Below are 52286 nucleotides of genomic sequence, written 5' to 3'. Positions count from 1 at the left end.
TGACGAGATCGGCGCCTGTGCCGTCGCTCGCCTCGATAGCTTTGTCGCCGGCATTGTCGACGATGTAAGTGTCCGAGCCGGCCCCGCCGATCATCATGTCGGCCCCGGCCCCGCCATTGAGGACGTTGGCTGCGCCGTTGCCCACGATCGTGTTGGCCAGCGCGTTGCCGGTGCCGTTGAGGGCAGCCGTGCCGACCAGCGTTAGGTTTTCGACGTTGACCGCCAACGTGAAGCTGACGGACGAGCGGACGATGTCGGTGCCGGCATTAGCCGCCTCGACGACGACATCCCTGGCGTTGTCGACGACGTAGGTGTCGTCGCCGACGCCGCCCTTCATCTGGTCCGCGCCCCTACCGCCATTGATGGTATCGTTGCCGGCCAAACCGAAGATGACGTTGTTCCCTTCGTCACCCGTGAGCTGATCGCCGAACTCGCTGCCTTCGAGGTTTTCGATGTTCAGGAGGCGGTCTTTCTCCGCCGGGACTTTTGTTATGACGGGAGGGGGGGTGATGATGACTCCACCCTCGGAGGGGAAAGGGTCTGGTTGAAACACGATCGTCTTCTCCGGAACGACCGCCTGCCAGTCCTGCTCATCGAGGGACACGATCACGCCGGCCTTCGCCGATTTGTAGCTCGCGATGTCGATGCCGTCGCCGCCGTCCATACGGTCGTCACCGACGCCGCCGTCGAGCCAGTCTTTGCCCGTGCCGCCGATCAGGATGTCGTCGCCGCCGTTGCCGTGAAGGGTATCGTTGCCGTCGCCCTCTGCGCTGTACACGATCCCGCCGCCACCGCCCCGGAGCGTGTCGCCGCCTTGGCCACCGAAGAGAGTGTCGTTGCCTTTCAGGCCCTCCAGGGTATGAGGGACGAGCAACTTCTCACCCCATTTGGTGGTGATTACATCGAGACTTGAATCAATCTGAATATTGTTGTCATCGCTGTTTGTACCCTTGATATGCTGACCTTGCGTCAAGCTCATCAGGGCAGCGGCAGCCTTTTCGAGTTTTTCAATGCCTCTTGCTTCTCTAAAATAATTGTTGAAGGTATCTTCTTCTAATTTATTGAAATCAGTTAAAAAATTCGGTTTTGTAGTTTGCTCGACAGGTGCGCGCCTTACGTATAGGTCCTTGATGGCACTATAATCAGTCACTTCTCTTAAAGATTGAAATCCGTTGCCCGAAATGAGGGTTGAAGCATCGAGCATCTGCTGTACCGATGCAGTCCCCTTATCCCCTGCGAATATTTCGGCCTGAAAAATCGGTCCGGACGCCGGCTCGTAGGAAACTCTGATCCATACCTGCGTGAAATCACCGGCTTGCCTCTCCCAAACATCGAGCTTGGCCGGCATATTGTTCTGGGCGGTCTCTTCGAACTTTTCGATGCCCGTGGACAGCGATTCAATAGCCGTTCGCAATGTCCCTTTGTATTGTTCGCTAGACGTTGCCCCATCGCCGATCTCGCGGATGACGGCGATTCGAGTGGTAATTGCCGATAGCAGCGCCGGAACGGCAATGGCGGCATCAGAGTTACTATCCAAGAGATAGTTTTTCGCCCGCGTGACCGCAGATGTCGAGAGTCTTTCTGCCTCAAACAGGTATTTACCGGCTAGTTCAGGGTCGCTTGTTGTTAAGTACTGATGAACGTAAGATTTAGCATCGTCTACGTCGGACTTGATATTTGACAGAATATTTTGATCTATATCATTTCGAACTTCATCGACTGCCGCAAGAACCTTTTTATTCAGCTCGACGATCTGATCGAGCTGCTCGCTCATATCATCCAGGCGTTCCACGGTCGGATCCGTGTCTGCACCACCAAAGAGTTGGGTCAATTCTTTAGGGAGTTCAACACCAGGAATCAGCGAGACCAAGTTAACTGCTAAATTCGCAACGTTCAAAGCCGCATCGAAATATTCGAACTTTAGCCCTTTGCTTCTAAAATCGGCCATTGTGCTTTCCCCCTCCAGGTTCACTATTTTGAATGGCCTTAGCTCAATTATCGACCAACGCATACGGAGTAAAGTTACTGACCCGCTCGAAACTCTTGTCGCTGCGTCTCATCGCGTCACTTTATGCCATTGAGCAGCGTTTCGGCCTGCCTCGGATCGACAGCCAGTTTTGCTGATGGCGGCTTTGAAGACTTGCAAAGGGTGACTGCAATGGCTTTCCCGGGAGGGAGGCGCAGTGTCGGCTTCGGGACGAAATCTCCAGGACCGCTTCCCACCCCAAGCCGAAGTTGTCGGATGGCCGACGAACGTCCGCTTCGGAGAAGCGATGACGGCGGTCCAGGCATCTGGGTTGGGTCGAAGGCGGAACGTCCGCTTAAGGCTGGAAGGTAAGGATCCGCTCCCCACCCAACTCCAACCTTCCCATAATCAAGCTGATTGAGTTCAGACCCTAGGTTTTATAACGACGAACACAAATTGAAGCGGCCAGGCACGAAACGAATGAGATGGGCTGCCGATGGACGTCCGAAGAGAAGGCGGGATCCCGGTCGGAAACGCGAACCGCGCAACTAGGCGGCAGTTCGCGTTGAGGTAGTATCGCCCGGCCTGAACGAGGTGAAGCGGTCCTGGGCGTCGAGGGGCACATCAACCGTGCAACGCAGGCCCTCGGGCTCGAACGCCAGCCGAACCATGCCCCCGAGCTCGTGGGTGATGCCACCGGTGATCAGGCGCGTGCCGTAACCCCGCCGACGCGGCTCAACGACGGGAGGACCGCCACTCTCTCGCCACTCCATCGCCAGCCTGGCCGCCCCGCTTTCGCCGTTGACGACGCGCCAGGCGATGTCCACGCGCCCTTCCTCCGCAGAGAGCGCGCCGTACTTGGCCGCATTGGTGGTGAGTTCGTGCACCGTCATGCCGAGCGCGAGGACGTAGCGCGGTGACAGGTCGATGTCGGTGCCGTCCAGCTTGAAGCGGTCCTCCTGGCCCTCTCGGAAGGGCGCCAACTCGTTCTCCAGCACCGTGCCAAGCGAGGCCCCGGTCCAATCGTCCCGTGAGAGCAGGTCGTGCGTCTTCGACAGTGAGAGGATGCGTCCCTCTAGCCGCTCGTCCGCGGCATCGCCCCGACGCGATTGACGGGCAAGGGACTGCACCGTCGCCAGCGTGTTGCGAACCCGATGATTGAGCTCATGCAGCATCATCGTCTGCCGCTCCTGCAACAGGTGGCTGTGGGAGATCTCGGAACGCAGTTCGCCCTCGTGGCTCTGCAGAGAGGCCGCCATGGCGTCGAACGCTTCCCCTAGCTGACCGAACTCGGACGGGCCCGAGAGGCCGGTCCGTGCGCTAAGGTCACCGGATCGCCACTCCGAGGCTGCCCGCAGTAGGCGCCGTACGGGGCGGCGGATCAGGACACGCCCGGCCAGCAGTGCAGCGGCCAAGGCCAGGAAGGCGCCAAGGAGAATCAGGATGACCCCTCGTCGGGTCGCCGCGTCGATGTCCGCGAATGCGGTCTTGGGCGAGAGGCCTACGGCGACGGTCACGGATTCGAGGTCGTCCGCGGTCGCTGCCGCGATGCCGGTGATGCGCATGTTCCCACGTAGACCCGGAAGGTCGATGACCTTGCCGCGGTTGGCCGTGATCGCTGACCAGAAGTCGGGAGGCAGGGGCTTGCCGACCCACTCCGCGTGGTCTGGTACCCGGATCAGGATGGAGCCCTTCCGGTCCGAGACCGTGAGCGTGGCATTTGGAGGCAGGCCGGCCCGCGCCTGATGTTCGGCGAGATGGTCCAGGTCGATGCTCGCGATCACGACACCCTCAGGGCGGTCACCGGCCCCGGGTATCGCCTGGGCGAACTGCAGTGTTGGCCTCTTGGTGATCCGGCCCGTCACGAAGTCACCAATGGCGAAGCCGCCTGTACGCATCGCATCCTGGAAATAGCCGCGGTCGGCAAGGGTGTAGGCCCCTCGCGCCGAGCCCAGGGTGTTGCAGACTATGCTGCCGTCTGCGTCCGCCACCCCGAAGAAGAAGGCTCCGGGCACCTTGCCGAGCAGGGTCTTCAGGTAGGCCGTGCAACTCGCCGGGTCCTTATCCTTGATCTCCGGAACCTCGGTGAGGATGCCGAGCACCTGGCGGGTGCCACGCCCGAACTGGCCAAGATCCGCTGCGACGCTGCGAGCCGCGCGCATCGCCTCGTTGCGCACGGCCTCGCCCCGCGCGGAGCGGAGCGCGTATTCGTTGTAACCCTGGATGGCGAGGGCGGGCACGAGTGCCAGCGCGACAAGGCCCACGATGCGTTTGGTCAGCGGCATGAAGGAATCAACCGTGCTCCTCGGCTCCCTGGCCGTCGGAAATGGAAGTTCAGGCCGGAGACATAGGCGGCGCGATGACCGTACCCAGGACCGGCGGCAAACCACTTCGGGGTGATATCCACCTCAGGCCGCATTGCTGTCGCGCTGCTCCTGCATCGCCGCAAGCGAGGCTTCCAAACGGCAGACGAGACCGGTCGAGGCGTAGGTGAGCCTCACCTCGCCGCCCACCTCCGCCGCGAAGCTGCGCTCGATAAGGCGCGAGCCGAAGCCACGCCGGGTCGGCTGGGCCAGGATGGGCGGCCCCCCATGTTCGGACCAGGTCAAGCAGAAGCGTGGGGTGTCCCCCTCGTGCACGACGTGCCAGCGTAGGTCGACGGACCCCATTTGGTTCGAGAGGGCCCCGTACTTGGACGCGTTGGTGGCGAGCTCATGCAGGGCAAGCGCCAGCGAAAGGGCGGGCTTGGCGGCGAGGCGCACGTTGGGGCCGCTCGCACGGATGCGCTGGGCCTGGGCTTCACGGTGCACGGCGAGCGCACCTTCCACCACCTCGGAGATGGGTGCCTCGGTCCAGCTCGATGCCGTGAGGATGTCGTGGGCACGCCCCAGCGAGATCAGGCGAGAGGCGAACGCCTCGCGCATCTCGTCGACATCGGTCCCGCCGCGCAGGCTTTGGCTGGCGATTGCCTGCACCAGGGCGAGGGTGTTCTTAACCCGGTGCTGAAGCTCGCCAGTCAGCAGGCGCTGCTCCTCTTCCGCCCGCTTGCGTTCGGACATATCGAGCATGGCGCCAATCATGCGCACAGCCTTGCCGTTGGCGTCCCGAATGACGTAGCCGCGGTCGAGGATGGCGGCGTAGGTCCCATTCGCACGCAGGAACCGGTACTCATCCATCCAACCAGAGCCTTCCCCCTCGATCACGGCGTAGATGCTTGACTTCACGCGTTCCACGTCATCGGGATGGATGTGCTCCTTCCACCAAGAACCGCTCGGTCCGACCGCCTCGGGGGCATAGCCGAACAGGGTCTGCACCGCCTCGTTCCAGAGGATATGGTCCGTGCCCAGGTTCCAGTCCCAGATAGCGTCGTTCGTCGCACGGGCCGCGAGACGGTAGCGTTCCTCGGTCTCCCGCAGCACCTGTTCCGCCAGCCGGCTTTCGGTGACGTCTCGTGCCGTGCCGATAAGGCGTACCGGCCTACCGTCCTCGAAAAGGGTCTGGCCCTTGGCGTAAACCCAGCGTTCGACCCCGTCCTCGGGGGCTACGGTGCGATATGTAACGTCGTATGCGCCGTCGCCATCTGGATCGATTGCGGCAGTCACCGCCGCGTTGCAACGATCCCGGTCATCCGGGTGCAAGCGCGACAGGTAGACGTCTAAGTTGACCGTCGCGTCCGGCCCTAGGCCGAAGAACGAGCGGGTGCGGAAATCCCAGTTCAACACGTCTCCGATGAGGTCGTAGTCGAAAACGCCTGTCCCGGTCGCCTCGACGGCGAGGCGTAACTGCTCCCGCGCCTTGCGGAGGTCGTCCTCGGTTCGCCGGCGGTCGTGGATATCGCTGTTGCTGCCGAGCCAGCCGGCCACCGCGCCGGCCCCGTTCCGCATGGGCTCGGCCCGGATCAGGAACCAGCGATAGGCGCCATCGGCCCGTCGCAGGCGCGCTTCGGTGTCGAAGAGAACCTCCCGCCCACGTGCCTCTTCCCACACCCGCATCAAGCCAGCCTGGTCATCAGGATGGATCACGGCGGTCCATCCCATCGGCAGGGATTGCTCGGGTGTCTGGCCGGTGTAGGCGTACCAACGGTCGTTGAGGTAGCTGAGGCTTCCGTCAGGATTGCCGAACCAGATGACGGTCGGCGAAAGCTCGGTCAGGGTCTGGAAGCGCTCCTCTGCGACCTTACGCTCGTGGATGTCGAGCGAGGTACCGATCCAGCTGCGCACGGTCCCATCTGCAGACCGCATCGGACGAGCCCGCGACAGGAACCAGCGATACTGTCCGTCGCCTCCCCGCAACGGAAATTCCACCTCGTATGGCTGCCCCGACGCGGCCGCTACCAGCCAAGCCCGCCGCGTGGGCTCCCGGTGATCGGGATGGATGGCTCCGAGCCAACTCGCCTCGCCGATCTGGCCGGCGGGCAGGCCCGTGTAGTCGTACCAGTAGGCATTGCAGTAGGTGACGTTGCCTTCGGCATCGCCGAACCACACGACCTGCGGGCTGACCTCGACCAGCGAGCGATACCGAAGTTCACTCGCCTCAAGGGCCGCGTTGTCCTCGCGCTGCCCTGTGCGGTCGCGCAGGATCTTGAGGAAGCCCACAACCTGTTCGTCGTTGGACCTCAGCGGCATCGTCTTGCCGGACGCCCAGAAACGGCTTCCATCCCTGCGCAGGTGCCAGCGCTCGTCGGGGGCGCTGCCGTGCTCCAGCGCGAGCACCCTCTCGGTCTCCGGTCGCCCTACGGCGCGGTCCTCGGGCGTGAAGAACACGGAGACCGGTCGGCCCAGTATCTCGGCCTCGCTCCAGCCGAGCACGTTCTCGGCACCGGCGTTCCATCTGGTGACGTTTCCCTCCGGGTCGGTCGCGATGATGGCGTAGTCCGTCGCGCTATCAAGGATGCGCTCGTGGAGCAGGCGCTGCTCGGCGTGTTCACGAAGCGACCGGCGCAATTCCATCTGGGCCATGGTCTGTCGCGCGAGCCGTAGCAGGCCCTTGCGTTGCCGGTCGGTGAGGTCGTGCGGCTTGGTGTCGAGGACGCAGACCGTGCCGATGGGGTGCCCTTCGGCCGTCTTGAGCAACGCACCGGCGTAGAAGCGCAGGCAGGGGCCACCGGTGACGAGGGGGTTACCCTCGAACCGCGGGTCTCGGCTCGCGTCCTGGACGTACAGGAAGTCTTCTTGAAGGAGGGCTTGGCGGCAGAAGGAGGAATCGAGCGGCGTCTCGCGCACGCCCAGGCCGACCTCCGCCTTGAAGAACTGGCGTCCGTCCCCGATCAGGTTGACCACACCAATGGGGGCATCGCACAGCTCGGCGGCGGCCTCGGCGATCTCATCGAAGTCGCTTTCCCGCGGGGTGTCCAGCATACGATAGCTGTCCAATGCCTGAAGTCGCGCGGTTTCTCTGTGCTGGGTCGAGCTCATTGTAGGGTCACGCTTGCGGGCAGCGGATCGTTCCATGGCACCTGCTGGCATCGATGGCCTGGACGGCCTCAAGGCACAAGGAAATCGTACCGTCGCATGACATCCTCGCCTACCGGACGCGAGGCTCGCACGCGGCGAATGGCGGTCCTATGCGCGGACCCGCATGCCGTGCGGATCGATGTCGGGGCATTGCATCTCAGGGCCTTGGATGACGGGACCTCGCTGTTCCGGCCCTTACGTCCGGAGCATGTCGGCGAGACTCTGGCTCTCCGGAGGCAAGTCCGGGAACGAAATCCTCACCGTCACCCCACTTTCGCTACGGATGTCGATCTCGCCGTCGATCTGCTGCACCAGGGAACGCACCAATCCGTAGCCGAGCGAACCCTCGCGCAGCCCCTTCATGCCCACCCCGTTATCCTGAATGACCAATTCAACCCGGCCGGGTTGATGACGGCGCACCTGTGCGAGGATGGTGCCTGAGCGGGGCGAAGGGAACGCGTATTTGACCGCGTTCGTAATCAACTCGGTCAACGCCAGTCCGAGGGGGATGGCCTTGTCGGCGCTGACGAAGATGCCTTCCTCGACCTTGGCCTCCAGCCGGATGCGCGCGTCGCTTTCGGTGATCGCCTCCAGTGCCGCGCAGAGATCGGCCACGTAGGTCCCGGCATCGACCTGTTGCACGCTTTCCGACCGGCTTAGCAGGTCGTGCGCGCGCGCCATCGCGTTGAGCCGCTCCTGGGTCTCCGAGAACAGGGCCTTCACCGCCGGGTCGGCCTGACGCCGCCCTTGCAGATTGAGCAGCGCCGAGGCGATGGAGAGGCTGTTCTTGGCCCGATGGTTGACCTCGACCAGCAGCATCTCCCGTTCGGTCGCGAGCTTCTTCAACTGGGTGTTCGCGGCTTCCAACTCGCGTGTTCGCTCCGCAACCCGCTGCTCCAGGGAGGCTGCCAGTGCCTGCAAGTCCCGCTCTGCATCGAACCGTCGGGTGATGTCGAGGTAGGACAGGAAGTGGTTGGTGACGGTCCCCTTGCCATCGTCGAGCGGGCTGGCGAACAACATGGAGCGGAACGGCTTGCCGTCCTTGCGGTATTGCAGGACCTCCAGGGTCTCGTCGCGCCCTTCACGGATGGCGGCTTCGTACTGCTGGATGGCCGCGGCGTCGGTCCCTTCACCGTTCATGAAGTGCGGATCCTGACCAGTCAGCTCATCCAGGCTGTAACCCGATAAGTCCATGAATGCCTGATTGGCAAAGATGATGGGGTTGCCCGGCAGGGTGGCGTCGGTGACCATCATTGGCATGCGGGTGAGACGGACCGCATCGACGAAGATGCCCCCGTGCTTGCGGATCGCGTCGAGACGGCTCTCCGCTGACGTCCGCTCCGTGGTCCCTGCCAGATCCTGCTGAAATTCGTTCATGCCAAAGCGTTATGGGAGATCGGAGAGGCTGACTACCTTCCTCCGCCAATGACGATGCCACTCCCTGGCATGGGCGCCCTCAACGGGCGTCTCCGTGCTGAGGGGGCGACGTGCGTTAGGCTGACGCCGACGACCTGGCGCTGGTCGCTCACGACTCTAGGAGATTGGGGCTAAGGAATGTTGATCCCGGCCAGGGCTGCAACCGATGGCACCCATGGCTGTTGCCCACTTATGTCGACGAAGCGTTCCCCCGAAGCATCGGTCATCCTCCTGGTCGAGGACCAGGACCTCGTACGGCTGATGGCTGTCGATATCCTGGAGGACGCAGGCTTCGTAGTGGTTGAGGCGCGCCATGCCGACGAGGCCTGGTCTATCCTCCACGAGCGGTCGGATATCGGGGTGTTGTTCTCCGATGTCGACATGCCAGGATCCATGAACGGAGTGGTCCTGGCCGAGCGCGTGTACGAGAACTGGCCCGATATTCGACTCGTCCTGACGTCGGGGCGCCACCGGTTCGCCGACCACGAGGTTCCCGATCACGGCCTGTTCGTCCCCAAGCCCTATGCGGCATCCCAGGTTATCGACGCCATTCAGCACGCGGCCTGATTTCGAAGGAGCCTGAATGCGCTCAGCATCACAGGTTACCCTGACGTCTACGCCGCCGTCTGCATTCCTTCCGGGCTAGCATGCGGGTCGGCCGGCCCCCCCTTACGGCGGCCTCGACGTCTCCACACTCGCAGATCTAATTTCGTAGCAAGTAGCGTGTAGCACTACTTACTACACGCTACCCGGCGAGTCGTCCTCTTGCTCCGCGTTAGGCGATCCAGGGCAAGCGCCGTTGCGGACCTGAACTACCTTTCCCGGAACGTATCCCGTTCGCTCCTCGATGTGCCCCCTCGCGTTACAGACCACCGGCGTCCGGCCAACCCGATAGTCCGAGGCATGGTGGACGTGACCGTGGACCCACACGCCCGGTCCCCGGTCCAGGATGAGGTCAGACAGGTCGGAGGCATCTCTCCACCGAAGATCCGCGTCGGCCCTAGGTAGGGCTCGTCGGGTGCGGAGCGTGATGGGCTAATTAACCCCGTCGGGCGCCCCCATCGTCCTGCTCAACCACCACAACCAAGGGATGCGGAACACGCGGCCTCGAAGGGCGTGGCGCTTCAGAGCACTCAGACCATACGCATGGGGGGATGAGCATGGGTCTCGACCGGTTGGTTCACGTCGACGACACGCCGCGTACTTGGCACTCGGTTTCGAACGTTATCGTCGAGGTCGAGTCAGAGACGGCCGCCAGCTCGATTTGCTACTTCACGGTCCACCAGGAACTGCCGGGTCTTCCGCTGCAGCCGATCGTAACCGGACGGTACATCGACAGATTCGAGCGTCACGACGGCACATGGCGCTTCGTGTTGCGCGAGGTTGAGGGCCGCTTGTTCGGCGACGTTAGCAAGCATGTGGCTGCCCCGGCCGAAGCTACCGCAGGGTGATGCCGTCATGACGGACAAACGACACGCGCTGGTGACCGGCGCGAACAACGGCCTCGGGCTCGCCTTTTCCAAGGGGCTCGCCCAAGCGGGTCTGTCGGTCCGGATGGGCGCCCGCGACCGTAGATCCTGATTTTAGCTTCCAGCACGGAGTACAAGCCATGATGAATGGGAAGGTCGGTTCGACCGGCGGCGCAGTCCTGGATCATATCGAGTTCGCGGTTGCGGACGCAGAGCGTTCACGGCGCTTCTACGAAGGAGCGCTCCGCCCATTTGGCATGACCGTCGTCATCCGTGTGGGTCCCGAGCGATCACGCACGGGTGGCGTACGATACGGCTTAGGACGGGACGGATATCCCAGGATCTGGTTCCATGATGGAGAGGCGTTGGGTACGCCCATTCACCTAGCACTCGCGACGAGCAATCGGGATATCGTGAACGCCTTCCACCGCGCTGCGCTCGCGACTGGGGGGACTGACAATGGTGCTCCCGGCATTCGCGAACAGTACCACCCCAATTACTACGCTGCCTTCGTTCGCGACCCTGATGGGAACAATATCGAAGCAGTTTGCCAGGTACCTGCCTGAAATCCAGGCGCAGTTGCGTCCCGCGAGACCGGCGTATCCTCGCTGGCCTGTTACAGCTTGCCACCGGCGTACGGCGGTGGAGCACAGGTGCGCAGTGGGCGATGGTGCTGAGTGGGGCATAGTCGGCTCCAGCTAGCACCTACTTCTTCGAAATTGCACTGCGGCACCCGGGATTACGGATGCCGCGCCCTACACCTTGCTGAGCGCCTTCTACTTTTTCGTGTCCGCCGTATGGCTGACGGTGGCGCAGGCGAGGCAAACCTCGATCGGGCGTACAGCCACAGACCGACTTCTCAGCGGCAAGTTCCAATCAGAACTGTGATGTCCACAGTGTTGAGCACCATGGGGATGAGCGGAAGCCGAGACAGTTCAGCCACTGACGGTCGCATGAGCGGCAAGGAAATCTACGAACGCTCGCGTACGTCCTGACAACCGCGCATGCCCGACAAAAAGGGCATGGATCTCCTCGACATCGCCCGGATGGAAGATCTCCAACACGGACACAAGCCGTCCGGCAGCGAGGTCTGCTGCCACATGGAAATGACCGAAGCGGGCAATACCCGCGCCCCCGACCGCCATGAGCCGCACAACCTCACCGGAATTGCCGAAAAAGTTTCCCTGGATTGGCCGCTGGCTCACGCTCGATCCGACGCGGAAGGGCCACGTATCGATGGAGCGGCGAAAGCTGAAGTTGAGGCAGTTGTGCTCGGAGAGATCGTCTGGATGTGCAGGGGTCCCGTGCGCCCCAAGGTAGGAGGGGGCTGCTACCACAACCATCCGGCTGCATCCGAGCCGCCGCGCCCGCAAGCGCGTATCGCGCAAGGGACCGATGCGGATGGCAACATCTGCCTGTGTCGACGCCAGATCAATCACCTCGTCCGTCAGTGCCAGGTCGAGGCTCATCCGCGGATGCTCGGCCATGAAACGGGGCAGGAGCGGCAGGATGACGTGGGTACCGAAGGGGACCGAGGCGTTCACCCGCAGCTTGCCGCTCGGCTCAGCCGTGCTCTCCGTAAAACCCCGTTCAATGGCTTCGAGCCCATCCATCAACTCCGCGGCCTGCTCGCGGTATGCCTCGCCCTCCGGCGTTAGCATCAGGGAACGGGTGGTTCGTCGCAACAGGGCGACGCCGAGACGGGCCTCAAGACGAGCAACCGCTCGGCTCACCGCGGACGGTGTTTGCCGCAACGCCTTGGCGGCTGCCGCGAAGCTGCCTCGTCGCACAACCTGGAGGAAGGCCTCCATCTCACCAAACCGATTATCCATACTAACGCCATTCGTGCATCAAAAGCACGACAATCTTGCACAGGTGCGCGCTAGTCATCAATCGTCGCAATAGACATCTTCGCCGTATCAAGCGGTCAACCTGGGAGACGGCCATCATGGATCTGCAGCTTAAGGGACGGAAAGCTCTTGTCACCGGGTCGACAGCAGGGATCGGCCTCGCCATCGCCAGACGTTTAGCAGCGGAAGGCGCAGAGGTAGTGATCACCGGGCGTCAGGGGGCCAAGCTCGACGCTGCCACTGCAGAGATCTCAACCCTTGGTAGAGTTCGAGCAATCGTAGCGGACGCCGGCACGGCGGACGGTGCCGAGACACTCGTCCGCGAAGCGCCCGAGATCGACATTCTCGTCAATAACCTAGGAATCTACGAGGCGAAGGACTTTGCTGATATCAGCGACGTGGACTGGCATCGCCTGTTCGAGGTCAACGTGGTGGCCGGTGCTCGTCTGACGCGAGCCTACTTCCCGCGAATGTTGGCGCGTGGCTGGGGCCGAGTCGTGTTCGTGTCAAGTGAATCTGGTCTCGTGCCGCCGCCGGACATGATTCACTACGCGGTGACTAAGACCGCCCAGCTGACGATCGCACGGGGGCTGGCGCAGCTCACCAAGGGCACTGGCGTCACGGTCAATACTGTGATGCCCGGTCCGACCCGCTCGGATGGGATCGGGGATTTCCTCAAGAGCGTCACCTCAGACCCAACCTTGTCGCCTGAAGCAATGGAAGCGGAGTTCTTCCGCGTTCACCGGCCTTTGTCGCTGATCCAACGCATGATCGAGCCGGACGAAATTGCCACGATGGTAGCTTACCTTGCGAGCCCACTAGCGGCGGCCACAAATGGTGCCGCGCTACGCGTCGAAGGAGGCATCGTTCCCACCATCGCCTGACCCCCTCGTCGTCAGGTTCATCGCGCCAATCCGGCTCGCAGGAAGCGTTCGGGATGTTGTGATCCTGCGAGGAACAACCTCTCACGACGATGAAACCCCGACCAGCAAGGTGCAGACTTGCGCCCAAAACGAAGTTACCGAATGTTCCACAAGACGTCGATCACCGGAGCAATCGCCACCATTATGGTGCTTGCAGGATTTCCCTCGCAAGCCGCTGAGCCGAACTGGTATCCCTCCAGATACGGAGCCGGTGATGAGATCGGTGCGGCTAACCTGCTAACACCGGAGGTCGTCCTACAAGCCGTGCAACTCGTGAAGACCGGCAAGGTTTATCCGTTGGCCGTTCCCATCGACAAGAACCTGCCTGCGTTCCGTCACCGGAGCTTCCACCTCTACACGGTCCAGCCTGGGGAAGCTGGGGGTACGAGCAAAGCCGAGAACAAGTTCACCTTCAACGACGAGGTCGTCAACGGCTGGACTGGGGTCGGGACGCAACTCAACGGCATCGGCCATATCGGAATAGACTACACGTACTACAATGGGAACAAGGCTAAGGATTTCGTCGCGATCGAAGGTGTGACCAAGCTTGGGATTGAGAAGGTTCCACCGATGGTCACGCGCGGCGTCGTTCTCGACATGGTGGAGCATTACGGTAAGCCGATCGTTCCTGCGGAAACCGAGTTCACCGTGGCGGACATCCAGGCCATTCTGAAAAAGGAAGGCGTAACCCTACGCAAGGGCGACGTTGTACTCTTCAACACCGGCTGGTTGGACCTAATCGGGAAAGACGACAAGAAATTCCTTGAAGTGGAGCCAGGGATTGGAATGCCGGCAGCCGAATGGCTGGCTGCTCAAGGAATCGTCGCGTTCGGCGGGGATACCTGGGCTTCAGAGATCTATCCCGCCAAGGATGGGCAGGAGTTCCCAGTCAACCAATTCATGCTCGCCAAGAACGGCATCTACAACCTCGAACTGATCGATTCGCGCGCTCTCGTTCGCGATAAGGCCTACGAGTTTCTCTTTGTGCTAGGCCAACCTCTCTACAAAGGCTCGACTCAGGTCAACGTCAATCCAGTTGCTATACGATGACCGCCTGCATGTTCCACTCTTTCGATCGGAACGGCAGCCTGCTAATCTACTTTAGTTTGTCGTTCTGTTTTCGACCTGCCCTTGCCGCCTAGGATACCGGACCTCATGTTCGAGAGCGGACGTTGAACAAGACGTTGCGGTTTCAGTGTAACAGGCCGCAGGTGGAGTAGCTTGCCGCTTGGCGCCGCGCTTCCGGATCAGTCGGTACGTGGAAACTGCATGCATGTCATGGCCGGAGGTCCCTGGAGGGACTTCCGACGGCTTAAACATTGATGCGCAAGTCCCAAGAGGCCGATGAGCCGGACGAACAAAAACCATTCCGAAAGCGTGAGCGGTCCAGGGCGTGGGGTCCGATTGCCTCCCGGGTGCGTTCACCTTCGTGTGAATACCCAGAAGGAACGCCAATGACGCTCTCTCGCCTGCTTGTTTCCTCGCTCGGGGCCATGCTCCTGGTCCCCACGGGTGCACTCGCGGATCCGCCGAAGGCCGCGGTCTTCGACTTCCAACTTGCGGACCTCGGCATCCAGGGACCTACCTTGGCGGACAAGGCGCGCCTGAAGCCCCTCAGCGATCAGCTTCGCTCGTTGTTAAAGGAGAGTGCCCGTTACGAAATCGTATCGACAGATCCCGTAAAGGAGGATGTCGCCAAGGGGTCGGACCTGCGTCGCTGCAACGGCTGCGCCGAGGAATATGCAAGGAAGCTCGGTGCCGACGTCGCGATCACGGGCGAGATCCAGAAGGTCTCGAACCTCATCCTGAATATCAACGTCTATGTGAAGGACCTCAGGAGCGACAAGGCCGAGCAGGCCTACAGCGTGGATATCCGAGGCGACAACGACGTGTCCTTCGACCGCGGCATCAAATACCTCGTGAAGAACAACCTGCCTCCCGCCCCCTGATCGTCTGGACCCCCATTCGGGACGAACGGAATCGCTATCGTTTTTGAGCCTGCTCACCACCTCACGACCCTGGCAACGTGCGACATCGCGAAGGTCGCCAAGGCGTTTGAGCGGCCTTGGATTCAATCGCGATGCCGGAGAGCGTCGACAAGCAGGACGAAGGCCGGAGCGGGCTGTCGCCGGCTCGGGTAGTACAGATGGTAGCCCGGGAACGGCAGACACCAGTGGTCCAGGACCCAGACCAGCCGACCCTCCGCCCCATGCGCCAGTACCCGGTTCTCGGGCAGGTAGGCTAGGTCAAGCCCGGCAAGCGTCGCTTTGAGCGATAGGGAGCTGCTGTTGAACAACAAGCGACCCTCCACGCGCACGTTGAGCTCGCGCGTGCCCTTCTCGAACTCCCAGGTGTAGATGCCGCCCCGCGTCGGGAGCCGCAGGTTGATGCACCTGTGTTCCGTCAGGTCTTGCGGCTCGCGAGACCTCTTCCGTCCTTTGAAGTATGTGGGCGACCCCACCACGGCCATGCGCATGTCGGGCCCGATGCGCACCGCCAACATGTCCTAGTCGACCTGCTCGCCGAGCCGCACCCCTGCATCGTCGCGCTCGGCCACGATGTTCGTGAGCCCGTTGTCGACCATGACCTCAGCGGTGATGTCCGGGTCGTCGGGCAGGAGTCGCTCCAGGGCGGGCCAGATTACCGTGTCCGCAGCGTGCTCGCCGGCGGAGATGCGGATGTTTCCGGCCGCCTTCTCCCGGTACTCCGTGAGCGCCGCGTGCTCCGCGTCGATCTCGTCGAAGCACGGAGCGATGGTGCGCACGAGCCGCTCGCCGGCCCCGGTCGTAAACACGCTCCGGGTCGTACGCGTCATGAGGAGGATGCCAAGGCGCGCCTCCATCGAAGGGACCGTGCATTATGCGAAGGCACGGTCACAATCTAACCAAAACGCAGCCCTTCTTACGGAGGTATCGATGCCTCCGCACTGGAAGATCTGATTTTGTAGTACGTAGCGTGTAGCGCTACGTACTACACGCTACCGAACGAGCCGTCCTTTTGCTCTGCGTCGGGCGATCCGGGGCAAGCGCCCCTGAGGACCTGGACTACCTTTCCTGGTCGGAACCCGGTTCGCTCCTCGATATGCCCCCTTGCATTGCAGACCACCCGCGTCCGGCCCATTCGATAGTCCGAGGCATGGTGGACGTGTCCGTGGACCCAGACGTCCGGGCCCCGGGCCAGGATGACGTCAGACAGGTCGGAGGCGTCGCACCATCGAAGGTCAGCGTCGGCCCTGGGAAGGCTCGCCGGATGCGGGGCGTGATGGGTAACCACCACCGTAGGACCGGAGTGGCTTACGGCCAGGGTGTCCTCGATGAAGGCACGGGTGACCCGGTGCATCGCGAGCACATCCTCGGGCTCGATGCGATTGCGCGACCTCGGACCCGTGCGGATCCGGCGGTAATCGACCATCCCGCCACGCCCCTGGGCGGTGCGGATACCGTGGTTCAGGTTGAACGACCCCAGGCGGAAGTCCGTCCATAGGGTACCGCCAGCGAACCGCACGCCGTCGATGATGACCACGTCGTCGAGCAGGAGGTGGATGCCGAGTGCACCCGCCCGCTCACGCCCCCGGGTCAGTTGGTCGTGGATCGTGTAGCGCTCCTCACCCCGGTCCCACCACAAATCGTGGTTGCCAGGCACGTAGACCACCGGAACGCCGGGTAAGCGCTCGCCCAGCCACTCCAGCGCCATGACCAAGGGCATGTGCACGTCACCGGCGACGACCGCCACGTCAAAGCAGCCCGACGGCGCGTGCGCGGCGGGGTCCCAGGCATTCTCCGGCCAATCCTGATGCAGGTCGGAAAAAACCCAAAGGCGGGAGGCAGTCATGTCCCCGATCCGTTCGTCGCCAAGCGCGCTAGGATCCGGTCCAACGTCACGGGGGCCCAGTCCCAGCAATCCACGCCGACATCTGCCCGCGTCGCCGTGCCCGGGACCGAGCCATGGGAATGCCCATGCAGGTGAAGCCCGCCCCGGTTCGAGCGTGGATAGCTCACGTGGGGGTAATGGCTCAGCCATATGGACTGCATCACGCCCTCCGAGTCCGGCAGGGTGATCATCGCCACGTCCCGGACGGGCTCGGCCCAGGGAAGACGCTCACCGATCCTCTCGTGATTGCCCCGGATGAGGAGCTTACGTCCGTTCAGGCGCAAAAATATCGAGAGCGCATACGCCTCCGTGCACCGGTAGGCGAAGTCGCCCAGGTGCCAGACTGTGTCCTCCGTGCGGACGACGGCGTTCCAGCGTTCGACCAGGGTCTCGTCATGCTCCTGGATCGAAGCGAACGACCGTTGTGTCTGCATCCTCGGACTGAGGAGGGCCTGGTGCCCAACGTGGGAATCCGAGACGAAATGAACTTGGGGCATGGCAGCCTCTCGCAATGGCGGAGGCTGGGCGCGCGGCATCGCTCTCCGGGATCAGGCGGTCGGGGGCGGCACCAAGCGTTTCATCGTTACGGTCCTTTATGAGTCCGCGTGATCGCCTGGCCGGACCTTGAACGCAAGGGGTGCTTGCGGTCCTGCTGCTAGGGTCGCCCCGGCGATTGACGGGCGAACCATATCAGCCCAGCTGGCAGCCACCATCGGCGAGTGCGTCATGCCCTGGGCCATAAAGACCATGGCATCCCGGCATCGTAGCGGCGCCAACTCCAATCCGCGGACACGTCGTCCTGAAGTTCGCTTGCATCGACCGATAGGTATCCGGATGCAGCCAAGCACTGGTCGAGAAGATCCCGTTTTTAGGGTGTTTATGGTTCGACGTCCGCGTACGGGCATCGGGATCGGAGGAATGCGCGGCTGGGTCGGGTGGGGAGCAGACCCTGACCCTTCGCCCTGAAGCGGACGTTCCGCCTGCGACCCGACCTAGTTGTAAACGCCGGCCGAAGCGCCGCCAAAAAGCGGACATTGGCCGGAGTCTCAGCTATCGGCCGAGACAGACCTCTCGCACTTTCGACATTACATCGGATCTCACACGTCCCTGCTGAGATTTGTCGAAACAGTAGACAGGCCACTCAACTCCGATGGTAGAGATTGTTCTGACCAGCTCGAAACGCCGGCTCGTAGGCAAAAAGCCCTGGAAGGCCGCCGGTCATCACAAAGAGAACTGGGCCTTCATCCTGCCAGGCCTTGTTACGAACAGCCGAAATCAGGCCCGCAAAAGCCTTTCCACCATAGACCGGATCGAGGAGCAGTCCCTCCGTTCGAGCAACCAAGCGGACGGCTTCGAACATCGCATCTGTCGGCATGCCATAGCCTTCGCCAAGCTGGTCTCCCGACACCCTGATGTCATTGTTACCGAATGCATAATTCTGCCCGAGAAGGCCTAAGGTTTGCTCGGCAATGACACGGGTGGTCTCCTCAGTCTTCTCAAGCGGCGCTAAGACGGAGAAGGATGTTATCCGAGACGCATCGTCGCCCAAAGCCTTGAGGCCGGCAGCCAAGCCGGCATGGGTGCCCGAACTGCCATTCGGCACAACAATGCGTCCAAACCTCAATCCAAGGCTCTGCTCCTGAGCTACAATCTCTGCCGCACAGGCCGCATAGCCGAGGCAGCCAACCGCCGATGAGCCTCCTGATCCAACAACATAGGGACGCAGGCCAACTGCGATGAGTTCTGCCCGCCGCATCTCCGCAACCACCATTGCATCCGCGCCGTTAGGTCGACGGTGAACCGTTGCACCGAGAAGGTCATCAAGAAGCACGTTACCATTGTACCGGTAGGCCTCATCTGTCCGGACAACCGTATCCGTCAACACCAACTCGCAGCTCAAACCAGCACGCGCTGCCGCAGCCGCACTCAACCTTGCATGGTTCGATTGACGTGCTCCAGTCGTGATGAAGGTGTCACAGCCTTGGCTCAGAGCCTCACCGACGAGAAACTCCAATTTCCTGAGTTTGTTGCCGCCTCCACCGACACCCATTAGATCATCACGCTTTACGTAGATGCCATGTTTCTTTGAGCACCCGATGCTTCGTTCTAGGCGCGTCAGGCGCTGGATAGGTGTCGCCCCCTCAATCAAGTCGAAGCGAGGTCGCTGTTCGAGAATGGAAAGCATGGACTAGGTTCCTAATGACCCTCTGCCTCGATCGTCATGGATCAAGATCTGGCCGCCCAAAAGATCCAGAACGATGCGAATGCCAATCGAGGATGAACATGAAATATCGGTATCGATCTGCGCGATCGAACCTCTTACCACGGGCGTCAAGGTATATACTCCACGCTGGCATCAATGATGGGCACGGCTGCTAAAGTGCCAGGTTCGGACAAAGGCGATAGCGGACGTTTTTTCCGGCGCTCAGATCGGTGTACGTAGTTGGTCCATCGACGCGTATGGCAAGGGTTTCGGTTTCGCGGGCAGGAATCGGGCCGCCAAATTGCTCGCAGTCCTGAATGATATCAAAGCGATTGTCTTGGCGGGATCGCACCTTCGCCCGACAGCGATTTGCCTTTGAACTTCCTATGCCATTGCCATCGTAGCCGCGCAGGGCGACGTTTGGCGGACTGTCACAACCTGTACCGACTGCGACGTAGGCTCCGTGACGAAGCGGCAGAGTATCCGCCAAAGCCTATCCAGCGATGACAAGAACAACAAAGGTGACAACGGCGCGCGACAGCATCGGATGCATCTTCTCGACTCTTAATTGGCTAAGATGCTTGGGTGAATTTAACGTGCACTTCTTTCGGGTGGAGAACTGTGATTCAGATCACACAGATCTGGACCGTGCTTCAGTCTTGAGAGGACGCCCGAATGGCTGGCTCGCGCTGTAGCCAGACATCGAGGGTTTGTTCGCGACCACGGAGGGCGGACGTCTGCCGCTCGTCGAAAATGCCGTCCGGCTCCCCGATACCGGCAGCCGTGAGAAGATCGGCGCTGGCGGCGAGGCGACATTTCGCGTCTGAAGCCACCGCAAGGAGACGGCTCGCGACATTGACGGTGTCACCCGTGGCCGTGATGTGTTGATTGGTTTGGCTGCCGAGGCGCGAAAGGATCACCGGCCCAAAATGTGCGCCGATCCGCACATCGAGTGTGCGCCCGGCGCCTGCCAGTTCAGGTTCACGCGCAATCCATTGCCTTATGCTGATGATGAGATCCTCAGCCGCCAGCAAAGCGTTGGCGGCCTGTGCGGGATCAGGATCGAGCGCGCCGAACAGGATCATGGCGCCGTCGCCCATGAAGTTGACGACAAGACCTCCAGACGTTGAAGCGATCCCGTCTAAGAGATCGTGGAACGTCTTAAGGATTGCGCGGGTGCGCACGGGGCCAAGCCGTTCGCTTTGTTGTGTAAAGCCGGAGAGATCGATAAAAAGCACCGGAATGTCGCGTGCGATAGGTTCGATCAGGTAGGTCGGATCCTGGGCTAGCCGGTCCGCAAGTGCCGCCGGTTGAAGCAGGCGTAAGACCTGCTCGGACTGAGCCACTCTCGCGCCACTCCGACGATCCACTGCTTGCCGTGCCGCAACGAATAGGACGGTCGGCATCGCGACCGCTGCGAGTGGCAGCGCTGCACTCCACCAAACACCCCAGGAAAATGCGACAGCGCCGGCCGCAAGCCACGCTGTCAGCAGAAGAAACACAAGGATGGCCGCCAGGCTCGGCGGCACGAGAGCGATCATGAGCGCAGCAGCGGTTGCAAGAACCATGGCTGCGACTGCATCGAGCCTCCGAACGCTCGTATCACGCACGAGGCCGTCACCTGATATCAAGTTTGCAATGCCGGTCGAAAGGAGTTCTACGCCAGGCAGGACAGGATCGAATGCTGTCGCGAAGGTATCGCTCCCGCCCAGCACCGTAGAGCCGACTACGACGACGCGGTTATTCAGATCAGCGACTGATGCAGTGCCGTCGAGAAGTGCGGCACCGCTCAATGTCGGGATTGTGCGTCGCGGTCCATAAGGACGCAGAGGAAGATGATACCCGAGATCGAGAGGGATGATGGCAGAACCCAGTTGTAAGTGGCCATCGCCCATGATCGGATCTCTACGAACTGCCAAGGCGGCGACGCGTAGGACAAGAGCTACAGCGACTCCCTCGTCTGTCCTTGCAACAAGCGGAAGATGGCGCGGGACACCTGCTGCGTCTTCGGAAACGTTGACGAGCCCGGAAAACGCAGCCGCGCCGATTTCAGGCGTCGGTCGGCGTACACTTGTTGCGATGGGTATGCCGGTCTCATCCACGCGGCCGTCGAAAACACCCGCAGCCGCCAAGACGGTTGGCGCCTTGCTGTAAGCGGTCGCCAGGGCACGATCGGCCTCAGGTTGGCGGCCCGCTTCCAGGAAGAGAACATCCACGGCAATCACGCGTGGATTCGCAGCCGCAATTGTCTCGATCAGCCGCGCTATCATCGCGCGCGAGACCGGAAAACCTCCTTCCCGCTGGACGATCTCGTCGTCAATGGCAACGATCGCAACGTCGGCGGGCGGCTTACGTGGCCCGGCCAGTCGCATGCGTAGGTCCGTCAGGGCCGACTCGACCGAGTCGAGGGGCGTGGCACGTCCGCCGATGTGGAGGTAGGCGAGCCAGCCGCTCCAGGAGAGCGCAGCGACGAGTGCTGCGATTGCAAAGCGCCGATTTATCTGACGGAGGTTCACGATTGGCTTAGAGCTTGACATCACGCCAACGGAATTTACTGCCCGAAGCGCTCGAGTAAGCCCCTGACGCGCTCTTGTGGCCAACGCCGTACTTCGAGGGGGCCCTGATCCGCATCGACATCGACGCCCTCGCCTGGGCCAAGCGTGACGGCCCCATCCAGAGTACTCCGGCGCGCGACGACGACCCGGCCTCGTTCCACGAAAACCGCCGTTCGGGCGTTGGTCACGTCGACGGCGTAGACGGTGCCCCGCACCGAGGCAAGCGCGTGAGGCGTAAGGATCTGGAAGCCTTCTCGGCGGACCCTTGCGCTCGGTGGCAGTGTGATGAGGGCGGCGCCACCCCCAAGCTCCGCGCCTTCCAAACGCCCGTCGCCGTTCCGGTCTATTGGGCGCAGCGTGGCATTCCGCTCAGTTTCGAGCAGAAGCCCGTCCGTGCAGCGCAGTACCCGTAAGGGCGGATCAAAACGCGTCGTCTCAGTGCACCGCGTCTGCGCTACGGCGGTACCCATGACGAGTGTGGCAGCGAGTGCTGTCGCCGCCCGCACTAGATTTCTCATGTGGTAAATCCCTTTTGCCGTTTCAAAGTTGAGGCCGCTCGCCAAGCGCCACCAGACGTTGAGCAATTTTCACCGTCACGCGGGAACGGCCCAAATCGATGATGCCGGATCGCTGCCAACTCTGAAGAGTGCGGTTGACGCTCTCGCGCGCTGCACCGACGAAGGCGGCGAGTTCCTGCTGGGTAACATGAATCTCGGCACCATAGTCCTGGGACAGCATGATCAACCGTCGCGCCAACCGGGCGTCGAGTGGAAGCAGTGTGGCCTCCTCCATGCGTTCGCTCATCCAGCGTAGTCGCAGACAGAGGAAGCCGATGATCCGCGCGGCCAAGGCTGCGTCGTGCGCAAGAAGCCCCAGAAAGTCATGCCGATTGACGACAAAAAGGTCAGTCGCCTCAAGCGCAACAGCCTCCGCAGTACGTGGATGGCCGTCAAGCAGGGCAATTTCACCGAAGACATCCCCCGGACCGAGAATGTTGAGCGTCACGGCTCGGCCGTCCCCGGTGCCAGTTCCGATGCGAATTTGCCCTCGGCGAACCGCGTAGAGGGCACTACCCGGATCACCTTTCTGGAACAGGACCTCCTGCCGAAACAGGCTCCTCGTCTTGCACAAGCCGGCGATAGCCTCGATGACCTCCGGTCCCATCTCGGCAAAGAAAGGGTTAGCGGCTAAGATTCCGGCAAGCCGGTGTGGTACGGTCATGGCATTAGTCAAATAAATTAACAATGCTATTTAAACAACGAAGCATCCGTCGAAAACTACTTTGGTTCTGCAAAAAAAGTTGAGGTTTTGTTGCCGATAAGCGCGAGTCGCCGCATAATTTCACTCTGCGGCAATTCCGAAAACGGAGCGGCGTGGTCTGCATCGACGATCGCGTCGAAGAACATTTCATGCTTGGGAATGGAAATGCTAAGAAGCCTGGCCGCTGCGGCAATCGGGTTGAAGAAACTGTGCTGTGCTCCAGCTGGAACGCTCACAGCATCGCCAGGCAAGCAGTCGACAACCCGAGACGTGGTGCCATCCTGGATCTCGAGCCTGATCTTTCCTTCCAGCACATAGAAGCTTTCTACGTAGTCGTGATGGTGGCGCGGCACACCGCAATCGGGCTGTATCGTAAGCTCCAGGCAACAGAAGGCGTCCTGCGCTTCGGCGCCACGAATTCTCCATTGCATGGCAATCCCCAGCATGTCCGGCGGTGCTGCTGCCACCGATACAGTCCCCTGGCCGTCTTCACGGAAGTCGCAGTTTTTAATCATCTGTGTTTCCATTTGAACGAAGTCTGAGTATGTTGCGTTAGATCAACTGCATAGACGCGCTGATCGTATTAGTCTGGCCGGACGCTGGTTTCAGGTGTTTGGCAGCAGTTCGACCCCGAAGCGGGAGGACAGGCTGGCGAGCCGTGTCAGAGCCTCGGAGCCTGGCGCCTGTACCGTCTCGGAGCTCGTTGTGGTAGCCTGCCCGGCTTCACGTACGAACCGCTCAAACCCCGCTGGGGTGCAGAACACCAGCGCATGCGCGTCCTGCGGACCCGCATTTCCCAAGCGGTGAGCTTCGCCGCGCGGAAGGATCGCGATCTCTCCGGCAGACAGTAGGCGGGTTTCGCCTCTTGCCTCAACGACGATCTGCCCGTCTAGTACGTAAATCGTCTCTTCTTCGTGCAAGTGTCGGTGTAGCGGTGTCCACACGCCGGGAGGGTTCGTGATACGAAGAAGGGAGAACTCACCCTTCGAATCCCCGCCGGCGACCAGGATGTCGACGAGGGTCCCCGCAAAAGAAATGGTTTCATTTCGATGCATCAGCACACTCCCAGCTTGAGCATTCATGAATGCTATTTGATGGAACTTATCTATAAAATTAAAATTCATATGCACGCAGTATTATTATAATCGAATTAATTAGATTTTTTACTGGCAATGGCCTGATGCTTTGAGCTTAAAGGTCCGCTCGTAGTTGTTGAAGCTAGCCTTTGCAAGCACATCGCTACACCTTCGGGCGATGCGACATCCAGGAATTTTTTCGCGGCGGCCTTGCAGCTCTCTTCGGTCGGGAACGACATGCTCGCATCCAATGCGCGTATCGCCGTCGATCCCTGTGAACTCAGCATTAAAATCAATGTCCAGCTCAACATGGTCCGCTCTGACTTTCGTTTGAGATTTATTTGGTTAACTGAGTATTAAGCTCTGACCGGCACTTGGTGCGGGAAAGATCAACGCCACCGCCTCCCAAGACGGGTAATTGGCATCTGCCGCATCCCGCGCCAAACGATCAGCCGAAACTCCTTCGATCAAGCGCGTGGTCGTTTGCATGCATTCCGTGTCGATCGGAGTTTCACGGAACTCGCTCTAGTAGGAGCTAAGCAGGTACCCCTCGGAGGGATAGCCCCAGCCGAAGCCCCCGAAGCGATGCTGGAAGCCGCGATGGTAGAAGCGACCATAGTGGCCGAACCTTCCGAAGCCGTAGCCTCTGTAACCGAAGCCGCGGTACCCTTAGCTGCCATGGTGACCAAAGCCGCCGTGCCCGAAGCCGCCATGGCCAAATCCGCGAGCCTCGGCTTTGCCGAGCCCGCCAGCCACCGCTACGAGCGTGATGCCCGCCGCCAACATCACCTTCGCCGAAACCGTCTTCATCGCGTGTCTCCCTGTTTGGGTGACAGCACCATGGGCCCGTTCGCCGCCGAGAAATGTGATGCGGATCACAAATCCACGGAATGCCTGTATATCGTGCCCAGTTTAGGCGCGCCGCCGACCGTGTCCACGCGGAAGCGAGGGCAGCGCCGCCGATGAGGAAGTGTGTCTGCTGCCCTTGTGCAGGCCTCCCTGCGATGTTCAGGGACGGCTTGTGGATGCGATGGGTGCCGAAGGCGACGACCACCGGGCTGTCCTCGCCAGCCCATACCGCCGGTGCTTTCAGGAGTCCTGCCGATGACTCCGTGTGAGTTGTCGGTGTTAAACAGTGGCCCTCCCGGACGTTGTCTCGTCTTCGATATAAGCACGAAGGTTGGGTATCCGCAGTCATCCAGACCGCCCCTCCCCGTCAGGTTATTTCGACGAGCAGGATCTCGGCGTCGGCACAGGCTGCGATGGTCAAGCGATCTTCCGAATGGATGGCGGCCCCGTCGCGGGGCTGCAATCGCATGCCGTTCAGATCAATCTGCCCAGTTGTCGTCACGAGATAGCCCCGTCGTCCAGGCTCAAACTCGTGTATGAGTGTCTCGCCCTGCTGGAGCGTCGCCCCAAGGACCCGCGCGTCGGCGTTGATGGCCAATGCACCTGCGTCTCCAGGGGCACCGCTCGCCAGGACCACGAAGCGCCTATCCCGTTCCGAGGCTGGGAAGCGGCGACTCGCCCAGCTTGGATGTCCGCCCGGCTTGCGTGGGTCGAGCCAGATCTGGAACAGGCGCAAGGGAACAGCCTCGGCGTTGAACTCCGCGTGGCGGATGCCTGTGCCGGTGCTCATCACCTGAAGATCGCCGGCTTCGATCCGGGCGCGGTTACCGAGGTCGTCCTCATGCGTGACGGCGCCCTCCCGAACGTAGGTGACGATCTCGACATCGCAGTGAGGGTGCATTGGAAAGCCGGATCCGGGAGCGAACTCATCGTCGTTCCAGACCCGTAGTGGACCGATGGGTCGGTGCTCGGGATTGCCCATGCCGGCGAAGGCGAAGTGCAGCTTGGCCTTAAGCCAGTTGCGCTCGGCGCCGCCTAGGGTTGAGAAAGGGCGATGCTCGATCATCTGGATCACCAGTTCCAAGTTGTGGAGGTAAGGGACGCCGACGCATCTAGGCCGGCGTTTTCAGGCCAGGTGATAAGCGGGCTCAGACCTGAGCCTGGCCACCGTCGACGAACAGTTCGATGCCGTTGATAAAGCTGGCATCGTCGGAAGCGAGGAAGAGAGCCGCCTTGGCGATCTCGTCCGGTTCGCCAACGCGGCCCATCGGGATCTTGGAGGCGAGGTAGTCGAGCATGCCCTGCTGCTGAGCTGCATCAGGACCAGCAAGCTCGACGAGACCCGGCGTGCAGGTGGCGCCAGGGCTCAGGGTGTTCACCCGGATGCCGCGGTCCTTCAGGTCCAGGATCCAGTTACGCGCGAAGGAGCGCACAGCCGCCTTCGATGCGGCGTACACGCTGAAGGCCGGCGTCCCTTCCGTTCCTGCCGTCGAACCGGTCAGGATCACCGAGGCTCCGCGGTAGAGCAGCGGCAGTGCCTTTTGTACAGTGAACAGCACGCCCTTCACGTTGCGGTCGAAGGTGTCCTGGAAGTGATCCTCCGTGATCTCACCGAGGGGCACCATGGAGCCGCCGCCGGCATTCACGAACAAGACGTCCAGGCGGCCCTTCTCGGCCATGACCTGCGCGTACAGACGGTCCAGGTCGGCGAGACTCGCGGCGTCCGCCTGGATGCCGATGGCGCCGTAGCCGATCTCAGAAGCGGCGGCTTCGAGTTCCGGCTTGCGCCGTCCGGTGACGATGACCTGTGCGCCTTCCTGGGCGAAGCGCTTGGCGGTGGCGAGACCGATGCCGCTGGTGCCGCCGGTGACGAGGGCGACCTTACCTTCGAGCTTGTTGGACATGGAAAACTCCGTGGGCCTGTGTTGCCGATGGAGAGAAGCTATCGACAGCCCCGTTCTGCCGAAATAGAAATGGCTGAAAGCCATCGTTGCAGGTTTGTCGATGTCGAAGCTGCCGGACTTCGAAGGCTTGGCGCTCTTCGCCAAGGTGGCGGAGGAGCGCTCCTACGCTGGGGCGGCCCGGGCCACGGAAGTTTCGGTCGCTACCGTCTCGCGTGCCGTGACCCGGCTGGAGGCGCGTCTGGGCGGTCGCCTCTTCAACCGCACCTCTCGCCAGCTCGCCTTGACCGAGTTCGGCTCACGCGTGGTCGAGCGCGCCTCGCGGTCATTCCATGAGGCCGAGGAGGCGGAGAACGCCGCACACGAGTTGTCGAGCCGTCCGCGCGGCACGGTTCGTCTGGCCGTGCCGATGTCCTTCGGTCTTCGCTGGGTGGCGCCTCTGCTGCCCGAGTTCTTTCGGCTCTATCCGGACATCACCATTGACCTGCACCTGAGCGACGCTGTCGTCGATCTCATTGGGGAGGGCTTCGACGCAGCATTGCGGATTGCGGTCCTGGAGGATTCCTCCTTGGTGGCACGGCGGCTCTGCCCGGTCGTGCCGCTCATCGTGGCGGCACCGACCTACGTGGCTGAACACGGTAGGCCGGCCCATCCGGGCGACCTCGCTGCCCACCGGTGTCTCGGCTACGCCTACCGGGCGCGTCAGGGTTCCTGGCGTCTGACCAACGTAACAGGGGAAAAAGCGACCATCATTCCCGCCGGGATGCTGCGTGTGACGAACGCGGACGCCCTGCTTCCGACATTGCTCGCCGGGCGGGGCGTGGCGGAACTACCGGACTTTATCGCCTCGGAGTACCTCGCAGAGGGGCGCCTGGAGGTGCTGCTACCTGATTGGCACCTTGAGGCGGGTGCCCTCTACTTCGTTACGCCGAGCGCGCAGGCACGGCCTGCGAAGGTCGAGGCGCTGTCCGCCTACTTCGCAAGTCACTTGTCCCGTCCAGGCTGGTCGAGCCAGCCGCTCTGAGTATGCCAACCGAGTTGCCCGACGACAGGGCGGCGCAACATTCAGGACTGCATGTTGCGCCCCACCAATCCTAGGCAGGACCAGGCGAGGCGGCTTGACCAAAACCGCCGGCGAACCGCTCGGCCAGACGCTGCGCCTTGAAGGCGTCCGAGACCCAGTCCACGAAGGCGCGCGTCTTCGCGGGCAGAAGGGTGCGTGAGGCATAGTAGACGGAGATCGCACCCGCATCAGCGTACCAACGTGGCACGAGGCGAACGAGGTCGCCTTTGTCCAAGGCGGATAGGACGTCCGGCATCGCGACCAACGCCACGCCAAGGCCCAGCAATGCCGCGTCCCGCATAGCGCCCGGATTATTGACCACGACACTCTCCTGTAGGAGCGTCGGCATCTCGCGGCCCGCCGCGTCGCGCATGATCCAGTGGCGGATACGCCCGGTTTGCAACGAGCGCATCACCATGCCGTCCAGGGACGAAAGTCCGGTCGGGTCGGTGGGGCGCATGCGGTCCCGCATGTAGGCCGGGGACGCGACCGCAGCTGGGTCTTGGAGACGGTCACGGGAGGGGTCGTCGAAACGTCGGTCGCCAACCGATTCTACCCGGGCATCGGGCGTGCCGGAACGTTGATCTAGGCAACCCGGCGCAGGCCGACGCACGACGAGTTGGTCCGTGCCTGGCCCGCGCGGGCGGCACCGGGCCAGGCCGAACTGGCCCGCGGATGGTGGCAGCCGACCATGGAGACCTTGCGTGAGGAACGACGCAAGGCGGCTTCGTTGGAGCGCGCACGGGCGACGCGTCGGCCCAGGTCGCCATGACGCCCGGCGCCCTCAAGCCCGAGATTGATCGTAAGGTTTCACCGCATGCTGCGCAACAGGATCGCGGCCTCGGGCCGAGTCCTGCCGTCCCTCCCTTCGGAGGGCCTCGCGCAATTGCCGTTCGGTCGCCCGCAGGCGGACCTCGGAGGAGGCCAGAGCGGCAAGCGCCGACAGAGCCTGCGCCTCACGCTCATCGAGCACGCGCTGCTTGTAGTCGATCACGCAGAGCGAGCCGACGGGGAAGCCTTCGTTGTCGAGGACGGGAACGCCTGCGTAGAAGCGGAACCCAGGATCGCCCGCAACGGCCGGATTATTGTTGAACCGAGGGTCCTTTGCGAGATCCTCCACCGAGAAGACCCCTTTTTGCAGAATCGTATAGTTGCAGAACGCCCAACTCCGCGGCGTCTCCGGAAGGTCGAGCCCGAGGCGTGACTTGAACCATTGCTGCGTCCGCGTGAGCAGGGTCAGCAGCGAGATCGGTGCTTTCAGTGTCTGGCTGGCAAGCCATGTCAGGTGATCGAAGGTCTCCTCGGGCGCCGTGCCCAGGAGCCCGGATCGTTCCAACGCAACAAGCCTCTGGCCCTCGTTGAGGGCGACCGGGAAGGGCAAGGCCCCGGACGGCAGTGCCATCTGCCCCGTATCGGCCAGCGACCGGCGGACGGCCGCCACCGCCTGATCGGGGGTATCGATCGCGATCACCCGATCGAGCCCATCGGACCTCTCCCGCGGCACGGGGGCACCCACGGCCAAAATGCGGCTGTGACCTAAGGAGGGGTTGGCCACGAGGCTGTGCAGGAGGCCGGACCGCTCAACATCCCCGTCCGCAAGATCGACCACGATGGCATGAGGACGGGCCGAGCCGAGCGCGAACAGCGCGGCATGCAGATCTTCGAAGATCTCAGCCTCGCATTCGGGGACGGCGGCGAACACTTCCTCGTAGGATCGAATCCGATCTCCCGGTGTGATGACGATCACAGTGGCGGAGGCCGAGGGCGTGCCACATCCACCCCCCTCGATGAGCGCTTCGATATCCGTCCGATACACACGGCGATGCCCACCCGGCGTCTTCCAGGACGGAACTGAGCCCCCCTCGATGAGCAGCTGAGCTGTGCGGACTGAAACGCCGAGCAGCTTGGCCGTCTGGGCCGTGGTGAGGATGTCCTTCTCCATCGCCTTCACTGTGTCCACCTGCCGATCCCGCCGACGCGAACGGCGCCGTCGGCAGCAAAAAACGAGCCCTAGCAGGGAAGCCGTCCCCGCGCAAAATTGGCATATTTGCTAAATCTGATAGATTTGATATAGCGACGCTTCCCTGTAGCGGTTCAGCCACGAGCCGCAGACGGGTGCACCGTCTCCCGAAGCCGGATCTCGGCAACTCCAGCATTTCGCAGCGGAAGCCACCAAAGACCGGGGGAACTGTCTTTGTCCCCAGTGACCACAGTTTATGGAAGAAGGAGGCATGAAATGGTGAGCCAAACCTTTGATGAAGACCGGGATTTGTCTCGTCGTGCGCGGGAGAACCAAGGGCGCCTGATCGCCGAGTTGAAGCCGCACTACGATTTCATCGTGTGCGGCGCTGGCGCGTCGGGCTCCGTCGTCGCACGGCGGCTCGCGGAGAACTCCGAAGCGCAGGTGCTGTTGATCGAAGCCGGCGGCAGCGATGACGCGGAGGCCGTGCTCGACCCCGCTCAATGGCCCGCCAATCTGGGCAGCGAGCGGGATTGGGGTTTCCAGGCGCAACCGAACCCGCATCTGAACGGTCGTGCCCTGTCGATGTCGATGGGCAAAGGTCTCGGGGGTGGCTCTAGCATCAACGTCATGGTGTGGGCGCGCGGGCATCGCAGAGACTGGGATTTCTTCGCCGAAGAGGCAGGCGATCCCGGCTGGGGTTACGACAACGTCCTCGAGATCTACCGTCGGATCGAGAATTGGCAGGGGACGCCCGATCCCGCCTATCGCGGCCAATCGGGTCCGGTCTGGGTCCAGCCCGCCTCTGATCCCAGTCCCATTGCATACGCGATGCTCGATGCCGCCCGCGAGATCGGTATCCCGACCTTCGAGCACCCGAACGGCCTGATGATGGAGGGGCCGGGCGGTGCCTCTATCTCGGACATGCTGGTCCGCGACGGCCGGCGCCAGTCGCTTTACCGGGCCTATATCCACCCCTGGCTCGACCGCCCCAACCTGACGGTCTTGACCGACACGACCGTTCGACGCGTGCTGATCGAGAATCGGCGTGCCGTTGGTGTCGAGGTGGTTCGCGCCGGGCAGGTCCTCACGATCCACGCCCGGTCCGAGGTCGTGCTGTCACTGGGCGCGATCCAGACGCCCAAAGTCCTGATGCATTCGGGCATCGGAGATCAGGCGGAATTGACCCGCGTGGGAATACCGGTGCTGCAGCATCTGCCGGGCGTCGGGCAAAACCTTCAAGACCACGTGTCCTTCGGATGCATCTGGAATTACGAGGAGCCGATCGCCCCGCGTAACAGCGGTAGCGAGGCCCCCCTGTACTGGAAGAGTCGTCCGGAACTCGATGCGCCGGACGTGTTGTTCTGCCAGGTCGAATTCCCTGTCCCGAGCGACCGGACCGCGGCACGCGGTGTGCCGGCGCATGGCTGGACGATGTTTGCCGGACTCGCGCATCCGGCGAGCCACGGCCGGCTGCGTCTGACAAGCGCCGACCCCTCGGTGCCGATGGCGATTGAGGCCAACATGATGTCCGAGCCCGCGGATATGGCAACGGCCCTCAGATGCGTTGATCTCTGCCGCCAATTGGGAAATGCTCACGCGTTCCGGCCCTTTGTCCGCAACGAGGCCATGCCCGGCGACCTCAAGGGTGACGCGCGCGAAGACTTCGTCCGTGATGCCGCGGTCACCTACTGGCACCAGAGCTGCACGGCCAAGATGGGCCGTGACGCGATGTCGGTCGTCGATGCATCGCTGAAGGTTTACGGGATCGAATCCCTGCGTATCGCGGATGCCTCGATCATGCCGCGTGTGACCACGGGGAATACTCAAGCGCCGTGCGCCATCATCGGAGAGCGGGCTGCACATATGATCCACCAGGCTCACGGCCTGTCATCGTAGCGTAGTCCCGCGCCGGGCCGATGGACGGCGTTCGCGGTGGCGAAGTCGGCAGGATGGCGATGCCTGGATGCTCGGTCATTGGCACGATTGTCCGAGATCTTGGCGCCATCCTGCGTGATGACCGGAGCCGAGAACTGATGATTTCATGCGCGTCGAGCAGATGCATAGAATCATATCGGCATCATCAGAGTTTTAGTCAGTACTGTTGCCTCAAGCGCACTTGTCGTCGGCGAAATTTCGAATGGTCCCACGCCGATTATCTCCACGCGCATGAATCGATCTTGATCCGAGCACATCGGATCGGTCGCAATCATGCGAGATCCTTCTCATTCACATGTCACGGCTAGGTGTCGTGATCATCGCACTGGTCGTCCCCGATGAATGTCCATACTGTTGAACATAGGCTGCGGCAGATGGGAGATGAAGCAAGGGGGCTCGCCGTAATCGGCGCGGTCTTACGCTTGCGGCTGGGAGGGTCAAAGGTCCATCCGAAGGTAGAGCGCCGTCTGCTCGATGCGATCGCTGCCTTGCTGCCGGAAGGCCTGGATGAACTCGATCAGGAGCGGATCGCCGCTCTGCTGACATCCGCTACCCACGCACTAGAGGAATCTCGGGATCTGTTCGAACGTTTGGAGCGGCCTCCGCTCTGGCAGGTCAGCGATCCTGCGATGCTGCAGGCTCAAGGCCAGGCCTCGCGCAGCGTCGTGCGGCGCTTGGCATCCTTGGCGGCGGAGCGCCCGGCGCTCTCGGCCGCGCTTGGCGGGCGTTTCCTGGACGTTGGCACCGGTGTCGCTGGCATCGCCCTGGAGGCGGCCGCGCAATGGCCTTCGCTGGATATCGTTGGTTTGGACATCTGGAAGCCCGCCCTCGATTTAGCCCGCGAGAACGTGGCGGCAAGCCCTTTTGGCAGCCGCATCGAACTTCGCTTGCAAGATGTGACCCGTTTCGATGAAGTGGCGGCCTACTCGCTGACATGGCTCCCGGCGCCCTTCCTCTCGCATGACGCGGCTCGGACAGCGCTTGATCGACTGACGGCTGCTCTCAAACCGAAGGGACATCTGGTCGTGGGGCTCTATACCCCGCCGGCGGAGCCCGTCGGAGCCGCACTTGCGGCCCTGCGGCTGGCCCGGAGCGGCGGTCACCTATGGGATTGTCCTGACATGGAGGTTGAACTGCGCTCCCGCGGGTTCACCGCAGTCGAGACCTGTCCCGGACAGCCGGTGTCGCTCGTCATGGGACAGGGCGCTTAGAGCGCTCGTCCCTCAGCCTGCACAACCACCTAATGACAGGCTGCCGCCTCTCTCCGCCTAGAAACGCTAGCGGAGTTATGAAGCAGCGGTGCCGTAGGATCACGACCTATCCAAGACCAACTTTAGGGCGACCGACCAGCCGCCCGTGTCGAACAGAAATTCTGGCATGATTGGGTGATGAATATTTACAATTTCGCAGTGAATTCGTAGCTTAGTAACGCATAGAATTAGTATGTACACAAAAATGATCGTCTCGTGAGACTTGTATCGAGCTGCACATGAACATTTTCGCTCTGGCCAAAATCAAAATCGGGTCGTGGCGCAAAACCGATTGGCGCTACTTTCGAAGCGAACGTTCGTTTTCCTTGTTTTCCCACCCCAAACCGGAATGGCGGCATTCCACCCTTTCCGGTCGGAAGTCTTCGTCCACTAAGCTGCCGGAAGCGGACCTTCCCAGGGGCTGCAAAGGGTCGATCGCAATCCGTCCGCTTCCGGGCGTCCGATTGGTGAAGCGGACGTTGATGGCCAGCCGATGTTGACCCTTGTCGGACCTTCGGAGCGTCCGCTTCTGGGCAGCCTGATAGACGGACGCGTATGACCGGGATGGGTGGTTTTTGGCCCTTCCGCTTTCGGAACCAGCCACAAGGAAGGCTGCCTCTCGCTGAAGCGGCTTGAATGCTAACGGATGGCGGCCTCGTCATACTGCTTGTTGGAGGACGAGGCGCGCCACTTTGAGAGCTATGCCCAACCAAGCGCCCTTACCGCCTGATCGTCGTTCCAGATCTTCGTCATCCCAACGATCCTGTTGCCCTCGAACTGCATCACGTAGACGTAGTCGGTCGACGTGCTCTTGCCCGTCGGTGGGCACGGACCGCCTTCCCCGGTATGGGTTCCGCGGAAGATACCGTATGCCGCTACGTTCCGGCGCACCTCGTCCGTGGCGAAGGATTTCACCTCGTACCGACCGTCGGGGATGAAGGTCAGAAGCCCCTTCATCCAATCCGTATAATCCCGTAGCGAGGTGACGCCGGCTAAGGCGTCGGCTTGGGCCGAGAAGGTCGCGTCAGGAGTGCAATAGCGCTCGCATGCCTCCCAGCCACCACCTGTCTCGCAGGCATCGAAGAAGGCCTTCGCAACCGTCGCGATGTTGCTCATGTCGGAGTCATTCCTTTGCTATCGCTTCGGACGCCGCCTGTCGCGGATGCCCGTCCGGGGGTATGCCGCATAAAGGCTCGCCTCGTGAGCCTTCATCGAACGGAGCAAGGCCGTAGACACAGGTCCCCCGGAAGGACGCCTGCGTTGGCCTTCGTTCCGCTAACTCGCCCGGGCGACCTCAACGAGGTTGTCCGAGAACGACGTGCCGTAGCCCATACTGCTTCGCCCAAAGACGGCGATTAGCCGAGGGCTTATCAATTTTCCGCACAGTGCCGCTTGAATATGAAAACCTCAGCACCAGAGGCCTCGGCGGAGACATTCGAGACCCCATGACGATCGACCAGCCAGGACCGGACCATGGCGGCGGCCGTGGGGGTGAGCGCTTGTTTCCAGAGCCAGACGTCACCGGCCTCGTCCACGCCGTTCTCGCGGAACAGGGCTTGACGGGCATCATCCGCAACGCCCACCGACCATCCGGCAAAATCGGCGCCGAACTCTTTGACGTAGGTGGCGAACTCGAACTTGATCTGCTGAACGCTGTAAATCATCGGCTCAACCTGGGATCGGATTGATGCGGGCATCGACCGGACCGATGCGACGGCCCTGCATGCGCGTCATGCCTGTGCGCTTCTCGTCGGCAGACATCTCCTTGATGATGGCCTCAAGGGCGTTGAGCGCCGTGCCGACGCCATGCTGGGCAGCCAGAGAAAGCCAAGCGAAGGCCTCCACCCGGTCCTTTCCAACGCCAATGCCATTCGCGTAGAGGTACCCGAGGCGCGCCTGAGCCGGATAGTGACCGGCCTCGGCGGCAGACCGATAGAGCAAGGCAGCGCGTACGGGGTCCGCCGGCAAGCCATCGCCCTTTGCCAGCATCGTCGCGAGATTGTACTGCGCCATCACGTCGCCGCCGGAAGCAGCACGTTCGAGCCAGCGCGCGCCCTCGCCGCGATCCTGCGCAACCCCCTGGCCCATGGCGAGCATCGCGCCGACATTAGTCGCGGCGGCCACGTTGCCTCCTTCGGCGGCACGCCGGTACCAGCCGAACGCTTCGGAGAGGGACGAGTCCACGCCGAAGCCGTTGGCGTAGTGCGCCCCAAGCCATGCCTGCGCCTCGGCAACGCCAGCCTCAGCGAGGGGCCGCAATCGCGAGAGGGACTCGGTGTAGGAGCCGGCGCGAAGCGCGTCGATGGCCTTTCCGAGGTCTCCTTCGGCGCCGGATGCTGGTAATGTCCGTTCGGGTGACATGCTCATGGGCTCAGCGCCTTCTGCCTATTGCCGTCGCGTAGAGGGGTTCAGTCGCCTCGATGCGGGGTCGTGCCTTGACGGCAGCGGCCAGACGCCTGTGGAGCCAGCGCTCGGCCGCGTTGGGGAGAGGGTGTCGGCGGGCCGGATTTGCCTCCCGGACGTCGAGGTCTCGTTGAAGCTCGGTGGTGCGCCAGACGCGAGCATCGATTTCGGCGAGCCAGTCGCCCGCGCCCCGTGCCCGGTTTCCGAACAAGGCGACCCGGCACAGGGTCTCGCCGAGGGCGGTGGGCTGCACGATGACGCCACAGGTCTCACCGGGCGACGAAAACAGGATGAGATTCGGAAACAGTATCCGGGCCTCAGCGAGCCTGCCGTCCCTCAGCGTCGTTGTCAGCCATAAGCTGTCACTCGTCGGCAAGGCGACCTCGCCGCCCGCGAGCGCCCCTAGGACAAGCTTCCAGTTGGCCGGGTACGTGCGACGAAAGGTTAGCACCGTCGCGACGGGGCCGGAGGTCTCGTCCTCGAAGGCGAGGTTCTGTAGCGGCTCCGAGGTGGTGCCGGCATCCAGGTTGACGAAAATCATCGACCCGGAGGTCCGCACAGCGACGGGAAGCAGACGTTCCGGGCGCAGGCCGAGATACTGGTGCATGGCCGGCGTCGGGCCGCCATCCGGTGCGGCCGAGAGCGGGAGGCCGTCGCGGCTATAGCCGCAGGCAGTGAAGGAGCAGCGGGTCTTGGTACCCGTCTGGCACTGAAGCGGCACCGCGCGGCAGCCGCCGTGCTGAGCCTTGTTGAAACGCCCCACCAGGCCGCCATCTGCGCGGCGCTGCACGTGAACGCCATGATGTCCGACCGTGAAGGGCAGCAGATCGTTCGTCTTCGGAATTTCCTCCTGCGTCCCGATACAGACCCAGTTCCGCGTCCAGATGGCATCGTCTTCGAGGTTGGCGAAGGCGAGCGAGCGATACGCCGTCGGCGGAAGATGATGCGGCTCGGCCGGATCCAGCGCCTCTGCGAAGAAGGCGGGATCGGAGAGATCCCAACCTTCCGCGGCATGGCCGAGATCGGGGCGGTCCGTAACGAAGCCGGCCGCTGGCATGTTGTGCGGGGCAGCCGGGAGCGATCTGACGGACATCGGCATTCCTGCAGCAGGCATCCGGAGGGCAGCGCTGGCGAGAGGGGTTGGACGAGAGGCGTGCGGGGCTTGCACACCTCCCGTCCTCACTCTGAGCCCCATAGAGGGCCCAGAGATCGATCGTGGGGATCAGGCCGGTAGCGGCTCGCCGCGGGCTTTGCGGCTCTGGTGCTCAATTGGGGTCGGATCATAGTCCGCGCGGCCGCGGTGCTTGATCGCATTGGCCGGCGGAGCGGGCAGCGGCCCGTTCGTCGAAAAGCGGTCGAGCACGTTCTTCACGAGCCGCGAGATGTTGTTGTCGCAATTGTTCCAGGGCAGCGAGCCGCAGAACGCGATCGACGAGAAGGCGAAGCAGCCGCCCCCGTTCGGCGTCTCGTGGAAGGCGATGTCGCCACGCACGCGCGGATGGGTCGTTCCGTCGAGGCCTTGCTGGTTGAAGCCGAAATCCTCCATGACGAGGAGGTAAGCTTCGGTGTGGCGGCCCGCCGAGGTCGCGACCGCCAGCGTATGGGGCGGCGAGCCAAGCATGGTATCGACGATGTCGAGCTCGAGACCGGCCGCACCGCCACCGACGAGACCGAAATTTCCGAGCTTCTCGTCGTATCCGATGCCCTCGAAGGCCCAAGCCACGCGCTCGTCGAGGCTGTCCGGCGTTCGCGAGAAGTAAGATGAGACGTCGAACCCTTCCGAGGACATGCCGACCCCCGCCACTGAGTGCAGATAACGCCCACGAAAGCGCCACATGCCGCCGAGTTCGCCGGTGCCCTGGTGATAGTACTCGCCGGGATCCGCGCGCCAGGTCCGGATGCCGGACTCGCAGCGGCGCATCTCGGTGACGATACCGCGGCCTTTCTCGGCGTAGCCGGGATGGTAGGAGTGGACCCAGTACCAAGCGTCCGCGCCCATATACATCAGGCGACCGCCACGCTGCGTATAGTTGTGGAGCGCATCAAGCTGAGCACCCGAATTATGCTCCGGATGCGAACCGGTGATGATGACGTTGTAGTTTTCGATCCGGGCCAGCCCATCATAGGTGATGTCTTCATCGGTGAAGACGTCGTATTCGTAGCCCATCGTCTCCAGCCAGTAGATGAGATGAAGATCGGCCGGGTATTGCCACGGGGCCTGCGCCAGGAAGTGATCGTATTTCGGCCGGATCGACAGGATCGGCCGCAGGCGCGACGAAATCGATATCCCGGTGCCGTCGGTGTGGGTGTCGTAGATCGAGCCGCCGTATTCGCGGTGCTCGGACAGGAACATGTTCTGCTCTTGCATGATCGGCACGCGATAAACGAACAGTTCGGCGCCACCGGCGTTGCAGGCCACGTGCTCGTTGGCATAGGCCATGTAGCTGATGGTCGGGACCATGACGGCGATCTTGGCCGTCTCCTGCCCAACGCGCGGCACCACCCAGAACGGGATGAAGTCCTCGTCACCGTCAGAGGTGGTGAGCTTGGCGCCGTAGAACCGGCTTTTCACGCCGGTCTCGGGCACCGCCCATTCGAAGTCCGAGACCCAGCGGGCGTCGTCGACGTCGTCGTCGTGGAAGCTGATCGCGCCGTATTCCTGCGGAGCATGCTTCCAGTCGAAGTTCTGGCCCGACCAGTTGTAGCCGGTCATGGCCCGATTCGGGCAGTTCACCAGGGTCGCGTCGAAGCGATAAGGGCCTTCGTCCTTACAGAACAACGTGTCGATGCCGGCCGAGAAGTTCCAGGCCGCGACGATGCATTCGGAGAGCTTGCCCGTCGGGCCGCTGTTGCGGCGCTCCGTCAGGCCCGGCTGCGCACCGGCCTTCATCATCTCGATCTCCGCGCGCGACAGCGCCCGATTGCAGATGCGGGGGCTATCGATCTTGCCGTTATACTTGCCGGCGAAGACCACTCCGGCCGGCTTTGAGGACTGGGCGAGCGGATCGTCCGGGGCCAGCGTCTTCACATAGGCCGCGAGGGCGACCGGGATCGGAGCGTGGGCGATGGAGAGCTTCAGATTCGTCTCGACCGGCGGGCTCTCGGGATCGAGCGCATAGACGACCTGAGGCTCGTGATAGAGGACGACATCACCGGTCGCGGCATCGAAGGTTGCCGCGCAGAAGTGCCAGGCGTGATCGCGGATCGGGATGCCGGTGGTGATCCGGTGCTCGTTGATGCGGAGTTCGAGACAGCCGTCCTCGTTGATGAAGAGGCCGTAGCCGCTATCGTTGGCCCATTTGGTGACGAGGCCTTGGGCGCCATGCTTCCAGTAGCGCTGATGAGTCTTGGGCGCCGTAGGCCAGACCCAGCATTGGAGCGTGAAGCTTTCGACGTGGAAGCCCTTAGCATCCGGCACGTAACCGTACGAGCCACCGTGGATGATCTGCTTCTGGCCCTTGTAGGTGCCGTTCACCGACGCATCGATCAGCTTGTCGATGTAGCCCGGCCCTCGCGGATTGGTGTCGCCATTGATGACCTGAACGATCTCGACCTTGTATTCGGACGGACCATCGCAGTTTACGTAGAACTTGATCGTATCCCCGGGGTGGACACCGAATTTGTCGGCGTATCCGGTCAACCTCATGTAACTCATCGGACCAATCCTCAATGGGGCGCGAACTCTCCTCGGGGGAGCGCTCTCTCCGGCCTGACGCGCGGCCAAGTTCGGTTTCGGTGATGGGGATACGGCGGGTGGCGGATCAGGTGATCGGCCAGTTGTCGTCCTTGCGTTTCCAGCCTTCATGGAAATCGTCCGGGAAGCCGTAGTTGTCCGAAAGTTCGTCCAGGCGCATCAGGAAGATGTCGTGCTGGATCTCCTGCTCGTCGGTGTAGATCTTGTCGCCAACGAATTCGGGCGGCACGCCCCGTACGCCTGACAACCTGCCGATCCGCCATTCCCCGTCGATCTTCGTGCAAATGACGATAAGCTTACCCTTTGGGCTCTCGCCCCGCATGCGCAGCAGAACCCGCTTGAGGACAGGGTCAGCATGCACACCACCGGTCAGCACCGTCGTGTCACCGGGCGTTTCGCAGAGCAGGACAGAATTTCCGGCTACGCCCTTCATCGAATCCATGCACGCCTTGTGCTCATCGATCAGACGCTGGCGCTCCGGGCTGCCCTTTTTAGGAATCGGTTCCATTGCGTTCCTCTTGGCTGAGGCGCCCGGGACCTGGGGCGCGGTGATAGGATGACCGAACGGAGTGCAGCCCTTAATTGCAGAAGGGACGATCCTTCTGTTTAGCTCTGCGAATTAAAAACTACGCCCAGTTTAGACGTTACGTCAATAAACTCCGCTATTTCATCTAGACGTTTTAATTAGCATTCTCTGCGCACTATGTGTGCAAAAGGGCCGATGGGTGTGCAACTGCAAGAAGCGCTCGCGGCGAAGCCGACCAGTTCCCTCATCGGAAAGCCGGCCCGCGCTTTATCTGCGGGGGCGGTGCGGAGTCTCGCCGACGCCCGGATAGCCAGCGACAACTTGAAGGAACGGCTGCTCGAAGGCCTGTTCTTCAGCGGGCACGTCACCGAGCCGATCGAAGGTCCCCACTATACGCCAAAGCGCTTAATCGCCGGGAACCTACTTGCGTTGTTTTCCGAGGATGTAGAGCACCTTACAAAGCTGCATCCACTGGAGTTCTCAGCGCTGGCTCGACCTGGTCCGACCGCTTATCCCCGACGGTCGCCAGGCCATTACCAAGCGGCGATGAGTGGACCTCATAGCCGCCTGCCCGCGCGCGAAGTGACCGAGCTTGGCGGCACCCTCAAGGGAATTGGACGCTTTAGTTATTCGTAACTAGATGTTTTTGCGGAATGCTCGGCATCTTGCGAGTCAACTCGTACGGATGCCCGCCTCACGCTGTCCACCGCCCCCTTGCCAGCAAACTGTCATGGCGGTTAAGGCTGTTAGGTTGGTGGTTCCCAGGAGGTACCGCTGTCGCGTTAGGCGTAGTGTTAAGACACGGGGCGGTCCTGCTCGCATGAAAATACTCATCGCCGACGATCACTGGGTCGTGCGAGAATCCTTGAAACAAGTTTTGCGGGGCCTTCGACAATCTCTCGAGCTATTCGAGGCAGAAACGTTCAACGAGGCTCAAGCAACTCTCGAAGCTCATCCCGATGTGGACTTGCTTCTCGTCGATCTCGTCATGCCGGGATTCTCGGATTTCGATGGCCTCCGTCGCCTCCGCGCTTCGTTTCCCGACGTTCCGGTCGTCGTGATCTCGGTTCACGAGGATGTGGACCACGTCATGAGATCCCTCGGGCACGGCGTGATCGGTTACATCCCGAAATCGTCCGGAGGCCAGGAGATCGAACGCGCGCTCGAACGGGTGCTGGAGGGGGAGGTTTCCTTCCCGAGGCGCATCATCGAGCGGTCGGGAAGCGCCGTCGCCTCTTCCGCCACACCTTCCTACGTACAGCTGCCTTCCGAAAGAGTTGCGCTTGAGCGCGACCCGGGCGTGTTAACCGATCGCCAGAAGGATATCCTCCTTCTGCTGGGTCAGGGTTACTCGGTTAAGAGGATTGCATCAGAACTCGAACTCAGCAGCCACACGGTCCGCGTCCATCTCGGCAACATCATGAAGGGCCTGAACATGCGCGATCGCGCCGAAGCGGTGCATTACGCAATCCGGCATTTCGGCCCGCTGGCCGCGAGGGATCGTGGCTGAAAAGGCCGATCACGAAACGGACATCCCCCCTGCCCTGGACCCCGCGGTCCTGGCGGGACTGGACGCGCTGCCCAGCGGGATCACGATCTGGCGGCCGGACCGGCGCCTAGTCCACGTGAACGAAACGCTCCGCCGCACGCTTGGCATCGCCCCGGCTTCTGGCGAGCTATTCGACGACTTCGTGATCCGCCTCGCCCACTCACGGGAGGTCGTACTCGAGGATCCCAACCGTTGGGTTCGGGAGGAGATTGCGGATTTCGGACGGGAGAAATCAGCCGACTATATCCTCGCTGCCGGCCTCGTCATGAACGTGACGCAGCGTCCAACGCGCGACGGTGGCATGGCGGCGACCTATTCCGACGTCACCACGACGAAGAGGAACGAGCACGCCCTTCGCGAGGCCAAGGAGACAGCCGAAGCTACCGACGAGGCGAAGTCGCGCTTCCTGCGGGCAGCCAACCACGACCTGCGCCAGCCGCTCGCATCGCTTAAAATCCTCATCTACAGCTGCATGCGCGAGGCCGATGAGGAGACGCGTGCAGAGATGCTTCACGCGATGAGCGTGGCGGCGCTCATTATGGAAGACCTACTCGGAGCGCTGCTCCAGATCGGACAGCTCGATGCGGGGCGGATCAAGCCGCGCGTCACGAGCTTCCAACTCTCCCAGCTCTTCGAGCGCCTCAACATCCAGTTTCGACATCAGGCCGAGGAGAAGGGCCTGAGGCTGCGCTTCGTCACGCCGCGCGACACGGTCGCGACGGACCGGGCCTTGCTTGAGCGCATACTCAGCAACTTCGTCGCCAACGCCATCCGTTTCACAGAGGTCGGCGGAGTGGTGATTGGCTGCCGCAAAGAGGGAAAACTCCTACGGGTGGAGATCGTCGATACCGGGCGTGGCATTAAAGACGCTGATCGTGAGCGTGTCTTCGACGAATTCTACCGCGTCACGGACGAGCGGCGCAGCGAGAAGACGGGGCTCGGTCTCGGGTTGAACATCGTCAGGCGGCTCGCCGACTTGCTGGAACTCCCAGTGGGCCTGAGGTCCCGTTCGGGCCACGGCTCGATCTTTTCGGTGACCGTGCCCTTTGGCAACATCTGGCACAGCGAAGGCGGGGATGCCGAGATCAGCGAGGCCGTCGCCGGCGAGTTCGTCGGCGTTCCGGTTCTCCTGGTGGAGGATGACGACATTCTGCGCCGGAGCATGACGCAGTTGCTCCAGCGATGGGGCATCGAGGTTCACGCTGCCGCGAACGAGGACGAAGCCCTACGGCTGGCGCGAGGCGGCGCGCAGGTCCGCCTGATCATCGCCGACTATAACCTGACCAGCCGGACAGGCCTCGAGGTGGTTCGCGAGTTGCGAAAAGCCTTCGGGACGGAGACGCCCGCCTTCATCGTCACGGCTGACGCCGAGCCGAAGGTTCTCAACGGCATTCGAGAGGCTGGCCTGCCGGTTCTGATCAAGCCGGCCAGCCCGCCGCGTCTGCGCGTCTTGATGCACAATCTACTGTTCGAGCCTGAGCAAATCCGCCGGCCGGACTGATCGATAACGTGGGGCCAAGCGAGTGTCCGTCGAACTGCCGCCGATCCCGATTGGGAGTATGATCCCGCTGACCGGGCCATCTGCCGCCGATGGCGCAGAATTCCGGAACGGGATGACCCTCGCGGTCGAGGAGCTGAACGCCCAAGGCGGACTGCTCGGGCGCAAGTTGCAGCCGATCTTCGCCGATACCTGCCGGCAGACCGCCGAGGAGGTCGTCGGGGCCGCACGCATGCTGATCGAGAAGCATCAGGTGCATGCGATCATCTGTGGCTACAATATCGGTCCTCAAAACTCCGAATACGAACCGATTGCCGATGCGGGGATCATCTACGTCCACGCCAACACGCTGCTGCAGCACCATGACACGATCATGAGCGATCCGAAGCGCTACTTCGGATGCTTCATGGCCGATCCGGCCGACTATTGGTACGGGCCCGGCTTCATCAAATTCATATCGTGGCTTCGCGATACCGGACAATGGACGCCGAGTTCCGACCGCCTGGCCATCATCGCCGGGTCGAAGCCGTACAGCATCGTCATCGCGCAATCGATGGCGGCCGCTGCGGTCGATTACGGCTGGCGCCTCTGCTTCGGTCCCAAGATCGTGCAAACGCCGACGACCGAATGGCGGCAGGTCATCGACGAGGTTCGCGCGACCAATCCGGCCGTTGTCGCGAACACGCACTTCTACGCGGGCGATCTCGCTTATTTCCAGCGGCAGTTCATGGAGAACCCGATCGATTGCCTCGTCTATCTGCAGTACGGGGCGATGCACCGGACGTTTGCCGACATCGCCCAGGAAGCGAGCGTCGGCATCATCGTCTCTTCCGTGATCGGCCTCCTGCGTGACGAGGTCGGGAAGAGCTTCGAGGCCCGATACAATGCTCGCTTCGGCGAGGGCGCCAGCGCGACGATTGGATGCCAATCCTACAGTAACATGCACCACTACGCCGTCGCCGCCGCCATGGCCGGCGGTTCGGGAGCTCCCGGTGATTTCGAGCAGAACCGCAGAGTCGCAAGGGCGCTAAAGGGCATGATCTATCGGAGCGTGCACGGCACGATCCGCTATCATCCCGATTGGCAGGCCGCAGTGCCCTATCCGGTCGTCACCCACGACCCGTCACTCGGCATGCCGCACATCTTCTATCAGATCCACGACCACCGGAAGCCGCTCTCGATGATCGCGCCGGAGCCATACAACACCGAGCGCTTCATCCTGCCGCCCTGGATGAGCCGGCGCGGCGGACTGCAGAAGCCCGCCTCCACCAATGGTCTGGGCCCGGGAAGGCCGGGCGGAGGCGCGTGACGTCACTACTAGTTAGATCGTCATGTGGCGGTTGATGAGGTCGTCGGTCATCTCGCCAATCGGGCCACGCGCGACGATGCGGCCATTCTCCATCATCAGGAAGGCATCGCCGAGTTTGCGCGCCACCTTGATGTGCTGCTCAGTCAGGACCAGCGTGATGCCGAACTCCTTGTTCAGGCGACGGAGCGTTTGGCCGATCTCCGCGACGATGTTCGGCTGAATGCCTTCCGTCGGCTCGTCGAGCAGCAGGATTCGCGGGTTGGTCGCGAGCGCGCGGGCGATCGCCAGTTGCTGCTGCTGGCCTCCGGAGAGGAGCCCCGCCTTTCGGTGCAGGTTCTGGGCGAGATAGGGGAAGAGGCTCAGGCAGAGTTCCGGCATTTCCTGCTTGCCGTCGGTGCGCGCAAACGTCCCGAGCAAGATGTTCTCCTTGACCGTGAAGTGCGGCAGGATCTGGCGCCCCTGCGGGATGTAGCCTAGGCCGTATTTGGCGCGCTTGTAGGTAGGAGCCCGACCGATCGCATCGCCCGAGATCCGGATCTCGCCGTTCGACCGATCCGTGAGACCCATGATGGTGCGCAACAGCGTTGTCTTGCCGACGCCGTTACGGCCAAGAACGCACAAACACTGCCCCTCCGGCAGATCGAAGCCGACGTCCTTCAAGATCGGCGTCTTGCCGTAATAGGAGGTGACGTTTTCAAGCGAGAGTAGCACGGTCAGATCTCCGGTTCGCCGAGATAGACTTCCCGCACCTTCGGGTTGCTCTCGATCTCACTGAGCTTTCCCTGGGCAAGGAAGCTGCCCATGTGCATCACAGTCACTACGTCCGCGATCTCGCGCACGAAGCTCATATCGTGCTCGACGACGATGAGGGTGTGGTTCTTCTTAAGTTGATTGAGAAAGACGATCGTCTTCTCGATCTCCGACTCTGTCATCCCGGCAACGGGTTCGTCGAGCAGCAGGATGGCTGGATTCTGCATCACAACCATGCCGATCTCGAGCCATTGCGTTTCGCCGTGGGAGAGGACGCCCGCCTCGACATCGAGCCGATCCTTCAGGCCGGTCAATGTCGCGACTTCGTCGAGCTGCGCCTTGAACCCAGCCGGCTGGCGCCGGAACATGTTCCGAAACGGATTGACTTCCCGCGAATACGACACCTCAAAGTTCTGGCGCACGCTCAACTCACGGAACACCGCCGGAACCTGAAATTTCCTACCGATCCCCCGCTGGGCGATTTCATGTTCGCCGAGTCCGGTGATGTCATCGTTGCGAAGGACGATCTTTCCCGAGCTGGGCTTCTGGCGTCCGGTGATCAGGTCCATCGTCGTGGTCTTGCCGGCGCCGTTGGGGCCGACGAGACAGCACAGGGTCAGCTCCGTCACGTCGAGGCTGAAGTCATTAATAACGTGCGTGCCACCGAAGCTCTTGTGCAGATTGTGGATCTCTAGAACGCCCATTGCCTTGTCCTTACTTCGCTGGAGCGCCGACGATACGAGGCGGTGCAATGGGATCAGGGTCACGGCGTTGGCGACCGGCCATCATACCGAGCACCTTCTCAAGCAGGCCGGCCAACCCGCGCGGCAGAAAACGGACGACCAGGATGAAAAAGCCGCCAAGCAATAGGAGCCAGGTATTGAGGAACTGGTCGCCCAGGTAGCTCTGCCCGCCCTGGATCATGAGCGCGCCGAGGATTGCGCCGAGCAGGGACAGCCGTCCGCCGATCCCGGCCCAGATCACCATGGCGATACTAAAGTTCACGTCGAGTTGGGCGGGCGACACGTACTGGACCAGCATGACCCAGAGGCAGCCGGCAATCGCCGCGATTAGCCCAGAAACGGTGTAAATTACCGTCTCGTAGGAGGCGACGTCGTAGCCTAGGAAGCGCACCCGCTCTGGGTCGCCTCGCAGGGATTGGACGATGAGTCCGAACTTGCTCTGCGTCAGCAACTTTGAGGCGACTGTCGTCAGGAGGAGTAGAGCGACGACGGTCCAGTATGCCTTCGTGCTGTAGGGATCGATCTCGGTGCCAAAGATCTGGAGGGCGGCAGGAGGCGAGATGCCGTTTACACCGTTGGTGTAGGGCTGCATGTCGAGAATTAAGGTATAGAGCGCGCTGAGCATAGCCAGCGTCATGATCGCGATGAACGGTCCCGAGACGCGGGCACGGAACATCAGACTTCCGAAGATCACGTAGAACAACGTTGGCACCAACAGCGCCAGGACGATGCCGAAGCCCGTGCTCCAGAAGGGCTCCCAGAAGAACGGCAGATGGTCGAGACTGTTATTGGCCATGAACGGCGGCAGGGGGTTCGAGGCGTCCTGCGACTGCATCTGCATGGTCATGGCCATGCCGTAGGCAGCCAGGCCGAAGGCGATACCCTGACCGAGGTTCAGGATACCGCCGAAGCCCCAGCACAGGCTGATCGAAAGAGCCAGCATTGCGTAGACACCGTAGGTCGCGAACTGGTTGAGCAGAAAACCATCGCTGACGAAGGTCGGTACGGCGAAGAGGCATATAAAGAAGACGGCGTAGACCATCCACTGAGCCGCCTTGTTGTGATATAGGTTCTTGGTCATCGGTCTGTACTGATCTTTCTGGAAATTTAACGGCGGGCCTTGGCGACAGCGAAGAGGCCGCGCGGGCGAAAACGCAGGAAGACGACGATGAGCACGTAGAGAAGGAAGCGCGCAAAGGTATCGTTTGAGACCATCGCGAAAATGGACTGCAGCTCGCCCGTCAGACCGGAGGCCGCGACGCTGCCGACCAGGGTGCCGCCGCCGACGACGACTACGAGGAAGGCCTGGACGACATAGGACGTGCCCATCGTAGGGAGGACGATTGCCAGCACGCCGAACAGGCACCCGGCCATGCCCGCGAGGCCGGCCCCAATGGCGAACGTCGTCATGTAGACGCGGTCCGCGTCGATGCCGAAGGAGGCGGCCATCTCCTTGTTCTGCATCACGGCACGCACCTGCATGCCGAACCGCGTCCGGTAGAAGAGATAGACGGTGCCGGCGACGACCGCGGCCGTGACGGCGAAGATGAAGATCCGAAGCACTGAGAGGCTGACAAAGCCGAACTCGACGTTGCTTTGGAAAATCTCCGGAACGGCGACGTATTTCGGGTCGCTACCGAAGATGATCCGTACACCCTGCATCAGCACCAGCGAAACGCCCCATGTCGCAAGCAGAGTATCGAGCGGGCGATTGTATAGGTATCTGATCAGGCCCCTCTCGATCACCACCCCAATTGCCGCCACGACAACGAAGGATGCGGGGATACAGAGTAGGAACGGTAAGCCGAAGACGCTTTGCAGCATGTAGGACGTATAAGCGCCGAGCATGATGAACTCGCCATGGGCCATGTTGATGACGCCGACGGTTCCGTAGATGATCGTCAGTCCGATCGCCGCGATCAGCCAAATGCTGGCGATGCTTAAACCGAGGATCAGCGCGTTCACGACGGACGCGAATTCGATATGGGGCATGATGCGTCCAAGAGTTCATTTTTAATTCGACCGGCAATGACAATGCCGACCACGCAGGCGCCAGCCTCGTCAGAGTCGCTCCTCCGAGGCTGGCGGTGTCGTCTCGGCGGTCAGATCACGTTCTTGCGGACCTTGCCGTCGGGCGCGACGAGTCCGTCGGCCGTGCACTTCCCGGAATTCGGGTAGATCGAGTACGGGTCCGGCGCGACGTGCTCTGGGGCTTGGTACACGGTCTTGAAGCTACCGTCGGCCTGACACTGGCCGATCTTGGGCTTCAGCCAAGTATTGAAGTTGTCGCCGTCTATCCAGATTAGGCCTTCCGGCGATACGTCGTCCTCGACGCGGATGCCGCCGCTGACGTCGCGGATCATCCGCGACGTGACCTCCTCAATGTTTCCGGTTTTCTTGAGGGCCTTCTCGAGACCGTACTTGAAGACGTAGGCCGAAAGGTAGGTCTCTTCCATGTTATAGTGCGTGCTGCCGTTCTTCCCGTATTTGCTCTTGAGGAAATTCTCAACGAACTTAGCGTTAGTCGGATTTTCGAGCGTCTGGAAGTACGGCGCGGACAGGAAGTGGCCCGCGCCGACATCGGCGCCCATAGCCTTGGTCTCGATCTCGCCGGTGGTCAGTGAGGCGATCGGCATCGCATCGACTTTAAAGCCCTCCTGCTTGAACTGCTTGTGGAAGGCAATGTCGGATGCGCCGACGACTGTCGAGAAGATAAAGTTTGGCTTGGCCTCGCGGATCTTGTTCAGTACCGGACCGAACTCCGAGCTTCCGAGGGGGATGTACTCTTCGCCGAGGAGCTCGCCGCCGGCATTCTGGAGCCAGAGTTTGGCGTTCTTGTTGGATTCCTTTGGCCAGACGTAGTTCGATCCGACGAAGAAACACTTCTTGCCGAAGTTCTTGACCATGAATGGTATCAGGTCTTTCGAATGCTGGTTCGCCAGCGGACCCGTGCAGATCGTGTTCTGGGTACACTCCGCACCTTCGTAGCAGGTTGGATAGTAGAGCAGGCTATTCTGCTGCATGACGATCGGCAGGATCGCCTTGCGGCTGGCCGAGGTGTAGCAACCAAACAGCGCGATCACCTTCTCGCGCATGATCAGCTCTTTTGCCTTCTCTGAATAAACGTTGAAGTCTGACTTTGCGTCGATGATAATCGGCTTGATCTCGTGGCCGGCAATACCACCGTTCTTGTTGATCTCCTCGATCGCGTACTGCATCACGAGGGTCGAGTCTTCTTCCGGCACTGCTAGCTGACCGGTCAGAGAGAATAACAGGCCGACCTTGATGGGTTCGCCCTTCTTCAGCGTTGCGCCCCAGGCTTCACGAGAGGTCGGAAGCCACAGATGCGGAGCAACAGCCGCTGCCGCAGCCAGCGTCGACCCTTTCAATATTTTACGACGCGTGATGTCCATCTTCGTCTCCTGCAAGACAGCCGGCAGCGGCCCGCGCAATGCGAGCAAACAGGCGTTGCGTCTCCGGCACTAATTGGTCTTGATGAGAAAGGCTGACACGTGACGGTCCAATCAGTCAACGCGCAGCCTGGAAAAACGCTATGCTTCCGCTGCCCGAAAAACAGGCAACGTCAAATATAGCGTGTCATATTTGCAAGATATGTGCTCCGCTATTCAGGATCGTAGACGAATGTGTTGACGGTTCGAGCTTCGCGATGCGAGCTTTAAAGTCATGCCGGCCAGGCGACGCATGGCTTAAAGCGATGTGTACCTGAATCTTGCAGCCACAGGTGGAACCAACTCGGGTGTGTGTTCATGTCTGAATTCGCGAGGACCGCGAAGTCGGGTGTGGCGGGGCAACCATCCGGAGAAGCACCGAACGACCAATAGAGAGACGGATCGACCCGGCGCGGCACTCTGCGGCATCGGGCCATAATCACGGCTGTCTGGTCGATCTTCCGGAGGGCATGAGACAATGAAGATCTATCGAATAATCGATCACGGCTCGGCACGCTCCCCGACGAGGAAGCACTTCATCCGGTCGGTTGCGGCTGCGATACTGGGGCTGTCAGCCTCGGGAGCGCAGGCGCAGACGGCGTCCCCGGTGGGCGAGTTCAACGTCCAGACGCAGCCGCGCACCACCCGCGAAGTGGCGGAGAAACCCGCCGATCCCGTCCGCACCGGCCCCCTCGCGCCCTGGGCCACCGACATGGCGGCGCGGGGACTGACCTTCGACGTCAACATCTACGACTTCTACCAGGCCAACCCGAGCGCCGGCCTGCGCACCGGCGAGCAATCGAACTCGGCCTATTTCGTGCTCAGCATGACGGCCGACATGCAGAAGCTCGCCGGCATCGCCGGCGGCTCGATCAACTTCACCCAGACCTTCTTCGGCCTCGTGCGCAACCTGAACATGGCCGGTGACATCGGCGACACCACGGTGGGCTACCAGCCGCCCTACACGCCCAACAGCACCCGCCTCTCGCTGCTGACCTACCAGCAGAAGCTCCTCGATGACCGCCTTGTGGTGGAGGTCGGCCGCACGCATCCCGACCGCTATTACGGCCTGCCGCCGTGCAACTCGATCAATTCCTGCTTCCAGGACATGTTCTACTTCAATGCCGGCTTCACCTCGCCACTCTTCGCCGTCTGGGGCGCCAACATCGCCTACAAGATCTCGCCGACCACCTACATCCAGGCCGGCGCCTTCAGCGTGAACCCCGGCACCAACGTCCTGTCGGGCTACGATTTCGGCTACGAGCGCCTGGCCGGCGCCGTCGTGATGACCGAGATCGGCCGCAAGACCGACTATACGATGGAGGCCTATCCCGGCCGCGTCTCGCTCACTGGCTTCTACAACACAGCCGACCACGACGATAACTTCAAGACCATCGCCGGCACCTCGAAGGGCCTCAACCCGGGCACGCCGTCGCTGCAGAAATCCGGCACGTCGGGCGTCGTCCTCACGGGCACGCAAACCCTGTGGCGGGCTGATGGCGGGGCCGATGCGAGCAACCCGCTTCCCACCGCGATCTCGGCCTATACCGGCACCGGCTACGCCTTCGACCCGACGATCCCGATCCGCTTCAACTCCTTCGCCGGCCTGCTCCTGCAGGCCCCCGACCAGAGCCGGCCCAACGACACCTACGGCATCAAGGCCAATTGGCAGCGGCTGAACGAAAACTACGCCGCCTTCCTGTCGGATGCGAACTTCATCTCCGGCGGCACCGGCGAACCCTATTCGCGGGACAAGTTCGTGTTCGAGGTCAACGCCCATTTCGATCTCGGCGCGGGCGTCGTCCTCGAGCCGGTGGTCCAGTACGTCGTCAACCCGAATTCCTTCTACAACCCCTACACGGCCCGCCGCGCCAAGGACGGCTTCTACGGCGGCTTCACCCTCGTCGTTCCCCTCGGCACCCTGCTCGGCCTCGCGCCGGGCTGAGGGAGGCAGGGTCCGGATAGAGCCATTCTGTCAGGCCTGAAACGCGCCCTTTTCCCAAGCGGCGCACAGAGATAGGGCCGCCGTTCCAGCGACGGCCCTATCTATCTTCAGGTCAAAACGCTTCGTGGTGCTCACTGGGCGAGCGGTTGCGCCGATCTGTGTCTCAGAATATTGGCAGGGCAGGGTCCAAACTGCGGAAGGCCATGCATGACGCTGACAACGCCGTCAGGGCCAAAGGCATTCTCCTTTGCCATGGTGGCACAGAACGCGGCATGGGTTTTAAGGGCGACAACAGGCCCCATCCATTTGATTTATTGCTTTAGCACTACCTAGTGCAGTGACTCAGACGGATGGTTCAGAGGCTCGAGTAAGGGCGTCGAAGATCGCAGAGGCGGGCTTAGTCCAGATGAAGGGCCTTGGGCTTTGGTTGTGCTCGGCGATGTAGCGATTGATGGCCGCCTGTAGATCGACGACGCCGGTGAACGTGCCCCGCTGCAGGCGCCTACGGGTGAGGGCGGAGAAGAAGCCCTCGACGGCGTTGAGCCATGAGGCCGATGTTGGGGTGAAGTGGAACGTCCAGCGCGGATGGCGGGCAAGCCAGGCACGGACCCTCGGATGCTTGTAGCTGCCATAGTTGTCCAGGATGACGTGGACAAGCTTGCCGGCCGGCACGGCAGCCTCGACGGCGTGGGATCAGCGGATGAACTCGCCATGGCGATGGCGCTGCATGCAGCGGCCGAGCACGGTGCCGTCCAGGACATTGAGAGCCGCGAACAGGGTCGTGGTGCCGTGGCGGGTATAGTCGTGGGTCTGAGCGGCTGGGTGCCCTGAACCAAGAGGCTGATCGAGGCGGGTGCGTTCCAGGGCCTGGATCTGGGACTTCTTGTCGATGGACAGCACCACGGCGTGTGCGGGCGGCTTCATGTACAGGCCCACGACATCCTCGACCTTCTGGGCAAAGGCCGAGTCGTGCGAGCGCTTGAACGTCCGGATCCGATGCGGTTGCAGGCGCTGCTCCTGCCAGATCCGTTGCACGGAGCGCAGTCATATCCTGACCCGCGCGGCGATGGCTCGGCCGGTCCAGTGTGTGACCTTGTCGGGTGGCTCCGAGCAGGTCAGTGCCAGCACCTTCGCCACGGTCCGCGTGGAATGTGGTGGGGTGCCGGGCGGGCGTGTCTTATCGCGCAGCAGACCCTCAACGCCCTCCTCGGCAAAGCGTTGCTGCCAGCGCCAGACGGCGGGCCGACTGATGCCGGCCTGCCGAGCCACGTCCTGCACAGGCAAGCGCTCGGCTGAAAGCAGGACGATGCGCGCCCGCAGGATGTGTCCGACGTCAGCACCTGTGGGACAGATTGAGGGTCTTCACGAACGGAGGATGGCTGGTTCATCGTAGCCCCTAAGGAGCGAAGATGAAGCAG

Annotated in this window: 44 protein-coding genes and 3 pseudogenes; 16 read left to right on the top strand and 31 right to left on the bottom strand. The window is 62.0% G+C overall.

Going from position 1 to position 52286, the window contains the following annotated elements; translation table 11 throughout:
• The 4 genes from K368_RS26520 to K368_RS24085 all read right to left on the bottom strand — a co-directional run.
• The coding region (locus K368_RS26520; protein ID WP_197030987.1) for a calcium-binding protein at window positions 1-1948 on the bottom strand (1948 nt) is incomplete at its 3' end.
• Window positions 1949-2514: 566 nt separating this feature from the next.
• Window positions 2515-4251 (bottom strand): HWE histidine kinase domain-containing protein, encoded by a 1737-nt coding sequence (locus K368_RS24090; protein WP_051439788.1) that lies wholly within the window; start codon window positions 4249-4251, stop codon window positions 2515-2517.
• Window positions 4252-4374: 123 nt separating this feature from the next.
• Complete coding sequence (locus K368_RS0106790) at window positions 4375-7323, bottom strand: PAS domain-containing protein (RefSeq protein ID WP_245259525.1); 2949 nt, start codon at window positions 7321-7323, stop codon at window positions 4375-4377.
• 291 nt (window positions 7324-7614) lie between these two features.
• Window positions 7615-8796 (bottom strand): sensor histidine kinase, encoded by a 1182-nt coding sequence (locus K368_RS24085; protein ID WP_051439787.1) that lies wholly within the window; start codon window positions 8794-8796, stop codon window positions 7615-7617.
• Between the two features lie 231 nt (window positions 8797-9027).
• On the opposite strand from K368_RS24085, the gene K368_RS0106780 reads away from it, so the two are divergent.
• From K368_RS0106780 to K368_RS27300, 5 genes and pseudogenes are all read left to right on the top strand, one after another.
• Entirely contained in the window at window positions 9028-9402 is a 375-nt protein-coding gene (locus K368_RS0106780; protein ID WP_027171737.1) for a response regulator, read from the top strand.
• Window positions 9403-9989: 587 nt separating this feature from the next.
• On the top strand, window positions 9990-10286 hold the full coding sequence (locus K368_RS24080) for a nuclear transport factor 2 family protein (protein WP_081739518.1): 297 nt from the start codon (window positions 9990-9992) through the stop codon (window positions 10284-10286).
• A gap of 7 nt (window positions 10287-10293) precedes the next feature.
• Complete coding sequence (locus tag K368_RS27565) at window positions 10294-10416, top strand: hypothetical protein (protein ID WP_280940227.1); 123 nt, start codon at window positions 10294-10296, stop codon at window positions 10414-10416.
• Between the two features lie 28 nt (window positions 10417-10444).
• On the top strand, window positions 10445-10870 hold the full coding sequence (locus tag K368_RS25880) for a VOC family protein (protein ID WP_348625527.1): 426 nt from the start codon (window positions 10445-10447) through the stop codon (window positions 10868-10870).
• Window positions 10871-10905: 35 nt separating this feature from the next.
• Window positions 10906-11192: pseudogene (locus K368_RS27300) on the top strand (hypothetical protein); the annotation flags it as partial.
• Window positions 11193-11239: 47 nt separating this feature from the next.
• Here K368_RS27300 and K368_RS0106770 read toward each other — a convergent pair.
• Window positions 11240-12136: a LysR family transcriptional regulator gene (locus K368_RS0106770; RefSeq protein WP_027171736.1), complete on the bottom strand. Its 897-nt coding sequence runs from the start codon at window positions 12134-12136 to the stop codon at window positions 11240-11242.
• A 116-nt stretch (window positions 12137-12252) separates the two neighbouring features.
• On the opposite strand from K368_RS0106770, the gene K368_RS0106765 reads away from it, so the two are divergent.
• The 3 genes from K368_RS0106765 to K368_RS0106755 all read left to right on the top strand — a co-directional run bounded on the left by K368_RS0106765 (window position 12253) and on the right by K368_RS0106755 (window position 15026).
• Window positions 12253-13038: an SDR family oxidoreductase gene (locus K368_RS0106765; protein ID WP_027171735.1), complete on the top strand. Its 786-nt coding sequence runs from the start codon at window positions 12253-12255 to the stop codon at window positions 13036-13038.
• Between the two features lie 141 nt (window positions 13039-13179).
• Window positions 13180-14127: a cyclase family protein gene (locus K368_RS0106760; protein ID WP_081739517.1), complete on the top strand. Its 948-nt coding sequence runs from the start codon at window positions 13180-13182 to the stop codon at window positions 14125-14127.
• Between the two features lie 404 nt (window positions 14128-14531).
• Window positions 14532-15026, top strand: a complete 495-nt coding sequence (locus tag K368_RS0106755; protein WP_027171733.1) for a DUF3280 domain-containing protein — start codon at window positions 14532-14534, stop codon at window positions 15024-15026.
• 122 nt (window positions 15027-15148) lie between these two features.
• Here the strand turns inward: K368_RS0106755 and K368_RS24075 are convergent.
• From K368_RS24075 to K368_RS0106685, 12 genes and pseudogenes are all read right to left on the bottom strand, one after another.
• Window positions 15149-15931, bottom strand: a pseudogene (locus K368_RS24075) (LysR substrate-binding domain-containing protein); the annotation flags it as partial.
• 116 nt (window positions 15932-16047) lie between these two features.
• A complete protein-coding gene (locus K368_RS0106745; protein ID WP_027171732.1) occupies window positions 16048-16908 on the bottom strand; it encodes a metallophosphoesterase in 861 nt (286 codons plus the stop codon).
• Window positions 16905-17444 (bottom strand): metallophosphoesterase, encoded by a 540-nt coding sequence (locus tag K368_RS0106740; protein WP_027171731.1) that lies wholly within the window; start codon window positions 17442-17444, stop codon window positions 16905-16907. The genes K368_RS0106745 and K368_RS0106740 overlap by 4 nt, the downstream gene beginning before the upstream one ends.
• Before the next feature lie 644 nt (window positions 17445-18088).
• Window positions 18089-19132, bottom strand: coding sequence for a D-cysteine desulfhydrase family protein (locus K368_RS25875; RefSeq protein ID WP_081739516.1), 1044 nt, complete (start codon window positions 19130-19132; stop codon window positions 18089-18091).
• Window positions 19133-19803: 671 nt separating this feature from the next.
• Window positions 19804-21666, bottom strand: coding sequence for an adenylate/guanylate cyclase domain-containing protein (locus K368_RS24070; RefSeq protein ID WP_245259524.1), 1863 nt, complete (start codon window positions 21664-21666; stop codon window positions 19804-19806).
• A gap of 35 nt (window positions 21667-21701) precedes the next feature.
• Entirely contained in the window at window positions 21702-22175 is a 474-nt protein-coding gene (locus tag K368_RS25870) for a FecR domain-containing protein (RefSeq protein ID WP_245259668.1), read from the bottom strand.
• 70 nt (window positions 22176-22245) lie between these two features.
• Window positions 22246-22926, bottom strand: a complete 681-nt coding sequence (locus K368_RS0106710; protein ID WP_027171727.1) for a Crp/Fnr family transcriptional regulator — start codon at window positions 22924-22926, stop codon at window positions 22246-22248.
• A 56-nt stretch (window positions 22927-22982) separates the two neighbouring features.
• Window positions 22983-23492, bottom strand: coding sequence for a cupin domain-containing protein (locus K368_RS25515; protein ID WP_081739513.1), 510 nt, complete (start codon window positions 23490-23492; stop codon window positions 22983-22985).
• 78 nt (window positions 23493-23570) lie between these two features.
• The gene (locus K368_RS24060; RefSeq protein ID WP_197030986.1) at window positions 23571-24047 is read right to left on the bottom strand and encodes a cupin domain-containing protein; all 477 of its coding nucleotides are present in this window, start codon (window positions 24045-24047) and stop codon (window positions 23571-23573) included.
• 663 nt (window positions 24048-24710) lie between these two features.
• Window positions 24711-24851, bottom strand: coding sequence for a hypothetical protein (locus K368_RS27655; RefSeq protein WP_348625526.1), 141 nt, complete (start codon window positions 24849-24851; stop codon window positions 24711-24713).
• A 406-nt stretch (window positions 24852-25257) separates the two neighbouring features.
• Window positions 25258-25956: a pirin family protein gene (locus tag K368_RS0106690; protein WP_027171725.1), complete on the bottom strand. Its 699-nt coding sequence runs from the start codon at window positions 25954-25956 to the stop codon at window positions 25258-25260.
• Between the two features lie 82 nt (window positions 25957-26038).
• Window positions 26039-26794: a glucose 1-dehydrogenase gene (locus K368_RS0106685; protein ID WP_027171724.1), complete on the bottom strand. Its 756-nt coding sequence runs from the start codon at window positions 26792-26794 to the stop codon at window positions 26039-26041.
• A 100-nt stretch (window positions 26795-26894) separates the two neighbouring features.
• On the opposite strand from K368_RS0106685, the gene K368_RS0106680 reads away from it, so the two are divergent.
• On the top strand, window positions 26895-27815 hold the full coding sequence (locus tag K368_RS0106680) for a LysR family transcriptional regulator (RefSeq protein ID WP_027171723.1): 921 nt from the start codon (window positions 26895-26897) through the stop codon (window positions 27813-27815).
• Window positions 27816-27885: 70 nt separating this feature from the next.
• On the opposite strand, the gene K368_RS24050 is transcribed toward K368_RS0106680, so the two are convergent.
• Together K368_RS24050 and K368_RS24045 are read right to left on the bottom strand one after the other, a co-directional pair.
• A complete protein-coding gene (locus K368_RS24050) occupies window positions 27886-28467 on the bottom strand; it encodes a LysR substrate-binding domain-containing protein (RefSeq protein WP_348625525.1) in 582 nt (193 codons plus the stop codon).
• A gap of 171 nt (window positions 28468-28638) precedes the next feature.
• Entirely contained in the window at window positions 28639-29814 is a 1176-nt protein-coding gene (locus tag K368_RS24045) for a GAF domain-containing protein (RefSeq protein WP_245259523.1), read from the bottom strand.
• A 276-nt stretch (window positions 29815-30090) separates the two neighbouring features.
• On the opposite strand from K368_RS24045, the gene K368_RS0106665 reads away from it, so the two are divergent.
• Both K368_RS0106665 and K368_RS0106660 read left to right on the top strand, forming a co-directional pair.
• A complete protein-coding gene (locus K368_RS0106665) occupies window positions 30091-31713 on the top strand; it encodes a GMC family oxidoreductase N-terminal domain-containing protein (RefSeq protein ID WP_027171722.1) in 1623 nt (540 codons plus the stop codon).
• Between the two features lie 413 nt (window positions 31714-32126).
• On the top strand, window positions 32127-32963 hold the full coding sequence (locus K368_RS0106660) for a class I SAM-dependent methyltransferase (RefSeq protein WP_081739509.1): 837 nt from the start codon (window positions 32127-32129) through the stop codon (window positions 32961-32963).
• Between the two features lie 738 nt (window positions 32964-33701).
• Here K368_RS0106660 and K368_RS0106655 read toward each other — a convergent pair.
• The 6 genes from K368_RS0106655 to K368_RS0106630 form a co-directional block, all read right to left on the bottom strand.
• Window positions 33702-34118 (bottom strand): ester cyclase, encoded by a 417-nt coding sequence (locus tag K368_RS0106655; protein WP_027171720.1) that lies wholly within the window; start codon window positions 34116-34118, stop codon window positions 33702-33704.
• 254 nt (window positions 34119-34372) lie between these two features.
• Window positions 34373-34666 (bottom strand): hypothetical protein, encoded by a 294-nt coding sequence (locus K368_RS0106650; RefSeq protein ID WP_027171719.1) that lies wholly within the window; start codon window positions 34664-34666, stop codon window positions 34373-34375.
• Window positions 34667-34670: 4 nt separating this feature from the next.
• Window positions 34671-35369, bottom strand: a complete 699-nt coding sequence (locus K368_RS0106645; protein ID WP_027171718.1) for a tetratricopeptide repeat protein — start codon at window positions 35367-35369, stop codon at window positions 34671-34673.
• 4 nt (window positions 35370-35373) lie between these two features.
• A complete protein-coding gene (locus K368_RS0106640) occupies window positions 35374-36498 on the bottom strand; it encodes a hypothetical protein (protein WP_245259522.1) in 1125 nt (374 codons plus the stop codon).
• Window positions 36499-36627: 129 nt separating this feature from the next.
• Complete coding sequence (locus K368_RS0106635; RefSeq protein ID WP_027171716.1) at window positions 36628-39060, bottom strand: N,N-dimethylformamidase beta subunit family domain-containing protein; 2433 nt, start codon at window positions 39058-39060, stop codon at window positions 36628-36630.
• A 106-nt stretch (window positions 39061-39166) separates the two neighbouring features.
• Complete coding sequence (locus K368_RS0106630) at window positions 39167-39607, bottom strand: hypothetical protein (RefSeq protein WP_027171715.1); 441 nt, start codon at window positions 39605-39607, stop codon at window positions 39167-39169.
• A gap of 213 nt (window positions 39608-39820) precedes the next feature.
• Here K368_RS0106630 and K368_RS26510 point away from each other — a divergent pair, with 213 nt between their 5' ends.
• From K368_RS26510 to K368_RS24040, 4 genes are all read left to right on the top strand, one after another.
• Window positions 39821-40261 (top strand): hypothetical protein, encoded by a 441-nt coding sequence (locus K368_RS26510; protein WP_155935039.1) that lies wholly within the window; start codon window positions 39821-39823, stop codon window positions 40259-40261.
• Window positions 40262-40445: 184 nt separating this feature from the next.
• Window positions 40446-41135 (top strand): response regulator transcription factor, encoded by a 690-nt coding sequence (locus K368_RS0106625; protein ID WP_027171714.1) that lies wholly within the window; start codon window positions 40446-40448, stop codon window positions 41133-41135.
• The gene (locus K368_RS0106620) at window positions 41128-42675 is read left to right on the top strand and encodes an ATP-binding protein (protein ID WP_081739508.1); all 1548 of its coding nucleotides are present in this window, start codon (window positions 41128-41130) and stop codon (window positions 42673-42675) included. Before K368_RS0106625 ends, K368_RS0106620 begins: the two co-directional genes overlap by 8 nt.
• Window positions 42676-42697: 22 nt before the next feature.
• Window positions 42698-43981: an ABC transporter substrate-binding protein gene (locus K368_RS24040; protein WP_280940226.1), complete on the top strand. Its 1284-nt coding sequence runs from the start codon at window positions 42698-42700 to the stop codon at window positions 43979-43981.
• Window positions 43982-43993: 12 nt separating this feature from the next.
• Here K368_RS24040 and urtE read toward each other — a convergent pair whose 3' ends face one another.
• The 5 genes from urtE to K368_RS0106590 form a co-directional block, all read right to left on the bottom strand.
• Complete coding sequence (urtE, locus tag K368_RS0106610) at window positions 43994-44692, bottom strand: urea ABC transporter ATP-binding subunit UrtE (protein WP_027171712.1); 699 nt, start codon at window positions 44690-44692, stop codon at window positions 43994-43996.
• A 2-nt stretch (window positions 44693-44694) separates the two neighbouring features.
• Window positions 44695-45435, bottom strand: coding sequence for an urea ABC transporter ATP-binding protein UrtD (urtD, locus tag K368_RS0106605; protein ID WP_036266031.1), 741 nt, complete (start codon window positions 45433-45435; stop codon window positions 44695-44697).
• 10 nt (window positions 45436-45445) lie between these two features.
• Window positions 45446-46555 (bottom strand): urea ABC transporter permease subunit UrtC, encoded by a 1110-nt coding sequence (gene urtC / locus K368_RS0106600; protein WP_027171710.1) that lies wholly within the window; start codon window positions 46553-46555, stop codon window positions 45446-45448.
• A 26-nt stretch (window positions 46556-46581) separates the two neighbouring features.
• Window positions 46582-47466, bottom strand: coding sequence for an urea ABC transporter permease subunit UrtB (urtB, locus tag K368_RS0106595; RefSeq protein WP_036266028.1), 885 nt, complete (start codon window positions 47464-47466; stop codon window positions 46582-46584).
• Window positions 47467-47576: 110 nt separating this feature from the next.
• Window positions 47577-48887 carry a transporter substrate-binding domain-containing protein gene (locus K368_RS0106590; protein WP_027171708.1) on the bottom strand — a complete coding sequence of 437 codons (1311 nt, stop codon included), beginning with the start codon at window positions 48885-48887 and terminating at the stop codon, window positions 47577-47579.
• Window positions 48888-49401: 514 nt separating this feature from the next.
• Between K368_RS0106590 and K368_RS0106585 the strand changes: the two genes are divergently transcribed.
• Window positions 49402-50868: a carbohydrate porin gene (locus tag K368_RS0106585; protein ID WP_155935038.1), complete on the top strand. Its 1467-nt coding sequence runs from the start codon at window positions 49402-49404 to the stop codon at window positions 50866-50868.
• A 342-nt stretch (window positions 50869-51210) separates the two neighbouring features.
• Here K368_RS0106585 and K368_RS25860 read toward each other — a convergent pair.
• Window positions 51211-52221, bottom strand: a pseudogene (locus tag K368_RS25860) (IS630 family transposase).
• Window positions 52222-52286 lie beyond the last annotated feature (65 nt).

Source organism: Methylobacterium sp. 10, assembly GCF_000519085.1.
Lineage (GTDB): Bacteria > Pseudomonadota > Alphaproteobacteria > Rhizobiales > Beijerinckiaceae > Methylobacterium.
This window is presented reverse-complemented; position numbering and strand designations above follow the sequence as displayed.

Bases quoted from the DNA above. Each gene is read 5' to 3' on its own strand.
- urtC (WP_027171710.1), bottom strand. From the start codon at position 46,555: ATGACCAAGAACCTATATCACAACAAGGCGGCTCAGTGGATGGTCTAC.
- K368_RS26510 (WP_155935039.1), top strand. From the start codon at position 39,821: ATGGGTGTGCAACTGCAAGAAGCGCTCGCGGCGAAGCCGACCAGTTCC.
- K368_RS0106760 (WP_081739517.1), top strand. From the start codon at position 13,180: ATGTTCCACAAGACGTCGATCACCGGAGCAATCGCCACCATTATGGTG.
- K368_RS0106740 (WP_027171731.1), bottom strand. From the start codon at position 17,444: ATGCCCCAAGTTCATTTCGTCTCGGATTCCCACGTTGGGCACCAGGCC.
- K368_RS0106790 (WP_245259525.1), bottom strand. From the start codon at position 7,323: ATGCTGGACACCCCGCGGGAAAGCGACTTCGATGAGATCGCCGAGGCC.
- K368_RS0106780 (WP_027171737.1), top strand. From the start codon at position 9,028: ATGTCGACGAAGCGTTCCCCCGAAGCATCGGTCATCCTCCTGGTCGAG.
- K368_RS0106745 (WP_027171732.1), bottom strand. From the start codon at position 16,908: ATGACTGCCTCCCGCCTTTGGGTTTTTTCCGACCTGCATCAGGATTGG.
- K368_RS25875 (WP_081739516.1), bottom strand. From the start codon at position 19,132: ATGCTTTCCATTCTCGAACAGCGACCTCGCTTCGACTTGATTGAGGGG.
- K368_RS24085 (WP_051439787.1), bottom strand. From the start codon at position 8,796: ATGAACGAATTTCAGCAGGATCTGGCAGGGACCACGGAGCGGACGTCA.
- K368_RS0106710 (WP_027171727.1), bottom strand. From the start codon at position 22,926: ATGACCGTACCACACCGGCTTGCCGGAATCTTAGCCGCTAACCCTTTC.
- urtD (WP_036266031.1), bottom strand. From the start codon at position 45,435: ATGGGCGTTCTAGAGATCCACAATCTGCACAAGAGCTTCGGTGGCACG.
- K368_RS27565 (WP_280940227.1), top strand. From the start codon at position 10,294: ATGACGGACAAACGACACGCGCTGGTGACCGGCGCGAACAACGGCCTC.
- K368_RS0106630 (WP_027171715.1), bottom strand. From the start codon at position 39,607: ATGGAACCGATTCCTAAAAAGGGCAGCCCGGAGCGCCAGCGTCTGATC.
- K368_RS0106765 (WP_027171735.1), top strand. From the start codon at position 12,253: ATGGATCTGCAGCTTAAGGGACGGAAAGCTCTTGTCACCGGGTCGACA.
- K368_RS0106770 (WP_027171736.1), bottom strand. From the start codon at position 12,136: ATGGATAATCGGTTTGGTGAGATGGAGGCCTTCCTCCAGGTTGTGCGA.
- K368_RS0106685 (WP_027171724.1), bottom strand. From the start codon at position 26,794: ATGTCCAACAAGCTCGAAGGTAAGGTCGCCCTCGTCACCGGCGGCACC.
- K368_RS0106660 (WP_081739509.1), top strand. From the start codon at position 32,127: ATGGGAGATGAAGCAAGGGGGCTCGCCGTAATCGGCGCGGTCTTACGC.
- K368_RS24090 (WP_051439788.1), bottom strand. From the start codon at position 4,251: ATGCCGCTGACCAAACGCATCGTGGGCCTTGTCGCGCTGGCACTCGTG.
- K368_RS0106625 (WP_027171714.1), top strand. From the start codon at position 40,446: ATGAAAATACTCATCGCCGACGATCACTGGGTCGTGCGAGAATCCTTG.
- urtB (WP_036266028.1), bottom strand. From the start codon at position 47,466: ATGCCCCATATCGAATTCGCGTCCGTCGTGAACGCGCTGATCCTCGGT.
- K368_RS0106665 (WP_027171722.1), top strand. From the start codon at position 30,091: ATGGTGAGCCAAACCTTTGATGAAGACCGGGATTTGTCTCGTCGTGCG.
- K368_RS25515 (WP_081739513.1), bottom strand. From the start codon at position 23,492: ATGGAAACACAGATGATTAAAAACTGCGACTTCCGTGAAGACGGCCAG.
- K368_RS25870 (WP_245259668.1), bottom strand. From the start codon at position 22,175: ATGGGTACCGCCGTAGCGCAGACGCGGTGCACTGAGACGACGCGTTTT.
- K368_RS0106640 (WP_245259522.1), bottom strand. From the start codon at position 36,498: ATGTCCGTCAGATCGCTCCCGGCTGCCCCGCACAACATGCCAGCGGCC.
- K368_RS0106645 (WP_027171718.1), bottom strand. From the start codon at position 35,369: ATGAGCATGTCACCCGAACGGACATTACCAGCATCCGGCGCCGAAGGA.
- K368_RS0106585 (WP_155935038.1), top strand. From the start codon at position 49,402: ATGAAGATCTATCGAATAATCGATCACGGCTCGGCACGCTCCCCGACG.
- K368_RS24080 (WP_081739518.1), top strand. From the start codon at position 9,990: ATGAGCATGGGTCTCGACCGGTTGGTTCACGTCGACGACACGCCGCGT.
- K368_RS0106680 (WP_027171723.1), top strand. From the start codon at position 26,895: ATGTCGAAGCTGCCGGACTTCGAAGGCTTGGCGCTCTTCGCCAAGGTG.
- K368_RS0106690 (WP_027171725.1), bottom strand. From the start codon at position 25,956: ATGATCGAGCATCGCCCTTTCTCAACCCTAGGCGGCGCCGAGCGCAAC.
- K368_RS24060 (WP_197030986.1), bottom strand. From the start codon at position 24,047: ATGAATGCTCAAGCTGGGAGTGTGCTGATGCATCGAAATGAAACCATT.
- K368_RS27655 (WP_348625526.1), bottom strand. From the start codon at position 24,851: ATGAAGACGGTTTCGGCGAAGGTGATGTTGGCGGCGGGCATCACGCTC.
- K368_RS0106590 (WP_027171708.1), bottom strand. From the start codon at position 48,887: ATGGACATCACGCGTCGTAAAATATTGAAAGGGTCGACGCTGGCTGCG.
- K368_RS25880 (WP_348625527.1), top strand. From the start codon at position 10,445: ATGATGAATGGGAAGGTCGGTTCGACCGGCGGCGCAGTCCTGGATCAT.
- K368_RS0106635 (WP_027171716.1), bottom strand. From the start codon at position 39,060: ATGAGTTACATGAGGTTGACCGGATACGCCGACAAATTCGGTGTCCAC.
- K368_RS0106755 (WP_027171733.1), top strand. From the start codon at position 14,532: ATGACGCTCTCTCGCCTGCTTGTTTCCTCGCTCGGGGCCATGCTCCTG.
- K368_RS0106650 (WP_027171719.1), bottom strand. From the start codon at position 34,666: ATGATTTACAGCGTTCAGCAGATCAAGTTCGAGTTCGCCACCTACGTC.
- K368_RS0106655 (WP_027171720.1), bottom strand. From the start codon at position 34,118: ATGAGCAACATCGCGACGGTTGCGAAGGCCTTCTTCGATGCCTGCGAG.